We start from the raw sequence: 57671 nt of genomic DNA, 5'->3' as shown, positions 1-57671 counted from the left end.
ATACCTGAAATCGCCGCTTTTTTGTTCTTTTCAAGGGGCAGTGTACCGTCATTTTTAAGTAGAACAATACTTTCCTGTGCAGCCCTAAGAGCTATCTCCTGATGCTCTGGCAATATATAAGTCGCTTGCGTAGCAGACACATCACGCGCTCCGCTAGCAAACGGATAGAATTTCGGTATGCCATTTTCGTCTACTTCATTAAAAATACCAAGACGAACCATTTGGTTTACATGTGCCCGTGCAGCTTCAACCAAATCTGCCTCAGTTGCACCATAGAGACCCGATTCTACAGCATCAACTAACATAAGGACATCCTGAAGGCCATCACCTGACTTGGCTAACGCAAAGAGAACAGATGCATGGGCACTATCAACTGCGTAATTTGTGTCGTAACCGTTCCCTTGAGTATCCTCTCCATTATTAAACGGATTACTATAAGCCCAACGATCGCTATAAAAGTCTGTGCTACTGTATACCCCATACTTTGATAAATTGTTCGCATGAATTTGAAAAGGTGATAGGATATTAGGAATTCCATTCGTCCTACCGTATGAAGTCATAGCGCCAGCAAGGGAACCACTCTCAAATCCTTTAATGGGACTACGGGTATAATACTCATAGATCGATCGAGCACCAGCGCTATTGCTTGCAACTTCTCGAAACCACTGGGAATTGTACACAGAAAAATGTTTTGTTGCTACAGCTGCGCGCATCCAGAAGCCATCTGAGCTCGCATCTTGATCCGTTCCGCTAAGCCCGGTTGCCATCGTATTCACCAAAGTTGAAGTTAAATGTACATCTTCGCTAAAGCTTTCATCGAATCTGCCAATCAAGGGATTCATTCTTAAATCACTCACAGCTGTGAAAGCGACAGAATGTGACGCATTCGCTCCATCTTGAATATTGGAGTCTCCTTGTTTTACTCTAAGTTGGCTGAGTTTCTCTGCTCCCATGACATTACCGATATCCGCAATTAGGTCTTTATTCCAAGATTGCCCCATTCCAATATAAGCCGGGAAGTCAGTTGAGATACCCTGATCATTATCCGCCGCGGATAATGCGCCAGGAATTTTCTTCCCTGAATTTGGTCCACGCTTTAACGTATAATGATTTCTAGCTCCTGCTACGTATACTGCTGGTCCCTCTATCCCTGTATATTCGAAATATGTATCTACAAACTCCTCTAAGTGTTCGGGGTTCCCATCAAACAGCGGCATGCCGTCAAAGACACCACCTATCTGCTTCTTAAACATTGGAACATCTTCTGCATTTACTTTAATCGTTGGAGCAAAGCCAGATATCAAACCTGCAGATAATGTAAGAACTAGCGTAACGGACATCCATTTCCTTTTAACCATCAAATATAAACCTCCCTAAGTGTATGTTGTTTTCACGAAAGATAAGAATCAGAATAGCCATTTATCAACCATCATTAAGCGCTTACATTTAGATTCAATGAAATGTTCTTTGAACCAGTACACTAGGTTAGATTGAATATGAAATACCTATAGACAAATTCCCGTATTGTGATCGGAAATATTCGAACTAGTCCACTGGATAATTCAGTGTCAATTATTGACTCGTCGAGTACTTTTGATTTTAATACCCGGCCTGTTTTAAAGCGTTTACAATAATCGATGTGAATTTCATACACAATTAATAAGTTATTAATTAATATTCCTCATATCAGCGTAAAGTTAATTGGTTAGCAGGTCAGTTAGAAACTTTTCTGTTAAATTAGTTTTTAAGATACGCTCATAAATCGTACGAGGTTTAAGCTCGCACGATTTATGATTATTACTTATCCTTTTACCGATCCCGATGTCATTCCTTCGATAATATATCTTTGTAAAAACAGGTAAACGATCAACATCGGAATCATAACCGTGAGCAAATCTGCGAATACGTAGTGCCACTGTGTTCCATACATCGATACAAAATTGTATACGGAGAAAGGTAGAGTCCACATTTTGCTATCACTAATAATATAGAGCGTGTTCAAAAAATCGTTCCAAGAAGAAATGGAGACTAAAACGGTGACAGTTGCAATGGATGGCTTCAACAACGGAAAAATGATACGTGAAAAGGTGTAGAAGCTACCTGCGCCGTCAATCGTTGCTGCCTCGTCCAGCTCTCTCGGTAAAGATCGAACAAAGCCATTCATTATAAAGATAGTGAGTGGAAGATTGAGCGCTGTCATGAATAAAATGAGACCAATGAATTCTCCAGAAATATGGAGTCCCTGCATCAATTTAATTGTCGGAATCATTGAAGGAGGTGCAATCATGCCCGCGAAAAATAAAAAGAACAAAGATTGGACCCACTTCCCATGACGTCGTGCAATGAAATATGAACACATGGATCCTGCGCCGATAGTAAACGAAACTGTCAATATCGTAACGAATAGGCTATTCTTCAATCCGTTTAGCAGCTTTCCTTCAATAAACACCGTTTTGTAGTTTGACCACATCCACTGAGAAGGGACACTTAGGTCCAACTTTGCCGCTTCAGCAGGACTTTTTAAGGAGCCAAAAACAACTAACGCTACAGGCAGAATGATAACTAAGCTGCCAATGGCCGCTAATGAAGTAAGCAACCATTTTCTATATCGATTTTTCATTCTGCCGTCTCTCCTTTCCGCATTACTCTCAAGAGAAGAACTGAGACGACAGCCACCGACAAGAATAGTACAACGTTCGCTGCCGTTCCGTACGCGTAAAGTCCCGAACCAAATTGTTTGAAAATAAAGGTGTTCATGACCTCAGTGGCACCACCAGGCCCCCCACCAGTCGTAACGTAAATAATCTCGAACGCTTTCATGGATCCAATCATGCTTAGCAAAACGCTGATCGTGACTACCGGAGCCAAGATTGGCAACATGATATACCTGAGTCGTTGTGTATACGTCGTACCATCAATAACAGCTGCCTCCAGCAAATCTTTAGATATCCCCTGAAGACCAGCAAGATACAAAGCCATAGATAAACCGGCCCATTGCCATACATTAACTGCTACTACGCTGTAAAGCGCAATTTTCGGGTCCCCAAGCCAATCTCTGCTCCAATCAGATAGCCCGATACTAGTCAAAAGTTGATTAAATATACCATCGGGGTGCAACACAGTCGTGAAGGTATATCCGACAACAAGTGCACTTAGAATACACGGCAAAAAGTATACGCTTCGAAAAAAGTTTCGTCCCGCAAGCGACGAGTTAAGCAGAAGGGCCAAGAGAACTCCTATCCCATTTTGTAAAATAGTAACGAGTACAGCATAAATCACAGTATGCTTCATCGCTGTATACATCGCTTTAGTGCTAAGCAACTCTTTGAACTGTTCGAATCCTACAAATTTAATTGTATCCTTATAAGGTGACCAGTCTGTCATGGAGTAATAAAATCCTGACAACGTAGGATACAAGTAAAGAACACCATAAATGATAAGCGCTGGAGCAATTAACCACCCAGGGTACATTTTTCTATGAAGCATGGTTCTCTCAACTCCTTACCTAAGCTCTAGAAACCAGCTACTCCTGCTGCTTTCGAGTTTTTCTCTATGATTGATTGAAGGCCTTTCGCAATATCCAATGGTGCCGAACCGCCATACATTTGCTGTATGAGAGATGGATAATCACCAAACTCGACTAAAGCAAGTGAGTTAAAAAATGGTACTGCTTTCCCTTGTTCAACGAATGCATTCATATCAGCCGTGCCAGGATTCAGTGTTACATCCAGGCCAGTCCATGTTGGTATTGATTTGACTTCGTTAAAGTATTTGTTTAATACCTCTTGCTTGCTGAAGAACTCAAGAAATTGCTTAGCAACCTCGACGTTCTTTGAGTTTTTGAGTACATACAGGCCATTCGGATCAGAGATCCCAGCGTAGTTATCTCCGTCCCATGGCATAGGGAACATTCCGATTTCGGCATCAGGGTACTTTTCTAAAAGTGGGCTAATTGCCCAATCTGCTTGAAAAATCATTGCCGATTTGCCAGTCGCTACTTGTTCCAAAGACATATCATAAGTTGCGGAGAACAAGTCTTTATTTAGATAACCTTTAGTTTGAAGGTCGGCCTGTTTCTGAAGTGCATCGACATATTCAGGTACTTGGTCAAAGGTGCTTTGTTTAGTATTGATTTTATCCATGAGATCTGGCTGTGTTTTAATAATATTTGCCATAGCGTTGAAGCCAAAGATTTGAAGCGGCCACGCTTCTTTGCCTGCTTCGTACACCGGTGTAATACCAGCTCCCTTAATTTTCTCGGAAGCAGCTAGAAACTCTTCATATGTTTTTGGAATCTCTATCCCAAGATCAGCGAATACCTTTTTGTTATAAATAACTCCCGAGACGCTCAATCCCGTTACAGGAATGCCGTAAAGCTTGTCGTCATTCTTGAGGAAATATTTCGTTACAGCAGGGTTAATGCGGGATACGTACTCTTCATTACTTAGATCCAATAAATTTTTTTCGGGATTAAGCCTTGTGATGGACCCTTTCTGACCCCAATAAAACAGAAGATCTGGCGTATCGCCTGTTGCCAAACGAGTGCTTACAAGATCTGCATAACTGTTTACAGGTGCGCTTTGGACTTCTATTTTATTCCCTGTAGTTTCTGTAAACTCATCGAACAACATTTGCCACTTCTTCTCTTTCAACCAATCGCTGGCTACCATTACTTTAAGAGTAACAGGATTTGCGTTCTCCCCGGTTGTCTCTGCCGGCTCCGCATTTGCTGAGTTGCCGTTTCCAGTGTTAACTTCGTTTTTCCCACATGCAGCAAGCAAAACGACAAGAGCAAGTAGTACCATCGTTATCTTACTTTTTTTCAATCTAACCCCTCCAATTTCCATTCTAAACCCTCCAATATAATTTTGATGTCGGCTTGCTTTTCTATCTTAGTGGTTCATTTTAGATTGAGGAATGGAAATAATGAACCTGTACCATGTAAATATCGAACCTTTCCGTATTCTTCAATGCCACATGATACAATGCTAATTAGGAGGAGTTGGCATGCAACTTAGTATTCAAACACGTTTGTTTCTCAGTTTCACCTTGCTTAGCTCTGTATTGGTTGCCAGTAGCGGTTATCTATACTTTACACAGGCGTCTAAAGATCTTTCGATCCGCATGGAGGAAACGAATCGCCAACAACTTTACAGATATCAAGAGGCGCTAGACAATATCGTTGAGGATATGGACCGCATCTCCGCGCAGGTCATTTATAACTCTGATATTAAAGATTATCTGATTGATAATGATGAGGATCCCTCCTCGTTCCAAAGCTTCTCCAAACGAAAAAAATACGAAGAATTACTGGCTTCTTTTAACGGCCCCTGGTTCATCGCAGCACAAATAAATTTATTGAAAATGGATGGGTTTTTTCTAACCTATGGACAAAATATGGACACAGTACCAGACATAGAGCGACGAATCCAGCAATCCCTTTGGCTAAAAGAAGCGCTGGATCTGGATGGCGACAAACTCTTAATCCCTCCTCACGAGAGCGAATGGCAGGACAACCATCCCCTTTTCTTCTCGTTAGTTAGAAGCTTTAATTTCCCACAGGCTTTTTCGCCTGCGGCTGTCGAGGTTCAACAGCCGTTTAGTCTTTTATCAGCAACGATGGAAATCGGTCGGAATGAGCATTCTACAGCTCAGGTTTACGTCATTAACGAAAACCGTGAAATATTTTATCCATATTACTCCTCCGACGATGAACGCCCGAAAATCCCTAAATGGATTGGAACCATAAAAGAGGTCGAACGCGTAGGAGGCGGCTTGGATATCTGGAGCCAGGTTAAGTCTGAATTCAGCGGGCTGACTGTCTTAATTCAACAGCCTAAGTCGGAAGTCATGCAGCCGATTTCCAATCTTCGACGAATAACATTTATCTTAGCCCTCTTGGGTGAAGCCATATCGATTGTGATTGCCTATGCCCTTTCAGTTGGAATAGCTTCACCAATTCGTTATTTACAAACCCGTCTACAAAAGTTGACGATTGACAACCTCAAGACGACGAAAGTGAAAAAATTACAAAATATCAAAGAGATCGCCATGCTTTATGCAACTTTCGAGGAAATGCGAAATCGTCTGAATACTTCACTAAATGAGGTCATTCAATCTCAGAAGAGGGAAAACATTGCCCATTTACACGCGATGTATGCTCAGATGAACCCTCACTTTCTATTCAATACTTTGACGGCTATGGCATCCTATGCGGAAGAGTCCGGTTTCCGCGAATACGCTCTTGTTTCACAACAACTCAGCGGCATGCTTCGATACTCGACCAATTCGATGTCGCATTCCGTAACGTTGAAACAAGAGATACATTATACAGTCCAATACATGGAGTTAATGCAATTCCGTTACGAGGGGCAATTTACTTACTCGATACAAGTCGACTCACACCTCGAAGACGAACCTATTCCAAAGTTTTTACTGCAACCCCTTGTCGAAAACTCATTTGCACACGGGTTTCAGCTGGCACGGCCACCCTGGATCATTGACGTATCTGTTACGAATTTAAATGATAAACAAACGTGGGAAATTCAAATCAGAGATAACGGTTCTGGGTTTACGGAAGCCGCTTTCTCCGAAACCCAGGAACTCATTAAGGAATTGAATGACGGTCATATCCGGCGCTTGGAAAGCTTATCAAACCGAGGATTTGGGAAAATGGGGATCGTTAACACACTGACTCGCTGCAGACTCTTCTGGAACGAGAACGTCAGTTTTTCATTAAACCATTGCCCACAAGGCATGGAATTTATAATTACAGTAAGGAGGGGGTTTGAAGGTGTTCCGAATGATTCTCATTGAAGATGAACCCCGTATACTTCGACACCTGAAGGAGAAGTTCAGTACCTTGAGCCCTGACTTTAAGGTGGTTGGTGCTTACAACAACGGAGAAGATGCGCTAGTGGAACTTCACTGGACACAGCCACATGCCATTCTGACAGACATTCGTATGCCTATTATGAACGGATTCGAAGTGCTTAATAAAGTTAGAGAACAGATGCCTGACATACAATGCGCGATACTCAGCGGTCATGATGACTTTGCTTACCTTAGAGAAGCTATTCAAATCGGAATTACAGATTACCTGCTAAAACCTGCAACAGACGACGATATTCTAATACTTCTTGATAAGATGAAGAATAAGCTATTGGACAACCAATTGTTATTGGAACGTGAGGTAGCAAAACAAATCACTGAAACATCCGAAAATACGGATCAGAGAAATTCTAGTTGGGATAGTATAGCGAAGGAATTATTCTATCATGGAAATTTCGTGACAGTGTACGCCTGGTCCCTGATGAGCGATATTCCAGCAAGGATTCATGAGGACTTTGTAGCTATGCTTCGTGAAGGGGAAAAATTGACCCTATTACCTTCTAATACAGGAAATGAGGATATACTCTTATTTGGCCTGCACACTTGGTCAAAAGAACGATATACGGAATGGACTTCAACTTTTACATGCAAGGCACAATCAGTAGATGGCGTAACAGTTGCCTTGGCTCTATCTACGAAAGGCTTACATCCGGTACCTGCACTACTTGCTGAGTGCAAGAAACAGGCACGGATGAGAAGTCGCTTCGAGGGAAATTGCTTTTGGATTTCGGACCATGAACCTGAGGATATTAAGCCATTATTGGAACCTCTTCAAGCAGAGTTGCTTCGCCTAGCCCAATTCGTCACTAAACAACAAAAGCAATTATTTGCTAAAGAGTTAGACTCTTTTTTTTCAAGTGGGCCAGAAACCTTATTCCCTGTAACACGAAAAGGTTGGGAACTTATGCTGCTGCATTTCTCTCACACATTGCACAGCCTAATTAAAGACTCTTTCACGTCCAGCTTCGAGATCAAACAAGCCATGGAACTTGAATTAAGTGAAGAAGTTTGGAGGGTTCGGAAACGAAACGACTTGTTTCCCCATGTCAAAGAAATCTGGTGCTCTTACTTTTTCCGGTCTGATCATGAACAAGCCGGTAATCGGGATCGAGCAAAAGAAGTGCAAGAATTTATACTGCATCATTTTCTTGAGAACATCTCCCTCACCAGCATTGCTGATGTGTTTCAACTGCACCCTGCTTACATGAATCGAGTTTTCAAACGAACATTTACTATTTCGATTCCAGATTACCTAGTAAAGCTTCGCATGGATGAGGCATGCCGTTTTATGAAAGAGCATCCCTTCGTACTAATTAAAGAAATCGCAGAACACGTTGGCTTTACCGATCCATTATACTTTAGCAAGGTGTTTAAATTGCATACCGGATTTAGCCCTACTGATTATAAAAATAAAAATAATTAGACTTCCAAGAAAAAGAGGCAGCTTCTTCATCCAAAGAATATTGCCTCTTTATCTGGTGTAAAAAAATAAAACTATATTCAACGATCCTCGTAAGAAAATGTTTCGCAACTACAGGATACATTACACTTTAAAAACCCGATAAACCAGCAGCTTTAGAATTTCTATCAACACTTCTCTGCAGCGCTTGTGCTACTTCAATTGGAGTGATTTGCCCACCATACATCTCTTGCAAAAGTGATTGATAATCACCGAATTCGACCAATCCAAGTGAATTGAAAAATGGAACAACCTTACCACTTTCAACGAACTTATACATCTCTACAGTTCCATCATTTAGTACAACATCCACTCCAGTCCAGGTTGGAATGGACTTAACCTCATTGAAATAATCGGATAGCATCTCTCTACTTCCGAAAAATTCAAGAAATTCTTTAGCTGCTTGTACATTTTTAGAATTTTTGAAAACATACAATCCGTTGGGATCAGATATAGCAGGATAGTTGTCACCCTCCCATGGCATGGGAAACATACCCACAGTGGCGTCAGGGTATTTCTCTATAAGTGGATTGATCGCCCAATCTGCTTGGAACATCATAGCTGACTTTCCAGTCGCTACTTGTTCTAAGGACAAGTTAAAGGTCCCCGTAAATAAGTCGCTATTCAAATACCCCTTCTTCAGAAGATCCCATTGTTTTTGAAGCGAATCAATAAATTCTGGAACTTGCTCAAACGTTGTTTTTCGTGTATTGATTTTCTCCATAAGATCTGGCTGCTTGCTGATGATATTTGCCATAGTACTAAGAGTGAACAATTGTAACGGCCATCCTTCTTTCCCTGCTTCGTAAATCGGTGTAATGCCTGCCGACTTTATCTTCTCGCAGACTGCGAGAAACTCATCATAAGTTTTAGGAATTTCGATGCTGAGATCTTCAAACACTTTTTTATTATAAATCACACCCGAAACACTGATGCCCGTTGCAGGAATTCCATAAAGCTTGCCGCTACTTTTGAGGAAATATTTTGTTACCGTAGGATGTATTCGTAAGGCAATCTCCTCACTGCTCAAATCCAGCAGGTTCTTTTCAGGCTGAAGCATCCTAACCGCACCTGTTTGTCCCCAATAAAACAAGAGATCCGGAGAATCCTTCGTTGCTAAACGAGTGCTTACTAAGTCAGAGTAATTATTCACGGGAGCACTTTGGATAACCAATTGATTTCCCGTCTTCTTCTCATATTCGTCAAAAATCAATTGCCACTGTTTTTCTTCCAACCACTCGGTGGCTACTAATACTGTGAGCGAAACTTGCTCTTTTTTTTGTTCATTTATGTTGTTATCCGTTTGGATTCCGCTTTTACATGAGGTAAGAACAGATGCCACAAGTACAGTAAAAAAAAACCTATTTATATACTTTACCATCATAGACCTCCACCTATATTATTACTGACTAATACGCATGTTCATTATCTCGCCAATTAGTATATGGTATAACATCCAACTATTCAAGAAAGAGGGTCAACCATGAATAAATGGTTGACCCTCTTAAAATTAAGATGCTTCATTCATGCGAACATATTCATTTATGCCATCAGTTTTCCTCGAACGACTATCGAATAGCCCCGAGTCTCTGTTACCACCGTCTCTAATGTTGGTGCTTCGAAATTAAGGCGGTTTGGGTATTCTAAAATGACGGATACTTGTCCATCCGATTCGAGAATGCATTCTGCGCTAATCCAACCATATGAAGTGGGAACCGTACCTTTTACCCATGTTAAGTCACCGATTGTCGGTCGAAACAAGAATTGACCCGTAGATATATTGCTGACATCAATGCCTAATATCTTTTGGTTTAAAATATAAGTAGGAGCTGCACCCCAACCGTGACATAGACTAACCGGAATATGATCCACCAAATAGGTAGGTGTATTCCCTAAATACGGACTTGGAATCGTGCTGTGTGGGGTGGATGGGTCAAATGTTTCCCACCACGTCGTTGCTCCGCGTGAAACCATTTCTCCCCAATACGATCGCATAATTTGTAACGATTCTACATGATATCCTCGACTAATCAATACCTCAAGTACAATGTGGTAAAAGAAAGCACCTTTCAACTCCGGGCAACGTCCTTCAAAAAAGATATTTTTCAGGAATCTGTCCGTTTCGTCGCCTGTCATGATTCCTGTCCAGATGGCTAAGAAATTCGTCTGATACGTGAATTGGTTTGATAACCCGTCATCCGTCATACAGTCAGCATACATCTCTTTTTCAGAATTCCAAAGCAGCTTACGAATCGTGTCGTGAAGCCCTATAGCGCGTTCAGAATATTCACTCGCAAGCTCCTCTTCTGCTAATGCCATCATCAATTCAGAAGCCTTTTTCAGCATCAAATAATATAAACATGAAATGGCAGTAACACGATCCCGCTTATCAATATAATCAGCCCAGTCAACGAAGCACCACCATCCGTTTCGATCTGCTCCAGCGAATAGCCCATCCTTGTCTTCCTGATTTCGAAACCACTTGATTAATCTAACAATTATGTCCTTCATACCAGAAATAAATTCGTTGTCCCCTGAGTAACGCCAATAATCATAAACGCCTAGAAACCAATATGCGTTAAAATCTGGAAGCAGGAATCCATTGCGTTCAGGTCCCGTGCTCGGGATGGATCCATCCTCATTCTGAATTCTTGCACCCTGTAACAAGGACTTTCTGACAAGTGCAGTATCTCCGAAATTTTGGTAAATAACCTTCGCCATCACCACAGCATCTACGATCCAAAGCGCCTCTTCACGAAAGGGGCAATCTTCTAGATGATCTTGACTATTCACCATAGTCGTGTACTCACCAATCTCCCAAATTCGGTTTAGCAACTGATCATTGCACACGAAAGTACCTTCCTGTGAGAAGGGATAACGAGTGACTACCATTTTGAAATCTTCAATGAAAATAGGAACAGGTGTTGCTTGGACTGATATTTTCACGTACCTAAATGCTCTTCTCCCGAACGGAGACAACCGGTTCGTCCCTTTTTTCATAATGAATGTGTCTATAAGCATCATATCCAAAGATTCACCATAGGAGAGTTGCAGAACACCGCCTTCCAGTGCTGTAACCACAATCTCCGGATATCCAGCCTTCACCGCAGAAAAATCGAAAACAACCCCGGGAAGAGAACCTGGTACGGTGGCATCAATCTTCATCCTGCCGTTTCTTCCCTCCATAAGAGACTCGCTGTTCTGTATTTTCCCATAGTTTTCTTCGATCCGAATGACAGAATCAGGCTTTACGGGCACCTGAGATAAATATGGAATTTCGCGTGGAATGAGGCGAGGCCAATACGAATCGATGTCATTAGCATGCGCTATGACTTTTGCGTTTTCCCATTCTGAATCATCGTAATTTTGCAATTCCCAGCCATCTTCCTGTTCAGCCAAATAGATCTCTTTGTAGCCACCCCATTGGTGAATTCTAGAGACTGAGGGAATCCATCTCGGCGACCGTCTGCATTTCCAACTTTCATCTGTATAAACACATATTTCCCCATGCTCGGTACTAACATCTAACTGAGCAATCAGCCCACCAGGGCCTTGTCTTTGTCCTGTTACGATATCTGTACTTCCAAAATTGTAGGCAAGGATTGAGATGTTGTTTTCACCAATGTTCAAATAATCTACTACATCGTAAGTGTCGTAATATTTCCACGCCTTGTCCGCAGGTGAAGGACCTGATCCAATTAAGATACCGTTTATAGATAGCTGATATCGTTGATTTGCCGAAATATGTATTGAAGCCTTTAGAGGATTCGATTGTATCTTAAACACAGTTCTTGCTTCCACATATACATTTGTCTGAGGCATCGGTGTTTCAATCCATATCCACTTCGCATCCCATTTTATGTTCATTCCTATTTTGCCCTCCCCTATAGATCACTCTTTATCAGAATATAAATGTACTATACCTTCTGCATATCTACAGTAACATCATAAATGAGGTGATACATTATGTTATTATGACAAATGCATAGGGTAGAAATGACAAAAATCTTATGAAATCACACATTCAAGAACCATTAGCCTAGCACAGGAAATATGAGCAAAGGGATGATTAACTATTAAAAGGACAAAAAAAAGCCCTAATAAGTCAAGGCTTTCTTGATTATCAGGACTAGCTTTGATATACCAAAACTAAATAATCGGTTCCAAAATGAATTACAACTCAAATCTCCCAATATTGGTAAACCTATCGTCCTTTTTACTCATCTTATAACTAGTCATATTTACTATTGAGATTAGTCTCATTTGATGTTTTAACCCACCAAATTCCCTAATGGCAGCTAGTTAAACCGCCGCTGCCTCAAACTCTCATAAAGCAATACGGTTGCCGCCATTGCAACGTTCAACGATTCGGCTTGCCCCGTCATCGGAATGATGACCGCTTCGTCCATCAGCTCGCGAACGGCCATCGATAATCCTTCCGATTCGCTTCCCATAAGCAGCCATGTCCCCTGCGTCCAGTCGTAGCCATAGCAGGTATGCTTCGCTTGCAAGCTAGTACCGACCAGCTTCATGCCTTTTGCTTTCGCCTGCGGGAGAAGCTCCTTCAGATCCGCTTCGATAATAGGCAAATGGAAAATGGAGCCCATCGTGGAACGTACGGTCTTCGGGTTATAAAGATCGACGCAGCCTCTCCCGAGTATAACCGCATCCGCGCCAACCGCGTCGGCACTGCGAATAATCGTGCCTGCATTGCCCGGATCGCGGACCCCGTCCAATACCACGACAAGGCCGCCTTTGCGGAATAAAGCAGATTGGTCCGCCGAGAGCTTGGACACGATCGCGAATACGGGAGGAGGGGTATCCGTTCCCGTACATTTGGACATGACTTGCCGCGAAGCCTGTACCCATTCGAGTCCGAACGTTGCGGGAGAATCATTCGTTTCCCGCTCTACTGCAAGCTCAGCGGGAATGCCTCGCTCCGTATCATATACAATGGTCAGCACCTGCGCTTGCCCGTGAAGCGCCTCGAGAACGAGATGAACTCCTTCAATGAGGAATTGCCCGCTCCGATCACGGTTTTTCTTGTCCAGCAGCGATGCCCATTGTTTAACCTTGTCATTCTGAACCGATGAGAGCAATGGATCGAAATTTTCATTCATATTGTCATTAACCTTCCGAATACGCGATTTCTAAATTCGTTAAATCCGAGTTTTTTCCAACGATAACCAAAATATCGTCCTTGTCGATTAAATCGTCCGCATAAGGGGCGATATTCATATGAGAGCCTTTTTTGATGGCCATGACGTTGCATTTATATTTTGCCCGAATATCAAGCTGCTTCAAGCTTTGTCCGATCATCGGAGCCGGAGCCTTAATCTCGATGATGCTGTAATCGTCCGAAATCTCGATATAATCGAGGATGTTCGGCGATACCAAATGATGGGCAACGCGCAGCCCCATATCCCGCTCAGGGAATACGACCTTGTCTGCGCCTATTTTGTTGACAACCTTCCCATGGAGCTCATTCTGTGCCTTAACGATCAATGTTTTTACGCCCAGGTCCTTTAGAATAAGCGTCGTTAGGATGCTGGATTGAATGTCCTGCCCAATCGCAACGACAACAACGTCAAAGTTGCGGATGCCAAGCGCACGAAGCGCCTCCTCATCCGTTGAATCTGCGGATACCGCATGCGTCACCGTGTTCACGACCTCTTGGATGCGGTGCTCGTTCGAATCAATCGCAAGCACCTCGAAGCCCATGTCCGTCAACGCTTTCGCGACGCTTGAGCCGAAACGCCCCATTCCAATTACCGCGTACTGCTTTTTAGCCATCTTACCAAATCCTCCTTGCCGGATGATTGCTGCAGTTATCTTGACAGTATACCATAGCATGCTTCTTCGGATGAAAGCGGCAGGCGATGGACATAGTATATAAGTAAATTTGAATGCGCCAGGAGGTTATGAAGTATGGAAGTTATTGATTTGCGCCAAGCGATTGTGAGGCGCGTGCAGGACAATTCAGCCAAGGAATTATCCGAGGTTATTGAAGACTCGATTGGAGCCGATGAGCGTGCATTGCCTGGGCTTGGGGTTCTGTTCGAAATGATTTGGCAGCAATCCTCTGAACCGGATCAGGGTCGAATGGTCGATTCTCTTTATAAGCATCTTCATCACTCCGAGCATGCCAATCCATCTCAATAACGTACGGATGATCGATATACGGATTGCCCACCAATGATCGTATCCGTTACAAAGGGCAAGCCTTCATAATGATCAACAATAACAAAATCAGCCGCTTTGCCAACCTCGATGGAGCCAAGCTCGCCGTCTGTGCCTAACGCTTGTGCCGGATGGAGAGATGCCATTCTCACTGCGGCTGGCAAAGCGGCTACTTCCTGCTCCGCAAGCTTGAATATTGCGGCAAGCATGGACGAGGGATGATAGTCCGAGCATAAAATGTCCGCTGCGCCTGCTGCTATCGCATCTACTGCCTTCAGATTTTTGTCATGGGACGCTCCTCTCACTACGTTCGGAGCGCCAACGCACACTCGTAATCCGCGTGCTGATGCAAATTTCGCCGTTTCAATATTGATCGGAAACTCACAGACGGACACACCGTAATCGATGGACTGCTCTACCTTCTCCTCCGAATCGTCGTCATGCGAAGCAATCGCAATGCCTTGCGCGGCGGCCAGTCTGCTAAGCTCCTGCAATTGCGTGGCGTTGACCTGCTCTCTGCGGTGAATTAAATCGTCTACGATGACGCGTACTTCCTCTTGGCTTACGCCCTGGTTCTTCATGACATACCGTTCAAAAGAGCCTGCCTCCCTGTATTGTCCCTGTCCTGGCGAGTGATCCATAAATGATAAATAATCGATTGCTTTCTCTTTGAGAAATCGTTCGACAATCGGCATGCCAGCCATATGCGAAACCTCAAACCGCAAATGAATGCGGTTGCGGATGACCGAACGCTTGCTGCGGTAGTCATTAATATGCTCAACCATTCCCGTAAGCAAATGATCGCCGCGCAGGCTCAGTCCAACGCCGAGCGACAAAGAGTGATACATCGTTGTAATGCCATGCACGGGCAGCTTTCTCTCGAACTCCAGCAATGCCATATTTAGCGGGAACAATGTATTAGGCCGCGGCTGCACTTCCTTCTCGATCGCGTCGCAATGGATATCGATTAATCCCGGCAGCACATATTTCCCTTCCACATCCAATATGACGGCGTTGCTATGCTGTCGAAGCCAGCTGTCAACAGCGTCTTCGCCTTGCAGAAACGTATCGATTCTCCCGCCTGTAACCGCTATGGCTGTACTAACGATTTGATCTGGCAATACCGCTTTTCCGTTTGTTACGAGCAGTGGCTTACTATTGGCAAGCAAGCGATCCTCCATTGGCTGGTTGTCTCCTTATCCTATCGTTATACCCTCAAGCTTACCATATTTCGTCTATTCCATTCACTCGTTTTCGAAAGGCAATGCCAATAAGCCGCACCGATTGCAATGGCATTGCAAAAAGCCTAGACGTATACGCCTAGGCCGCTTCGCAGACAGCCAGCGAGCCATCAACAAGCTCACGGTGGACGCTGCTATTCTTCTTTCGGTATGAATGTATAAATATCGCCCGTTTCGAGGGAATCAATCAAACGGTCAAGCCATCTGTAATACTTCAGCGCTTCATCGATCTTCTCCTTATCGCTCCCCAACACGTCAAGAAAAGCTTGATCGTCGGCATATTGCTGCCCTAATGCTTCATTTTCCTTCAAAGAACGGTTTAAGGCACTCATGTTTTGCTCGACTGCTTTTCTCCATTTAATTGAGAAATAATCCGTGAAGTTCTGATGCCAATTCGGTTCAACCTCGTACAAATCCTTGCGTGAGCCCTTGCCCCATACTTTATTTATCATCTTCAAATCATGCAGCGTTCGCATGCCTGTGCTCATCGATGTCTTGCTCATTCCCATCGTATGGCTCATATCGTCAAGCGTGACCGGCTCGCGGTTGAAATACATGTTTCCATATAGATGGCCAATAGATAATGTTATGCCGTACAAGTCCATGTTTTTACCGATTGATTCGATGACGCGGCGGCGCGTATTGTGCAGCTTCATGAGCTGCTCTTCGTTTAATGCTGCAAGTTCATTCATGTCGTTCCTCCTGAGGAGTGTCGTGCCCCCTATCATGCCTACATTGAATATTGTAATCAATGGGCTGTCCATCTGTAAAGAAACCGTTTGGGATGAAAAAGGGAGTTATATTGAGCATACCGTATGTAAAGTACGTAAAGTTATAACTGTACGAAGTATACGCAGGCTCACGCCTTTTGACCATAGCAAAGATAACCAACTAAACTTATGGGAGTCGAAATATTCCACAAGGGGGCACAACATGGCGATTATAGAAGCCAAGAGGCTAACCAAGATTTTCGGAGCCGATCCGAAAAAGGCGATCCCGCTGCTGGATAAAGGATGGTCTAAAGAAAAGATATTTGCAGAAACGAAGCTTACGGTTGGGGTTAACCAAGCAAGCTTCTCCATTGAAGAAGGACAAATATTTGTCATCATGGGCTTGTCCGGCAGCGGCAAGTCGACGCTTGTTCGTCTTCTTAACCGATTGATTGAGCCTACGGTAGGCCAAGTATTATTTAACGGAACGGATGTCCTGAAGATGAATCCGGAGCAGCTTCGCAATTTTAGAAGGAAAAACGTCGGCATGGTGTTCCAGAAATTCGCGCTTTTCCCGCATCGTACCGTCATTCAAAACATCGAGTATGGTCTTGAGGTACAGGGCATCGACAAAAAGAAACGTAAAGAGATGGCGATGAATTCGCTTGAGCTCGTCGGATTAAAAGGCTGGGAGAACAGCTACCCGGATCAGCTAAGCGGCGGCATGCAGCAGCGTGTAGGGCTGGCAAGAGGACTTGCCAATGATCCTGACGTTCTGCTCATGGATGAAGCCTTCAGCGCGCTTGATCCGCTTATTCGGAAGGATATGCAGGATGAGCTGCTGGAGCTCCAGTCCAAAATGAAAAAAACGATCGTGTTTATTACCCATGACCTGAATGAGGCATTGCGGATTGGCGATCAGATCGCTTTGATGAAGGATGGAAGCATCGTACAAATCGGTTCACCCGAAGAAATATTGATGCAGCCAGCCAATAAGTACGTTGAACGCTTCGTTGAAGACGTCGATTTGTCCAAGGTGCTGACCGCTTCCCATGTCATGATCAAGCCAGAGACGATCACGATTGAGAAAGGTCCGCGTGTCGCTTTGCAGTTTATGCGCGACCGCGGCGTCTCAAGCTTATATGTCGTGGATAAAGGCATGCGGCTGCTCGGCGTTATTACGGCAGAGGATGCGGCAAATGCCATTAAAAACGGGTCGAAGCTTGAAGAAGCCATGGAACGGGAAGCGCCATTCGCAACGCCCGATACGATGCTTAATGATTTGTTCGAATTAATGAGCTTATCCAAGTTCCCCGTATCCATTATCGATGATAATGGCCGGCTTAAGGGCATTGTGATCAAAGGGGCGGTTCTGGCCGCATTGTCAGGAAATTCCGGTTTAGAGGCAGGTGCTCGACATGAATCTGCCTAAAATTCCGTTAGCTGATTGGATTGAATCGCTGGAAGCTTGGCTGGAAGCCCATTTTGACCCATTTTTCAAATTCATTCGCATGATTGTCGGCGAAACCGTCAATGGGCTGGATACGGCGCTTAATTGGTTCCCAGCCCTTGTTCTTATCCTGCTGTTTACGATAATAGCTTGGTATATCGGGAAATGGAGAATGGCCTTATTTACGCTAATTGGCTTGCTCATTATCGAAAACCTCGGTTTATGGAGCCAAACGATGCAGACGCTCGCGCTCGTCTTGACCTCGGCCTTCATCTCGGTTCTGATTGGCGTTCCAGTCGGAATCTTATGCGCCAGGTATGGCAGCTTTCAAAAAATCGTTACGCCGCTGCTTGATTTCATGCAGACGATGCCTGCCTTCGTATATTTGCTCCCAGCCGTCACATTCTTCTCGTTAGGGGTAGTTCCTGGCGTTATCTCTTCGATTATATTCGCGATACCGCCTACGATCAGGCTGACGAATCTTGGCATTCGCCAGGTACCGGAAGAGCTGGTGGAAGCGGCTGATGCCTTTGGTTCAACGCCTTTCCAGAAGCTCCTCAAGCTTCAGCTTCCGATTGCCATGCCGACGATAATGGCTGGTATCAATCAGACCATCATGCTCTCTTTGTCGATGGTCGTCATTGCTTCCATGATTGGCGCTCAAGGCGTTGGCGCTTATGTCTACCGCGCCGTTACGCAGGGCAATACCGGCGTAGGCTTTGAAGCCGGCCTTGCAATCGTTATTTTGGCCATCATATTGGACCGCTTGACGCAGCAGGTTATTCGCAAAAGCAAATCCGTTTAACGTCATGCAGGATAACAACCATCTATATGGGATATGTCATGCACAAATTTAAGGAGTGATTTTTTGAAATTCAATCGTATAAGTATAATCGCAGCAGCTGTTCTGGTCATCGCATTGGTAGCAGGCTGCTCCGCCTCGAGCGGCAGCAGCAAGAAAAAAGTAACGCTGGCTTACGTCGCATGGGATTCCGAAATCGCCAGCACCTATGTCGTAAAAGAAGTGTTGGAACAAAAATTGAACTATGAAGTTGAGCTAATGCAGGTAGACGCTGGACCGATGTGGGCCGGCATTTCCGATGGGAGCGCCGACGCTATGGTAGCTGCTTGGCTGCCAACGACTCATGCTTCATACGTGACCAAATATAACGGAAAATACGAGGACCTCGGACCAAACCTTGAGGGTACCAAAATCGGGCTTGTCGTACCACAGTACATGGACATCAACAGCATCGATGAACTAAACGGCGCGATAGGCGATGCCGTTGATCATACCATCATCGGTATCGAGCCCGGCGCGGGTATTATGATGTCTACGGAGAAAGTACTTGATGCTTATCAACTCCGTGACAAATGGACGCTGCTGGAGAGTTCATCGGCAGCGATGACACAGCAGCTCGAGAAGGCATACGCCAACAAAGAGCCGATCGTCGTCACGGGCTGGACGCCTCACTGGATGTTCGCCAAGATGGAGCTTAAATATTTGGAGGATTCCCAAAATGTATACGGCGGAGACGAGCAGATTCATACGATTGCCCGCAAAGGATTAAAGGAGGATCAGCCCGAAGCCTTCACTTTCCTTGACCAGTTTAACTGGACGCCTGATGATATGGCAGCCGTTATGATTCAAATCCAAGAAGGCGAAACGCCGGAGGCCGCAGCCAAAGCATGGGTTGAACAGAACGCGAGCAAGGTGGATGCTTGGGTAACCGAATAAGTAAAAAAAGCAGAGCGGATTCCGCTCTGCTTTTTCTTATGAAGCTTACCCGCTACGTCTTGGACAGCTTCATCGGCGACAAAGAGCATTTTAAATACTCTCGGGCTATTAGACACAGCCCAAAAAAAAGCATCTGGCAGGGAGACGATCGTCTCCCTGCCAGATGCTTCTTGTCCTATTAATCCAAGCAATAAGGCTGCAAGCCCAGCGGCAATGGTGCTGGACGCTCACAAGTGCTCTTCATTACGTAATGGACGCCTTGCTCCGAAGCGTCGTGGAAGCCATGCATCGCTTCCAGCACGTGATAGGCAAGCTCGCCGTTCGCGCGATGCTTGCGGCCGGTTTGGATCGCCTTCGCCATATCGGCTGCGCCAACGCCGCGCGCATTTTCCGTATAGCCATAAGCTAGCGGAATGCTGGACCATTCATTTGCGCCAGCGCGCCATAGCTTGATTTCGCCGCTGAAGCTGTTCGGATCGGGTACGAGCAGCGTTCCCGTGCTGCCATACACCTCAATGCGCGGAAGGGTGGAGCCGCCTTTAACGTCAAAGCTCGTTAACAGCGTTCCGATCTGTCCCGAGGCAAAGTCCATTACGCCAGCGATATGCGTCGGAACCTCTACCTGAACCTGCTGGCCGTATTTGGGCTTGCTCGTAATCGTACGCTCTGGGAAAGATATGCGGGCAGAGCCCGTAACACGGGTAATCGGTCCAAGCAGCGCTACAAGCGCAGTCAAATAATAGGGCCCCATATCGAACATAGGGCCGCCGCCTTTTTGATAATAAAACTCTGGCGACGGATGCCAGGATTCGTGTCCGCCTCCGACCATGAAAGCGGTAGCCCCGATCGGGGTTCCGATCCAGCCGTCTTCGATCAGCTTAATGCTCGTCTGAATGCCGCCGCCGAGGAAGGTGTCAGGCGCGCTTCCGACCAACAGCCCTTTTCTCGCCGCGAGATCCAGTACCTCCTGCGCTTCCTCCCGCGTTACCGCAAACGGCTTCTCCACATAGACATGCTTGCCAGCTTCCAGCGCTCTCAAGCATACGGACGCATGGGCTTGCGGAATCGTTAAGTTAATAATCAATTGAATCTCGGGATCTGCCAGCAAATCCTCGACCGAACAGCCGCGAACGCCAAATTCCTCGCCCCGCGCAATCGCCCGTTCCACATCCAAATCCGCGCAAGCCACTACTTGAAGCGCGTCGAAGCGGTTTCCGTTTTCAAAATAAATGCCGCTAATATTGCCCGTACCGATAATGCCCGCTTTAATTTTTTCCATTGTCGCCCGTCCCTCGTCCCATATCCTAGTTTTTGATCACTTTTGCTTACAGCTGATTATCTGCCATGCCGCTGTATGCGGCTGAAGCCGTTCCCGCCTCAAGCGCTTTTGCCTTGCCTTCAGCGCACCATAGGAATCCGCGGCGCATAAGCTCCTTCACGGTAGGAATTTCGATAATATTCGCCTGATGCCCAAGCGAATTGTAATATACGCGTCCAACGCCCCAGCGCTTCGTCCAAGCAACAGGCATATCGACAGCCTTGTTGAGTGAATGCGGCCCAGCCGAAATCGGGAACCTCGTCGTCGCCAGCACCTCTACCGCAGGATCCACATGCAGATAATATTGCTCAGAGCTGACCGTGAAATCGTCGATGCCGTCAGTAAGCGGGCTCGATGAGTTATTGATATTGACGGTATATTCCACGCCGTTATTGCCTGGATGAGCAACCCACTGGCCGCCCGTCATGAACTGCCAATCCACATTTTCGCGGAACGCGTCGCACATGCCTCCGTGACACCCTGCCAATCCTACTCCGCTTTGCACAGCTGCGGAAACGTTATCGACCAGTTGCTGTTCGATCCGTGCCATCGTCCATACAGGTACGATTAGATCAAGCCCTTTCAGCTTCTCGGCATCAGAGAATGCTTCCAGCGTGTCTGACACCTCAACTTCAAAATCCTCGGCAACGAGCACCTCGCGGAAAATTTCAGCGACCTCTTTCGGCTGATGGCCATCCCAGCCGCCCCATACGATTAATGCTTTTTTCATCAGATTCTCCCTGCCTCTCACTCAGATCTCGTCTACTTTATTATTCCAGGCTAAGCTAGCTCACTAATCGAAACCCAGCGCCGCTCGGCAATCGAGCGATCAACCGCCTCAAGCACCTCTTGGCATTTCACGCCGTCTACGAAGTTCGGCACAGGCTGACGGTCCTCGGCAAAAGCTTGCATCAGTTCATGCATTTCATGCGTGAACGTATGCTCATAGCCAATTGTATGACCGGCAGGCCACCAAGCATCCATGTAAGCATGTGACGGATCCGTAGCCAGTACCCTCCTGAACCCTTGCACGTCCTCCGCATCGTCTGTGAAATAAACCTGAAGCTCGTTCATTCGCTCGAAATCAAACTTAATGCTGCCTTTGCTGCCATTGATTTCGAAAGCATTCGTACAGCGATGTCCTGCAGCAAAGCGCGTCGCCTCGAAGCTGCCGAGCGCTCCGCCGGCAAAACGAGTCATGAATACGGTCGCGTCATCAACGGTAACCGGCCCGCGTGGCCCGTCCTCGCTTCCTTTAGCGCTAAGGCCGGTCATTGTCGAAGCAATCGGACGTTCCTTCACGAATGTCTCGCTCATCCCGATTACCTCGTCAAATTCGCCAACTAGGAACCGAGCCATATCGATCAAATGCGCTCCTAAATCTCCATGCGAGCCAGAGCCTGCAATTTCCTTCTGCAGACGCCATACGAGCGGGAAGTTCGGATCGATAATCCAATCCTGCAGGAATACTGCACGGAAATGATAAATCTCTCCAAGACGCCCATCGGAAACGAGTTTTTTCGCGAGCTGCACCGCTGGCGCAAATCGGTAGTTGAAGCCAACCATATGCTTCACGCCAGCCTTCTCTGCCGCTTCCAGCATCTCGCGGGAATCCTCAAGCGTAAGCGCAAGCGGTTTCTCGCAGAAAATATGTTTGCCTGCCTCAGCCGCTGCCAGCGCGATTGCCTTATGCGCATCGCTTGGCGCATTAATATCGATCAAATCGATGTCATCCCGCTTAACAAGCTCCTTCCAATCCGTTTCGGAGCTTTGCCAGCCGAATTGCGCCTTTGCTTGCTCCAATCCTTGTGGATCACGGCCGCATATCGCCGTCATCTCCGGCTTGATCGAATCCGGGAAAAACATCGGGAGCGCGCGGTACGCATTGCTGTGCGCCTTGCCCATAAACTTATAGCCCACCATGCCAACTCTTATTTTATCCATAACCTACCGCCTCTCTTATGCGTAAACGCAACCCGCTGACTTCTGCGGCAATCCGCTTCGCGATTGAACCAAAGGATGAAACTGCTTGCGCAGTTACACTTCATTCACAGGTTGATGTTTCCCTAATGACCAACTGGATGGGCAGCAGGCTGCCTGCTGCGTCCCCAGCTTCACCCGCTTGTGTTTGGTCGAGCAGCCTTTCAGCTGCCAGCTTGCCCATCTCGTAAAAGGGCACCGCAACGGTCGTAAGCTGAGGACTTATGATGCGTGAGCCGTCTGAATCATCGTATCCGACCATTGCATACTGCTTCCCCGCTTCAAGGCCGATCTCCCGCAAGCCCTGCATTAATCCTATTGCCATCCGGTCATTGGCTGCGAATATGGCATCCACGTTTTTTGACCGTATCTGCAAAGCTAGCCGCTCGGCCAGCTCGTATCCGCTCTTGCGGCTGTAATTGCCGACGTAAACCAGCTCTTGGTCGTAACGGATATCCGCTTCATCCAGCGCCTTCTTGTAACCCTCGAGCCTGTCCGTGCTATTCGAGTATTGCAGCGGTCCATTGATGAAAGCTATGCTGCGGCAGCCCTGCTCAAGCAAATGACGGACAGCTTCCATGCTGCCGGACACATGATCCGCATCCACGGTAACATAGGCTGCTTCGTCATAACGCTGGTTAACCAGGCAGAATGGATATTCCCCCGCTTTAAGCTCAGCCAGCGCAGCACGTTCTTCCGGCACGTCCTGCGAACCTAGCACGATGCAGGCATCGATCTTTTGCGTTCGAAAAAGTTTCGCGTAATCCCTCGCCCCGTCAGGCTCCCTGAAGATAAGCAGCAGGTCGTAGCCGCAGCGCTTTGCCGCTTCGCCGATCCCGCTTAATATCTCCGAGAAATAATAGGTGGAGAACAGGTGCACCTTAGGCACAAATGGCAGGATAACGCCGATATTCCCGCTTCTCCGCCTAGCGAATTGCTGTGCCAGCGCATTCGGGACATAACCGACTGCGGCAGCAGCCTGCAGCACCCGCTCCCGCGTTTCTTCCTTCAGGGGGCCGACATTGTTCAATACCCTAGACACGGTTGCCTCGGAGACACCTGCCAGCTTCGCAACTTCTTTCCTGCTAATGATCGATTGCCTCCTGATATGGCTGATGTGGTGCTTCAATGCATAGTGAACCTTGCTTTAATGGTGACTACATAACGTTTGCCACAAAATTTCATTTTACTCATTCAAGGTCATTGTCTAACCGTTCATTCTAATGAATCTGTATCGTTTGAACAACTAATGTACACGCGTACATTATTGCATGAAAACGTTTCACCGTCAATGCTCTAATTGATACAAATTTCCAGACACCAGGTTAGGCAGCTAAAAGAGGCGGTCCTCCAACTCCGTTTTGAAATATTCAGCTGCAGCTTGTTAAGTGAAATGGGGTTAAAAAACCTACAGCTCCACTTTTATAGTGGAGCTGTAGGTTTTTTTGTGCACCGCATGGAATTGGGATTGGTCAATTCTTCTATCCATAATGAGAAAGCCCTTTAAAGCTAGCCATTGTTTACTTCTTTGCGATTTCATTAATCCAATCAAAGACAGCAGACAGCGCGTTCGCTTCCTCGCTCAAGTTCATCCGTTCCACGTAACCAGCCCGGTTCGCGTACAACCGGTCAACGCTCTCAGCAAGCGTCACTGCGGTCAGCTTTTCCTCATAAAGAATATCGGCGTAGCCCGATTTCTCGAACGACTGCGCGTTCAGAATTTGGTCGCCGCGGCTCTGCTCCTTCGTCAACGGAATGAGCAGCATCGGTTTTTTCAGGGAGAGAAACTCGAAAATAGAGTTGGACCCTGCGCGCGAAATAACCAGATCGGTCATGGCCAGCACGTCTGGCAGCTGCTCGTTCACATACTCGAATTGCTTATAACCAGGCATCGCAAGCGAAGGGTCAACCTGATTTTTCCCGCATAAATGTACGATTTGAAATTGCTTGGTAAGAGCCGTCAAGGACTGCCTGACCGCCGTATTGATCTTCCGCGCCCCAAGGCTGCCGCCCATGATAAGAATGACGGGCTTGCTTCTCGTAAAGCCGCAGAAGGCTCTGCCGCGATCTGCGTTTCCTTGCTTTACCTCTTCACGGATAACAGCCCCGACATGCCTGCTTTTGTCAGCCTTCAGCATGCCTCCCGTCTCAGGGAAGGTCGTGCACACGCCAGTGGCAAACGGGATTGAAATCCGGTTTGCCAATCCCGGCGTTAAATCGGATTCGTGAATAAGCAGAGGCACCTTGTTCAGCCATGCGCCAAGCACAACGGGCACTGACACGAAGCCGCCTTTGGAGAAAATAACATTCGGTTTGTTCTTTTTAATAAGCCGATACGCCTGAAAGAGCCCCTTCACAACCTTGAAAGGGTCTTTAATATTTTGCATATCAATGTACCGTCTGAGCTTGCCGGTCGAAATAGGGAAATATTGGACCTCGGGAATCGTTGCGATAAGCTGCCGTTCAATACCGCTCTCCGATCCGATATATTGAACTGACCAGCCCTCTTCCAAAAACCGCGGGATCAAGGCCAAATTAACGGTAACGTGTCCGGCTGAGCCTCCCCCGGTGAACATGATTGTTTTCATGAATGACTAGCCACCTATCGTTTTTTATCCATCTATTATACGGGCAAACCTGTTTTTTAGCACTGCATTTCCTTTATTTGAGCGCAAAAGAAAAAGCATCCCCAGCCTCCTGCGCTGCTGCGAGGGTAGGCTGGGGATGCTGCCGGCTTCTTATAAACGAATGCTTAAGGCGCCGTCTCCAAAAACTTAGAGGTCGGATTCTTGTCGATAGCGGTACGCATCGCATACTCATTCTCGAACAAGACGACGTAATTGCCTTTTTTATCCTTCACAAGCGTCGTATTGATACGGAATTTGCCGGGATCAATATTGTCATCCACGATCCAGCGCGCGAATTGGAACTGCATGCGGTGCAGTTGAATATCGACGCCGTACTCCGCCTTCATCCGATGCTCGAATACCTCGAATTGCAAATGGCCGACCACGCCGAGAATCGTCTCGTCGAAGTTGCCTGTGGAATGGAACACCTGAATAGTGCCCTCTTCCGTCAGCTGGTCAATGCCTTTCTGATACTGCTTATGCTTTAACGCGTTTTTGACGGTTACTTTGGCGAATATTTCCGGGGAAAACGTCGGCAGCTCGTCGAATACAACTTCTCCGCCTTGGGATAAGGAATCCCCGATTCGGAATATGCCTGGGTCAAACAAACCGATAATGTCGCCTGGGTATGCTGTATCTACGATATCGCGATCCTGCGCAAGAAATTGCTGCGGCTGCGCAAGCTTGATATCCTTGCCGTTACGAACATGGCGTACGCTCATGCCTCTTTCGAATTTGCCGGAGCAAATACGCAAGAAAGCGATCCGATCGCGATGCGCTGGATTCATATTGGCTTGGATTTTGAACACATAGCCGGTGAACTTCTCATTCGTAGGATCTACCTGTCCAGTCGTGCTGTTGCGTGAGGTTGGCTTAGGCGCCAGCTGCAGGAAGTTCTCAAGGAATGTCTGCACGCCGAAGTTATTGACCGCGCTGCCGAAAAACACCGGAGTCAGCTCGCCTGCCTGCACCTTCTCGAAATCGAATTGATCGCCTGCAACATCAAGCAGCTCCAGATCGCCGATCAGCTGGTCCGTCAAATAATCGCCAGCCATCTCTCGGATCAACGGATCATTATAATCGCTGACCTTGCGTACTTCGATCGTGGAATGGTCATTGCCTTGGAACAGCTCTACTTGGGTCTTCATCCGGTCGTACACGCCGCATAGCTCGCGGCCCATGCCGATCGGCCAGTTCATCGGTACTGCACGGATGCCTAGCACCCGCTCCAGCTCCTCCATCAATTCAAAGGGGCTTTGGCCTTCGCGGTCCAGCTTATTGATAAAAGTAAAAATCGGAATGCCGCGCTTGCGGCAAACTTGGAACAGCTTGATCGTTTGTGCCTCTACGCCTTTCGCAACGTCAATAAGCATGACGGCGCTGTCGGCTGCGGTAAGCGTACGGTACGTGTCTTCACTGAAATCTTGGTGACCTGGCGTATCGAGTATATTGACGCGGTGATTCAAATAATCGAACTGCATTACGCTCGACGTTACGGAAATTCCCCGCTGCTTCTCGATCTCCATCCAGTCGGAGGTGGCGTGTCGGCTCGCTTTGCGCGCCTTGACTGACCCTGCAAGCCGAATGGCTCCTCCGAATAGGAGGAGCTTCTCAGTTAGGGTTGTTTTCCCTGCATCAGGGTGAGAGATAATCGCGAACGTACGCCGCTTATCTACTTCCTGTTTTATTTCTTCGCTTAACGATTTGCTCATGCTTGACTTCCCTTCATTACGTAAGGTATGCGGTCAGCGGTTATTTGCCGCTGTTCGAAACCCAAATGACTTTATCTTCCTCTTGTCCGTTAACCGGCCACCAATGGAAGCCATCATCCTTAAGCATCTGGTTCGCTGCATCCGGACCCCATGATCCGGCTGGGTATAGCTTCAGATCGTTTTTGTCCTCGCGCCAAGCTTGTGCGATGCGGTCAACGAATGCCCAAGCCTGCGACACTTCGTCCCAGCGCGTGAAATAGGTTGAATCTCCGCGTGCTGCATCATGGATAAGGCGCTCGTAAGCTTCCGGCGTGTTCAAGCCGATCTGGCAGCTTTGGCAGAATTCCATTGCTACCGGCTGAACGGAATTGTTCTCGCCCGGTGTCTTTGCATTTACTTTAATATATATGCCCTCAAGCGGATTTACGCGAATAACGAGCAGGTTCGGAGCGAGATCATGACGCTGCGCGAACAAGACGTTCTGCGGCATCGATTTGAATTCAATGACGATTTCCGTCGTTTTGACTGGAAGACGCTTGCCTGTCCGGATATAGAACGGCACGCCAGCCCAGCGGAAATTATCCACAAATACTTTGGCAGCGAAATACGTTTCAGTCGTTGAGTCCTCACCGACCGAATCCTCTTGACGGTAGCCGGGAAGATCCTTCCCGTGATGGCTGCCTTCGCTGTATTGCCCGCGAACAACATTCTCGCGCACTTCATCGCTGGACTTATAATTGCGCAAAGAGCGAAGCACCTTTACCTTCTCGTCACGGATATCTTCTCCGTGCAAGCGGCTTGGCGGCTCCATGGCGATCATCGTCAGCATTTGCAGCATATGGTTCTGGCCCATGTCCCGCAAAGCGCCTGACTTATCATAATATCCGCCGCGATCCTCTACGCCCACCGTTTCCGATAGGGTAATCTGAACATTGGCAATATGGTTATTATTCCACAAAGGCTCAAAAAATGCATTCGCAAAACGAATGACTTGAATATTTTGAACCATTTCCTTGCCGAGGTAATGGTCGATCCGATAAATTTCTTCCTCTTTGAACACTTGGTTAATCTGTTCGTTCAGCTTCTGCGCTGATGGCAAATCGTAGCCGAAAGGCTTCTCGATAACGACACGGTGCCAGCCCTTCGATTCAAGCAGCCCGCCGTCGCGCAGGTTGAACGAAACCGGCCCGAATAGCGACGGCGCCAGAGCCAAATAGAAGAGGCGGTTGCCTGGAATGTCGAATTTCGCGTCAAGTTGCTCCGATAATTTGCTAAGCTCCTTGAAGCCTTCCACATCGTTGATGTCCAGAGACATGTATACGAAATGTTCGGCAAAACGGTTCCAAAGCTCGGCGTCGTCCGCTTTATACCGGCAAAATTCCACGATGGATTCGTACAGGTCGGCACGGAATTGCTCATTCGTGCGAGGACGTCTTGCAAGGCCGACTACGGCAAAGTTCTCCGAAAGCTTGCCTTCTTTATATAAACTGAAAAGGGCTGGGAATAGCTTGCGCCGAGCCAAATCGCCCGTTGCTCCGAACAGATAGTAGACAGCGCCCTCTGCGGAGACGGATTCAAGAGTATTCGTATATGTCATTTGCCTCATTCTTTCCCTATGTATTTTATACAGCTTCACATGTTATGTAGTTTAGCATATCCAACTATAATTCGCTATTCAACTTATCATAAAAAATACTGATAAGATCCGTTACTTATTCTAATCAGAACGGCTATTTCAGTCACTTTCAGCCTTGGAAACGCTGTATTCTCCAGTAATAACTGGTATTCCGATCGTCAATTCGGTATTTCCGGTGTCTGTATCTTTATGCAAGGCAACTTGAAAGTTTGCAGATTTGCCGTTTTCGACAGGAATGACAGAATGCAGCATGCGGGTATAAAATGTTTCGCTAATCGTGCCTGCATCCTCATAGCGGTCTATGGTTTTAGCATCGGTCAGCCTCGTCATCCTTTGGATAGTCTGGTCATGCTTCGTATAGCCTTGTACCTTCATGCTGCTCGTAAAAGCAGGCGAAACGAGTGCAATCCTCGACGAAATATCCGCTGAATTTTGCAGTAGGCTCTCCTTCTCGATGCTCGTCGCGCTTGCCGACTCTAGAAGGATCATGAGCTGCTCGCTTTGACTGTCCTTTTGAATCAAATGCAAGGATACTTTTCCTCCATATTTCGCGACTAAGCCGGAGACCGTTTTCCCTTCATTGCCGACAATCTTATCTACCGCTTCCCCCTTCTCCTCCGCGAATAATTGCGACGTAAGCTCTTGCATTGAACCTGCTTTTCCTGTCACATCCCAACGAATCGACCAGCTCGCGCCAACTGAACCGCCTTTTATCTGATCATCGCTCCATTCCCATAAAGCCTTCAAATCATGCTGAAGCAGCTGCTCCGCCGACGTCGTTTCCCTTGGTGCTTGGTCTGCTTGCCAAATGGCCCATATCGCGCATACGGAGATCACTGCCAAAGCAAGCAGCACTCCCTGCTTGGTACGCTTCGCACGCTGCTTTGCCGATAAACGATGCCTTGCCGGTACGTTTTGATTCGGAATGTACATGATTTTCGCTCCTGTCCTCTCGGAATGGGTAAACATCCATACACGTTCGCCTGTAGGTGAATACACTAGTTGCAGGAATGATCAAATGGAGGTGTCATTAGCAGATGGAACCTATTTATCCATTGCATGAAGACGTCGTTAATCGGTTTTGCGGCTATCCGGTATGCGTCGTTATGAATGATGGTTCGCGCCATGTCGGCATACTTAGCTCATGCAGCGGAGGCAAAGTTCTGCTTAACGCGGAAGCAGGCGATCTTGAGGCAAACGTAACCCAAACGCAGCCAACTGTTTCAAAAAAGAAAAAAAGCGGTAAAGGTAAAAAAGAGCTTCCAACGAAAGCAGTTGTTCCGCAAGCACAAACACAAGCTTACCCTTATGATCCTTACTACTATGGGCCGCGTCCTTATTATCCATGGGGCGGAGCGCTTGCGCTTGATTTCGCCCTCGTCGCTTTTCTATTCCTGCTGCTGTAATCGACAAAGCGGCTAACGGTTCGCGTGATGCCGCTTTTTTTATTTGGGAATCATTCATTGACAAGTTTCGCCAGCCTTTTCATGCGCGGTATAGTATGCTGTCGAAGGACTCGCAGAAGAAGGTAGAGAGGAGATTGCTTATGAGCTCATCTATTCGCTCCATCAGGAGCATTGAACGGTCATCGGCTTATACCCCCGTGCAAGCCGTCAGCTCTTATGCTTATTATCCATATAGGGACGGAGAGCCGCAGCTTGCGCCGGAGCATAACAATGAATGGAGTCGCACTTTCCACCAAGCAGCAGGCCATGCAGCTTCCTGGCTTCAGACAGCGAGACAGTCCCAGCATGCTATGAATCAGCTGTCCATTAAGCTTGGACGCGAGCTTGACAACCATGAGCCAATTGAAGGCAGCCTGGACCAGCTCGCTCTTCTCGTCAGTGATCTCGAAAATCAGTATAAGCAGGGGAAAGGCGATTTAAACCCTGAGCTGTGGCTCACCATCGAGCAAGCTCTTCGCCACCCGGCTGTTCAAGAGATCGGCTTGCAGCGAGACATAAAGTGTGGACAGTGGGTCATTGAAGGCCAAACTGCGAAGCCGACGGACACAACGCAGGTGAACGTTGAACGGATGAAGCGGCTGCTCCTCGGAACGAGCGGGCTACTGACAGACCTGAAGGTTGCTTTGGCCTATACGGAACAGCAGAAGCCGGAAGACCTTCTACAGCCCGAGCTAACGTCGACCCTTCCGTATGCTGCCTATTTCAATTCTGCGCAAACCTACTCTCCCGTTCCATACGTCGGGTTAATTATCAATCAATATTTGTAATCTAACCAACGCTACATAAGGTGAAACGGCTGTCGCCGTCTTTGGCGGCGCGGCGTGTTTCATTCCGAGAAATATAGAGTAAGGATGGCGAAATCATATCCTTTCCTATATTTTAAGAAGAAACGCCTGACCGCGTCCTTTCCATAGACGCCATCGTTTCGGCGAAACGTATAGAGAAAGGATGAGCAACCTCATATCCTTTTCTATACGTCAAGCGTAAACGGCTGAAGCCGTCTTCTGGCGGCTAAGCTTACGTTTCGCTTAGACATATAAAGAAAGTTGGCGAAATGATATACTTTCCTATATTTTAAAAAATGCCCTCTTTCCTGTATAACATGCAGGACGGAGGGCTCTATCCGTTGCACGGTAGAAACTTCGGCGATATGATTGTTATGCGGTTCCAGACGGATCTAGCAATAGGAGCTTATCACTATATTCGCCTTCTCCCCCTCTATTTCCTTCCAGTTAAGTTTATTTATCCCTAAGCATGACTGCTCATTTTATTTACGGAATTAAAATAACGTCGACAGCCTCGCCAGCCTCCGCTCCCTTTGAACCGGCGGGAATAATAACGAGTCCTTCCGCTTCGGCGATTGAGGCCATCATGCTGGACTTGGCGAATGCGAGCGGATCTGCTGACAGCATGCCGTCTTCCCCGCTGACGAGACGCGCGCGTACAAACCGATCATGAGGGCTCGGCTTATCAACGGCCGTCAAGAGCCTCGCTCGCACGACTGTAGGCAATGCTTCATGAACGCCTAACAACAGATGGATAGCCGGGCGCACGAACAGCTCGAATCCGACGAAACACGCTCCCGGATTGCCAGATAAGGCAAATAGAAGCTTACCGTCCATGACTGCGGCAGAAGTCGGGCTGCCTGGCCTCATTGCAACTCTGTCGAATAGAAGCCGTGATGCTGGCCGCTCTGCAACCGGATGAAGGCTGTCCAGCCGTACCTTCGCTTGCAACCCGCTGCCGTCCTTGAAGGCTCGGATATGCTCTGCCATTACATCAAAATCGCCTACGGACACACCGCCTGTCGTTACGATGAGATCGGACCGCTCCCAAGCGTCGGCAAGAGCCGCTTCAACCGCTTCAAGCTCATCCGGCAGCGTGCCGAGCAGCAAGGGCTCTGCACCGCTTTGATGAACCATCGCCGCAACCATGCTGCTGTTGCTGTCGCGGACTCGCCCAGGGGCAAGCCGCGCCGCGACCGGCAGCAATTCGCTGCCGGTCGCAAATACCGCTATGCGCGGGCGCTTCCGCACGGCCACCTCGGCATAGCCGAAGGTGCCGAGCAGCGCAACATGGCCCGGCCGCACAAGCGTGCCGGTCACAGCAAGCACGCCCCCGCGGCGGAACTCCTCGCCGCAGGGCGCAATGTGCTGGCCTGCGGCGCCCGCGCGCTTAATCAGCACCGCGCGCGAGCCGTCCGCCAGCATCGCCTCCGCGGTCTGTTCGAGCATCACGACCGCGTCCGCGCCTTCAGGCACAGCCGCGCCGGTCATGATGCGCGCGGCCGTGCCCGCCTGCAAGGCCGCCGGGGCCACTTGGCCCGCCGCGACCTCGTACACAACGCGCAGCGCCGCCGGCTTCTCCGGCGACGCTTCCGCGATATCTGCCGCGCGCACGGCGTAGCCGTCGAGGCCCGAGCGCGCGAAGGGCGGCCAATCGCTTGACGCCGTCACCGTCTGCGCAAGCCTGCGGCCGCCGCTCTCGTGCAGCGCGACAAGCTCGCTGCCGACAACCTGCCCCGCAGCGGCCTCGACAACTCGCCGCTGCGCTTCTTCAACCCTTACGGCTCGCCGATTGAACCAGCTCCCCGACCGGCTTCCCGATCCAAACTCTCCGCTATTACCATTTACCATCGCCATCATCCGCCCTTTTAGCTGCCACCTTAGCCCTGACGGCAGCATATTCAGCATTCATTTTACAATGTATGTTAAACTATTGGCAATTACCGACAACGCCTCATAAAGGAGAAAATCATGCCAATCATCGTCCAGATCGTCGGATACAAAAATACCGGCAAAACCACATTGGTTTGCCGGCTGACGGAGTTATTAAAGCTTGCAGGTTATAAAGTCGGTACAGTTAAGCGCGATGCGCATGATTTTCAGATCGATACCCCAGGAACCGATACTTGGAAGCACCAAGCGGCCGGGGCAGACATTACGGCAATCACTTCGGCTAACCGCACGGCCGTACTGAAGCCGTATGCAGAGCCTCTGGATCAGCTGCTTGCCTGCATGACAGAGGTTGATGTCGTGCTAGTTGAAGGCTTCAAGGATGCCTCCTATCCCAAAATTATTATGGTTCGTTCCTTGCAAGACATAGCGCTTCTCAGCGAGCTCAGCAATCCGATTGCCGCTGCCGTCTGGCCCGAAATAAGTCATTTCTTGGCGGTCAACCCGCCGGTACATGCCATCGATGTTAACCAGCCAACGCTCCTATATCAAAAAATAATAGCCTTGCTCCCGCTTTCGTGATGCTTGCTTGTTATTCTGCAATTCCTTGCTTCAGCGCGTAAATAGCCGCCTGCGTGCGGTCATCCACATCAAGCTTATTAAAAATATTCGTAATATGAAATTTGACGGTTTTGACACCGATAAACAGCTCATCGGCAATTTCCTGATTGGATCTTCCCTGCGCCACGCGTTTCAGCACATCCATCTCGCGATCGGTCAGCTCATCATGCAGCGGAGCCTGCTCCTGCTGCTTGGGCTGGCGGAAACGATTCATCATTTTGGCCGCAACCTGCGATTCCAATACCGATTGTCCCCGCGCAGCAGCGCGAATCGCATCCGCGATTTCAGTCGCCCGCGACGTTTTCAGCAAATAGCTGAACGCTCCCGCTTCAATGACCGGATAAAGCTTGCTGTCATCTAAGTAGCTGGTAAGCACGATAACCTTGCATTCCGGATAAAGCTCGAGCAGCTTTGCTGTCGTCTCCACGCCGTCCATGCCGTCCATGACTAAATCCATCAACACAACATCCGGTTTGTAAGCCTGTGCCAGTCGGATTCCATCCATCCCATTGCTTGCTTCGCCGACAACCTCGATGCCGTCTTCGGTATCGAGCACCGCCGCAAGCCCGATCCGTACCATTTCATGATCATCGACAAGCAGCACCTTGATCGGCTGAGTTAATTGTTCCATTGCTTCCACGCCTTACACCGCCTTTTATTATAAAAAATAAGCTTGGTTTATGCTTTCGTCTCTCGTTGCAATTCGGCAGGAATCCATATTTGAATCATGGTGCCTTGTCCAGGCTTGGAAATCATTTGCAGAGATCCGCCCAGCTCCATCACACGCTCCTCCATTGTAAGAAGCCCATAAGAGGTTTGTTTTTTCGCTTCAAGGTCAAAACCTATCCCGCTGTCCTGCAGGCTCATATAAACTTGATTATTTAACCGCACCAGCTTAATATCCATACTCTCTGCTTTCGAGTGCCGCAGCGTATTGGACAAAGCCTCTTGGGCAATTCGGAACAGATGATCCTCAGCATTCGGAGGCAGAACGATCGTCTCATCCACCTCCAGCATGATCGTCATCGGCACCTTCTGCTTCAGCTCATCCACCAGCACGGTAAGCGCCTGCCCGAGATTTTTTCCGTCCAGGTGGACGGGCCGAAGATGAAGCAGCAAAGCACGCATCTCTGATTGGGCAACGGCAGCCATCTCCTCGATAAGCTGTACCTGCCGCTTTGCGCGTTCCCAATCACGATCAATGGTCCGGCTGACCGCAGTCGCCGTCATGGAAATCGCGAATAGCTGCTGGCTTACCGCATCATGCAGCTCGCGCGCCAGCCGCTGGCGTTCCTCGATAACGGCAGTGAATTTTACTTTCTCCGTCCATTTCGGATCGACTTGCTCCTGCTCAGAAACCTCGTTGTCCGATTTCTCGCCGTTGCTCAGTGTGACCGTAAAGCGACGTTTCATCTGCTGTTCGGTCATCCGCTTGAGCGTTTCCTTCAGCTTCGAATTTTGCAAATAACCGTTCAACGCTGCTGCTGCAAGTCCGGCTCCAACAATCGTCAGCCCGACGACTGCCCATTTGCCCTGCAGCGTGAACAGCTCCACGTATCCGATGCCTTGCAGGACGATAACGACCAAACTAATAATAATAAGCAGCCATAATACCGTTTCTGCTACATTGCGCCTGCGGGCCGCATGATTCGGCTGGTCGGCTTTGTTGCCTTGCTCCATACGGCTCACTTCCCTCTATGTACTAGTTTAACCTGTATCGCAAGCTTATGTCAGTGTATTTCATTGTATATTCTTGTTCACTGGCATAATAGGCCAAACGCATGAAAGAGCAGACCGTTAGACGGTCCGCTTCTCTCATCGTTCCTCGTGCTATTCCTCAGTTGATTCCTTCGTAAGCGAAGCCGTAGGATTCAGCTTGTTTTTCAATGCTTGCAGCTGCTCATCAACCTTGATCTGCTTCTCTGCATCGGCAGCGTTGAAGGTGCTTTTCGCGCCGCTGTACGAATACGGAGTGCGAAGAACATCTGCCTCAGCCTCAAGCTGCATAATTTTCTCTTCCATGCGGTAGAAGCCGCGTGATGCTGAGCCGCTGTCAATCGTATGGTTTGCGGTAAGCTGCGCCATCTGCTTCTGCGCTTTGGCAACCTGTGCACGGGAAACGAGCTCATTGCGTTTGTTGCGCAATTGGTAGAACTCTTCCTTCATCGTGTGCAGCTGCTGCATCAATTCCTCAGCTTGGGACTTCGATTGTCCGTGAAGCTCGACATATTCCGTTACCTTTTGGTCGAAATAAAGCTTCTCTTCCAGCAATTTGCGTGCGAGCTCCTCTTGGCCGGCTCTTAGCGCTGCTTCCGCTTTCGATTCACGATCTGCCGCGCTGCGCACTGTTTCTTCCAAGCGCTGCTTCATACGGCGCTCATTAGCCATCTGCTTCGCTACGGTTACCTCGGCTTGATGGATTTCGGACTCCATGTCGCGTAGGTATTGATTCAGCATGACAATCGGATCCTCCATTTTGTCCAATGCCTCATTTAGCGATGCCTTCGTCATATCCTTCATGCGTTTGAAAATTCCCATATTAAAAATCTCCCTTCTCGTATTTAGCAATTTTGGCTTTCAATTCTTCAATTTCACGGCGCAATGCTTTTTTCTCCAGATCATCCATCATACTGTCAAATTGGGACGATGGTGATGGCTGCGGTGCAGGGCCTTGCGTATTCCAAGCGCCCGGTGCTTGCGGCGGGTTTTTGTAAGGTCCTCCGAATGGCGTATTCGGTTGATGGCCATATCCAGGGTTGTAGCCGCCCCCATATCCGTTACCGAAGCCGTTAGGGCCAAAGTTGGAGTAAACCGGCGGTTCTTTCGGCACAACCAGACCAGCAAGAATATATACAAGGATGACGCCACCACCAGTGATTACCGTAACAATAATAAGTAAAATCCTCAGGAGCGTCGCATCAACATTCAACATTTCTGCTAAGCCGCCGCAAAGACCGAATAACTTTTTGTCGCGTGATGAGCGGTAAAATTTCCTCAAGACGTCCATCCTTCTTTCTCAAGCTTTCGCTTCAGCTGCTCAAGCTCGCGTTCTATAACGGATTGTACGGTATTACCCGCTTCCGTTACGAATTCCTGCCCCATTCTGCGGATGTCGCGCAAGCTCTTGGCTTCATGCTCCATGCCGCTGATCCGATCCTCAAGCCTTCTAAACGCTGCGCCCGATTGAGCGCCATGATCGCCGAACCCGTTCGCGTAACGACTGTTTAGGCGCTGCTGCAATCTTAATGATTCCATGCGGGCCGCATAATATTCGCGCTTGTCGTACACCGCTTGGTATTCGCTGCGCATCTCGCGCAGCTGCTCTTCCAGATCAAGCGTGTTCTGGCGGCTTTGCTCGAACAGCTCCCGGTATTGCATGGAACGCTCTTCGCAGCCTGCCTTCTCGTGCAAGGCAATTCTGGCCAGCTGCTCCTCTCCCGCCTTCAAGGCAGTCAAGGCTTGATTCTCACGGCGTTCCTTCTGCTCTTCCGCTTGCAGCCATTGTGCTTTCAGGTGATTGCTATGCCCTGCGTATTGCTGGTACAGCTTCTCCGCCTGTATAATATCTTCTCTTGTAGACCAGAGAAACTGATCAATCATTCGAACCGGATCCTCTGACTTCTCAAGCCGTTCATTTAATGTAGCAACCGTAATGTCGCGTACTCGCTTCATAATACTCATTCCATGTCCTCCTTAGCGTTTTGCGGTGCAAAACCGCTCTAATCTTCTTGCGCTTCTATATTTTCATTCGCAGTTATTAGTAAGCGCTGCGTTTGTTTTTCTTAAAGAGGCTTACACCGCCAACGATCAACCCGATTGCCAGCAGCAATACGATTACGCCGCCAAGCTTGCCAAGAAGCATCATGCCGCCGATTGCGATAAGTATGCCGCCGATCCATTTCTTGTTGTTCATCCAGCCGACAATCCCGAATCCGACCAGTATGAACGGAAGCAAGAAACCGAGTATCGCTCCGAAATGAACACCTACAAAATTAAGTACCGCGATGCTGCCGACGATGATTAGCAGTACACCCAATGCGCTTTTACCATTCATCTCCAAATCCATCTCCTTTCGACCATTAGAATTTCTTCATTTTTTGTTTCGTGCCTTGCGTGTGTTGCTCTTGCTTATGTACTTAGTTTAGATCAATTTTCCCTTTTGTAAAACGGACTTTCGGCGGTTTTGGCACTGGACTTAGGTCGAGTTGGAAGCCCGCCTTAGGGGGTCAAACGGCCATTCTTACCATATATTACAGCTTAAAGTAGCCATATTCCTGTGTTACGTTATTACCAGTACAGGAGGTGTATACGCTACCAATGAGAAACGTATCCATTAAAAAGCTTATTGCAGCTGGGTTATTGTCTGCCGTATTATGTAGTACCGGAAGTGTAACGCTCCCCCTTCATGATCAAGCGTATGCCGCATCATCAACTACCGAGAAGATCATCTCGACTGGCATGAAATACTTAGGAACGCCATATGAGTTCGGCTCCAACCGAAGCACCACCAAAACATTTGACTGTTCGGATTTCACCAAACACATATTCAAGGTTGCCGCAGGCGTTACGCTGCCTTCAACCTCCGCAGCGCAAGCTGCTTACGTCAAAAAGAATTCATCCGTTAAAACAAATTGGGCAAGCCTGAAACGCGGAGACTTGATGTTCTTTATGTCCTATCGCGGCAGCAGCGCCTCCAGCTATGCCAAAGTATCCAAGTCCAAGCAAACCGTCACCCATGTAGGCGTTTATCTAGGCAATGGCAAGATGCTTAATACCTTCTCCAAGGAAAGCGGCGGGGTTCGCGTCGATAACATTGACAATAAACAGTGGGAATACCGCTTCTTGTTTGGCGGCAGCGCCCTCTAGCCGGCATCATTGGCATTAAAAATGCCGGCGAAGCGATTATCGCTTTGCCGGCCAAACCTTTCGTCTCTTCTTATTTATTAGCCAGGAATTGATCGAACTGCTTCTGTTTCTCCGCAATAATCTTCTCGATTCCCGCTGCCTTCAAGCTTTCAATGTACTCCGGCAGCACTTGATCCACATCAACGGACCCCGTTTCAAGCGCTGTTTGATACTGTCTATCGACATTAACGACCGCGGCTACCTCGGCTCTCACATTCGTTCCGTCGAATACGAAGCCCAGCCCGGGAGAAATTTTTGCATTTTGGTTAAAGTCTCGGAATAAGTCCCACTTATCCGCTTTTTCACTATCCCATACATAGTTCAAAAACTGATTGCCAAACATCCAATTCGTGCCTGGATTATAACCGGGAGTATTCGGAGTGGGGCGAATGACTTGCTCATTGACCTTTTCATAATGCTTGCCCTCAATGCCGTAGTTGAGCAGATTATTCAGATAAACATCCGTATGCAGCATATTAATAAACATCATCGCGCGCACGGGATCCTGGGAGGTCGAAGAAATCGCCAGCATGGAACCCGCCGTTTCCGAGGTTGCTATCGTCTTCACATTAAGAGCAAGCTGTGCCAGCTTGCCTGCCAGGCCTGATTGAATAGCGAGCTCCTCGTCCTTTCCTGGCTTCAACGCGGAAGTTATGGAAAACGCGTCACCCGACCGCAGCGCGTCGTTGTTCATCGTTTGATTCGTGGTTGCATCCTTGTTAATGTACCCTTTCTGAAAAAACTGACGCGTAATCCGCAACGTATTCACATAACGCTCTTCCTCGTAGGTCGGCTTAATTTGCGTGCTTTCGCCATCCTTAAGAATAATACCCGGGATCGATGTATCTCCCAGTGCATCGAAATTGCCAATGTAATGCGCATTGAAGGTCTCGCCTTGCTTCATATAAATCGGCGTCATTCCCGGTTTTTTTTCCAAAATGGTCTGATAGACCGCATCCAAGTCTTCTATCGTCTTGACCTGTGACATATCGATGCCAAGCTCGTCAGCGATATCCTTCCGGTATACGATCCCGCCTTGGGCAGCTAATTCCTTATTCGTCGGTACCGCGTAGTTTTTGCCGTTGATCTTGGCTCCAGCCAGAAAAATCGGGTCGAGCGATTGCAGGATGCCTTGACCGTATTGCTCCAGCAGCTCATCCAGCTCTAGAAAAGCGCCTTTCGACACATTCACCGCATGTTTGTTCCATTGCGCTGTGAACAGGATATCAACCGTCTCGCGCGATGCGATCATCAAATTTACTTTGTCATTCCAAGGGCCCCAATCAATGGGCATCAGGTCTATTTTGGCGTTTATTTTGGGCATCAAATAATCGTTGATCGCCGATTCAACCTCTACTTCATCCTTTTGCGGCGCACCCGTGTACACGAATTTAAGCGTGTAGCTCTTCATCGGATAACCGTCCTCGCCTTCCTGAACGGCGGTTTGAGGTGAAGCGCTTTCAATTCCGTTTCCAGCAGCATTGCTTGTTGATGGGCGTTCCGCCCCTGCTTGATTGGAGCATGCGCATAGAAGAAACAAGCAAGCAAGCAAAAAATTCTTCGCACGTATCGGTCTGCGCGTCCTTCGGGTCATTATCGGATTGCCCCCTCGTGCGATAATGAATTGCATTAGCTATGCTTAATTGTAAAGAATACACCAAAAAATGCAAGCACAAGTATATACAGCACAAAAACCCGTGCCTCGGAGGGCACGGGTTTCCGTAATTATTTAAGAATGGGAAGTGTATTACTTGCTTGCAAGGAAAGCGTCGAATTGCTTCTGTTTCTCGGCAACTACCTTTTCTACGCCTGCATCCTTCAGCTTTTTCTCGTAATCTGCCAACGTTTTATCCACGTCAACCGAGCCGGTTTCCAAAGCCCTTTGATACTGACGAATGACGTTTGCAAGCGCGCCAACCTCTGCTTTGACCGGTTCACTGTCGAATACGAATCCAAGGCCTGGAGATACTTTTGCATTTTGGTTAAACTCTTTGAATTTCGCCCATTTCTCTGGGTCCTCTGAATCCCATACATAGTTCAGGAATTGATTGCCGAACATCCAGGCAGAGCCCGGGTTGTAATTAGCGGTGTTGCCCGTTGCCGTAATGATCTCGCCGTTTCTCGTGAAGTGATCGCCTTCGATACCGAAGTTCAGAATGTTGTTAACTTCTTTGTCCGTATGAAGAAGGTTGATCAGCATCATTGCGCGAGCAGGATCTTTGGATGTAAAAGATACGCCGAGCATGGATCCAGCCGTTTCTGAAGTTGCAACTGTCTTCTCGCTCATTGAGATTTGTGCTAGCTTGCCCGATAGGCCAGCCGCGCTTGCTACTTCAGCATCCTTGCCTGGTTTCAATGGCTCTAGGGTAGAGAATACCGTTCCTGCCTTCCAAGCATCTGAAGAGGATACTTGGGTCGTTGCTGCATCAGCATTGATATAACCCTTTTTAAAGTAATCGCGAGTCAGGTTCAAAAATTCCTTATAGCGATCAATTTCCTCAACTGCAGATACTTTTGTACCGTCCAGATCCTTGAGAATCGCTCCTGGAATCGTTGAATCGCCTAGGAAATCATAGTTAGCGAAGAAATGGGAGTTGAACACTCCTCCTGTTGTGTACAGCGGAGTCAGATCCGGTCTTTTCGCTTTGATAACCGCGTAGACCGCATCAAGATCCTGAGGCGTCTTCACATTCGTCATGTCGATGCCAAGCTCATCGGTCACGTCTTTGCGGTATACGATTCCGCCAAGCGCAGCAAGCTCTTTATTGGTTGGAACCCCATAATTTTTTCCGTTGATTTTGGCACCTTCAATAAAGGCAGGATCCAAGGAATCCGTAATGCCTTTGCCATATTGCTCAAGAAGCTCGCCTAGCTCAAGGAATGCTCCTTTAGCTACGTATTTGGCATGGCCGTTCCATTGAGCCGTAAACACGATATCCACTTCTTCTTGCGAAGCAACCATCAGGTTGATTTTGTCATCCCATGCGCCCCAGTCAATCGGTCTAAGGTCAATTGTTGCATTGATTTTTTCAGTTAGGATTTTATTTAATGCTTCTTCGATCTTTTTCTCATCCGTTTGCGGCGTTCCAGGATAAACGAGTGACAGCTGGTAAGGCTTCAGCTCATTCGCGGGCGGTTCTTCTTCTGTGGCCGCCGGCTTCTCTGTTGCTGATGCAGGCTCCTTTGTCGCTTCTGCATTGTTTTTGTTGCCGTTTCCCGAGCATCCAGACACGATTAATACGATAGTCATCATCATTAGAAGAAGCATAGATGTTTTTTGTTTAACTTGCTTCATAGCGGGTGGACCTCCCTCAAAAATTTGGTTTATATGCTAAACCGGATGTTCCGGTTACAGCCGAGCGCAAGCGTTGCAAATGGGCTAGCCTTTAACGGCACCTACCGTAAGCCCTTTTACGAAATATTTCTGAAAGAATGGATAGGCGAATATGATCGGCCCGATCCCGACGACAACCATCGCCATCCGAACCGTCTCGCTTGGAAACTTGAACGTGCCGCCTGCGGCCGTAATCGCCGCTGCTGCCGTGCTGTTATTGGCGAGAAATTGAATGTTCAGCATCGTCTTGTACATCAGGTATTGCACGGTGATATTGCCATCCTTCGTAATAAACACGAGGCTTAGAAACCAATCATTCCAGTACGTAAGCGTCTGGAACAGAGCTACGGTGGCTAACACCGGAAGCGACAAGGGCAGTACGATTTTGAGAAATATGGTAAGCTCTCCCGCTCCGTCTATGTTAGCTGACTCCAGTATCGCTGCCGGAATCGTAGTCTGGAAGAAGGTACGGATAATGAGAACGAAAAACGCGGCAACCAGCAGCGGCATAATAAGCGCCAGCAGCGTATCCTTCAGTTCGAGCGTCTGTGCGTAAACCAAGTACCAAGGAACGAGTCCGCCCGAGAACAGCATCGTGAAGAAAACAAAGAAAGTAAAAAACTTGGCATGCGGGAAATCGTTTCTCGATATCGGATACGCATACAGCGCCATAATAACGAGACTTAGCGTCGTTCCCACAATCGTGACGAATATGGAAATGCTATACGAACGGAGAATTTGGGTAGCATCCTTGAATAAAAATTGATAAGCGCCTAAATCGAATTTGGCTGGGATGAATTGATATCCATTGTTTATTACAGCCGATTCGTCAGTGACCGATACCATCACGATCAATACGAGCGGGATGACGCAAAGCAACGAATAGATAATGAAGAACACATTGATGCCTAGAGAAGCTGGCGTGGACAATTGGTTTTTGGGATTAGATCCGGCTCCGGATGCTATGATCTCTGTTGCTTCCATAGGGTCACCTCCATAAAATTTTCATAATTAGAACAACCTAGAACAGCGCGTTTTCTTTATTGATTCGCCTTACTACCCAGTTAGACAAGAACACGAGCGTAAAACCGATAACCGATTGCAGCAATCCGGCTGCAGACGACAGCCCAATGTCGCCAACCGTTAGAAACGTTCGATATACGTACGTATCAATTACGTTCGTAACCGGGAACAACACGCCTGATTCCCTTGGCACCTGGAAGAAAAGCCCGAAATCCGCATTGAATATTTTCCCGATTTGCAGAAGTGTCATAATAGTGATAACGGGCATGATAAGCGGAACCGTTATGCTCGTCATTTGTTTCCACTTGCTTGCACCGTCAATCGTGGCGGCTTCGTAATATTCGTCATCGATGCCGATGATCGCTGCCATATAAATGACTGTAAAGTAACCCATGCTCTTCCATGTGTTGACGATCGGCAGCACGTATGGCCATACTTCCTGGGTGAAATACCACTGGATGCTCTCCATGCCTAGAGCAGGAAGGAGTGAACTGTTCAGGTAACCGTGCTCATCGCTCATGAATCCGAATACCAAATAGCTGATGACAACCATCGAGAGAAAATACGGCAGAAACATCACCGTTTGATGCAGCTTCGCAAGAAAGCGGCTTCGAATTTCATTGAGCATGATGGCGAATGAAATCGGAAAGATTAAGTTAAGAATGATAAACCCGGAATTGTACAATAATGTGTTTCGTGTAATGATCCAAGCATCGGATGTTTTGAATAGGTATTCGAAATTTCGGAGACCGCTCCAAGGGCTTCCCAATATACCGTCCGCATAATTGATGTTTTTGAACGCAATCATAATTCCGAACATCGGAATGTAATTGTTTAGTATCAGCAGAACGATAGCAGGCAGCATCATTAAATAGAACATCCAATATTTTTTGATAATACGAATTTGAGTCATTTTTTTGACCGAGCTCTTTGGAATATAGGCAGCTGTAACCGTATCTGTCGCAGGTTTTGCCATCGCCTTCCCCCTCCTCTTTCTAAAGCACTGTGTTGTTTTTCCTTGTTTTTATTGTATAAAAAAAAGACGCCGACAGCTGTCGGCGCCGTGACCGCATTAACGGTCAAATGACTTTTCAATTACACGTTTTGAAATTTTTTGCGATATTCCTGTGGGGTTAGCCCCGTCGTTTTTTTAAAAAGCTTTGAAAAATGCGAGAAGTTTCCGTAGCCTACGTTAATAGCAACGTCGCTGACACGGTTATTCGTTTTCTCCAGCTCGGTCCGTGCCTTCGCAATTCGCTGCCGTACCAAGTAATCCGTCAAGGAATAACCTGTTTCCCTCCGAAATAACCGCGACAGGTAGGCTGGATTCAAATAAACGGCATCCGCCACTTGCTCCCTGCTGAACTCCTCGCCAAGGTGCTCCTCCATATAACGCTGTACCTTCTCTACGACTTGGGAGACATCCTTCCCGTTCCGGTTGGCATATTCCGTTATTTGCTGGCTCAGCTGCTGCGTCCACGTTCTCATCCTCGGCAGCGATTTCAGGATGTTCTCTCCCGCTTCCCACTCTCTATGCTTGAATACATCGGTCATCTGCACCGATTTTTTGTTAAGCCATTGAAAGAGCATATTCATATACCCGTAATAGAACGAGGCCATATACGTGTAATCAACCTTTAATTGCTGCATTTGATCAAACCACTCATCAATGCGCAGCGCCAATTCCGCCTGTTTACCTGATTCGAGCAGCAGCGACCAATCAGAGAACGGCGCTGCTTGCGGAACGCTTATCTCCTGTTCATGCGCATGTTCCTGTTCAAGGAGGATCGCGCATGTATTGCTCACGTTGCTGCGCTCCATCGTCAACAGGGCTTGCACCGCTTCGCGAAGCTGCCTCGTTTGCGCGGGTTCACCGATATAGCATGAAAGCGAGCAATGCAGCATGTCCCTGCACTGGTTAATGAATGTTTTGCACCGCCCAGCTATACTGGCAGCCGGTTGCAGCTCATGGTCCGGCGACTCATAAAATAGAACATACATAATGCCGCCGCCATCCTGTACGATATGGCCATGCTCCCCATGAAGAACAAGCTCCTCGGCTGCATTTTTGATGCCGTAGGTCATAATTTCTTCATCGCGGGCAGACCACTCCTCGCGCCACTGCTCAATACTAATCAGTACAATTCGCAGGAGACTGTCAGACTGCAATGGCAAGGCATAGGTTTGCAAGGCAGCATCCAACTGCTGTGGAGCTGCGGACAAACGGTAGTGCAGCACGTCATGCCAGAAGCGCTCGATTAGAATCGGACGCTGCTTGCTCCACTGCTCATAGAACAAGCTGTACGTGTCTTTGATTTTGGCAAGCTGCTCCAAATCTTTAACTTTGTTCAGCGCCTCCTTCACGCATGCCTTCAGCGCCTGATGGTCAATCGGCTTTAGCAAATAATCGAAGCAATCCAATTGAACGGCCTGCTGCGCATACTTGAAATCCGCATGCCCGGTCAGAAATATCGTTACGCTCGAAGGAGAATGCTCGTTCACCCATTCCAGCAGGTCAATACCGCTTAGGTTGGGCATATCGATGTCCGAGAGCATGATATGAATCGTATGCTCTTTCAGCAAGGCTTGTGCTTCCTCCGCGTCGATTGCTGTATAGATATTCGCGATCGGCAGCGTTGACCAATCGATTCCTTCCACGATCCCGCGAATCGCAATTTCTTCGTCGTCCACGACCAATAGGTTATACAACGGCTTTCACCCCTTCTATAAGCTCGGGAAATACGATCTTGATGATGGCTCCGCTGCCCTCTTCTTGATTAGAGAACGTTATGGAGGTCCGTTCCCCGTAGAGCAGCTGAAGCCTGTGTATCACGTTCATGATGCCTAGGCTGCTGGACTCCCCTTCCTGCAGAGGCTCCTTGTTGCGCAGCTTCTCAAGCACGGATGGATCAAAGCCTACGCCGTTATCGCTGATCGTTAACGTAAATCCCTGCTCCTCGTTTAACTCAGCCGCTATTCGGATGTGGAACAGCTGCCGCCTGTTTTTGAAGCCGTGAATAATGGAATTTTCCACGAACGGCTGGATCGTCAATGCCGCAATCGGATATTGGAGAAGCTCCTCCATCCCATCGAAATGACATTGCAGCTTATCCGGAAACCGGATCTTTTGAATGGTCATATAGTTTTCGATATGCTGCAGCTCTTCCTTCAGCGTAATCGTATCACGGTTTGCTTTCATAATAAAACGGAAGTAGTCGGCTAAGTGGAGCGACATTTTTTTGACGGAATCCGTATCGCCGATCGCTGCTAAATTATAAATGATATTAAGGCTATTCATATAGAAATGCGGGTTGATCTGCGCTTGCAGCTGCTTCAGCTCCCCTTGCTTCACGCGCAGCTGCTCTTCGTAGACGTCAATTTTCAACGTTTTGATCTGTTCCGCCATGATGTTGAACGTGTTGCCTAGAAACTCGAATTCGAGTGTTTTATTTTTTTTCAACCGAACGTCCAGCATGCCCAGCGAAATTTTCTTCATGCCCAGAATGAGCTCATGCAGCGGTTTAAACAGCATATTCCGCATAAAGAACAAATAGATGAGCAGGATAGCCAAGAAGCCGATCGGTGCAAATAACGTAGCGTTTCTGAAAAATAACAGGTTTCGCAGCAGCGTTTTTTCCGGAATCACGACCCGATAAGCAATGTTGACCATATCGCTCACCCGGTTCATCACGAGATAGCTCGCTCCCGTCTTGCGGTCAGTCAGTGATTCGTAGGGCTTATCCGATAGTTTATAGCTTAGCTCCAGCGGGGCTGAATTTTCGGTCAAGGATTCCACCAGTTGATTCCCCGAGCGCAAATAAATGCCATTATGACCGATGTCCCCGTCACTCCATTGAATCGAGAGCAGCGTGTTAATGTCTTGGACCTTTATCATTGCGCCAACGTATAATCCATCCGACACCTTGATGAAGTTAATCAGAAAAAACTTGCCGGGCATCCGCTCATCCGCTCTGACCTCCCAGGTATGCTGATCGTTCTGCTCCAGATTTTTCTCCGTGGTCATCGTATCCATATGCGACTTGATAATTTTTTTGGTATCGTTATAGACGCTGTCCGTGCCGAAAATGATGTCGTTCTGATGATATAAAAAAACAGCGTCAATTATATTGTAGACACCGACATCTCTATTCAGCTTGGCGTCGATCCGTATTTTCGTGAGCGTGTAGCCATCGCTGTCCATGGGAAACGACATAAGCAGGCCAACATCGGAATCGAGCACAGACATTTTGTAGAGATAATCATTGATCTGCGATAAATTATGATCGGTCTGGCCGACGTAAATGTCCAATGTGTTTCGATACGTCTCGGATACCTTTTCCCGCACGATATCGCGTGAATAGCTGTTATTAATAAGCATGTATGCGACTACCGGCAGCATTACGGCCATAAATCCAATAATAAGACGCGTTCTAATCGATTTACCAAACCCCACGTGCGGCCTTCCCCCTAACATGTATCATCCATGTATCATCCCGTGTCTAATTCTACCATTTAAAGCGCTTACGCGAAATCATCTTTAAGAGAAAACAATGCTGGATACAAGATACGTTTTGTATCATTATTACTGATTTTCAATGTAAAACCACTGTTTTTCACCTACTCTCTTGCCATCATTGCTTTTATACTGAGTATGAATTTCAAAGTATGCTGCGTGAACAGCGGCAATAAAGGCGAGGTGAGGATCCGAATACAATTGTAAGCGCAATCAAATTGAAGGCAAATTCGACAAGGATGGTGACCATTTCATGGGTTGGTACTCGGCCAAAGCATTGAGAAAGGTATGGACAACGACAACAGGTCTTGCCCTTTTGCTTGGAACGACGCTGCATGCTTCCGCTTCTGATTTACCGAATCACACCGCAGCCGGAGGCAACTCCGGCGTTCAGCTGGAATATTTGGATAGAGGCTTGGTAGCGGCCGCTACTTCACAAGGTGTATTTTTAAGCTGGAGGCTGCTAGGCAATGAAGTAACCGGCTATTCCGCTACAGGGATGACCGGCACCAATTTCAATATTTACCGTGATGGCGTCCAAATAGCCACTGTGGAGGATAGTACAAACTATTCCGATGCGGCTGGCACGGCTGCTTCTCTCTATTACGTCGCTGCCGTCGTTGATGGCAAAGAAACCGAACAGAGCGAAGCCGTTGCGCCATGGAGCAACGCTTATTACAATTTGCCGCTGCAGAAACCGGCAGACGGAATAACACCTGTCGGCGAAGCCTATACATATGCAGCCACTGATATGAGCGTGGGCGATGTGGATGGTGATGGAAAGTACGAATACTTTGTGAAGTGGGATCCCTCTAACTCCAAGGACGTATCGCAGAGGGGCTACACCGGTAACGTTTATATCGATGCTTATCGCTTCGACGGCAAGCTGCTCTACCGAATTGATCTCGGGGTGAACATTCGGGCGGGTGCCCACTATACGGAATTTATGGTTTACGACTTTGATGGAGACGGCAAAGCAGAACTCATGTTCAAAACCGCTCCAGGAACAACAGTCAATAAATATGACGCACAGGGAGCCTTGTTGTCTGAGCAATATATTACGATGCCGGATGAAGATCTTGCAGCAGGGTACAGTCATTCCGATGATTACCGGGTAAGCCGCGAAGGCTATTTCAATCATGTTGTCGATATGTTTATGGATTGGCATAACCATGCAGAGGTCATCAACGGGAATTGGCCTGCTACGCTCGAAGAGAGCTTCGGTATCGCAAAGCAGTACAACTACCCGCTCTCCCGCTTAGACGCCGAAGCGTTGGCTAACTATTTCATGGATGTGTATGCCCCGGGACGGAGCGCCAACAATAAGCTGCGCGAATTTGAAGGCTTTATTCTCAAAGGGCCTGAATATTTAACCGTATTTGAGGGTGAAACCGGCACAGAGCTGGAAACCATCCACTATAAGCCAGGTCGTACTGACGATGGTCTGTTGTGGGGCGATTACGCCATGGGACGGATTGAACCGGGAAATCGCGTTGACCGTTTTCTCGCTGGCGTCGCTTATTTGGACGGGGCGAAACCCTATGCCGTCTTTGCGCGAGGCTATTACACGCGAACGACACTCGTCTCTTACGAATGGGACGGCGAACATTTGCAAGAGCATTGGTTCGTTGACAGCGGCTTCGCGCCGATGTCGAATCCATTTAACGATAGTCCGCATGGCAAGCTTGGCACTGACCCGCTGTTAGGCTCATTGAATACGCAAGGCGCGCATTCCTTAAGCACCGCAGACGTTGACGGGGATGGCAAACAAGAAATCGTTTATGGTTCATCCACGATTGACCATGACGGAACCTTGTTGTACAGCTCTTCAGCCGAGCTTCCTGCCGGCAGCGCCAATCCAGGCGTTATCGCTGGCTTAGGCCATGGGGATGCGCTTCATGTTGCCGATATTGATCCGGATCGAACTGGGCTTGAAATTTTCATGGTACATGAAGGCGCTACCTATGCACCATATGGTTATGCGCTGAGAGACGCCAAAACTGGCGAGGTTATTTACGGCGGATATACGGGTAAAGATACTGGCCGAGGCATGGTAGGCGACGTAGACCCTGCCCATAAAGGACTTGAAACATGGGCTGTCGGTTTATGGAACGCCTCCGGCACGCGAATTAGCGCTACCGCTCCTGGTACGAACATGAATATTAAATGGGCTGCGGACATGACGACACAACTGGTCAATGGTTCGGGCAACAGCACGCCTACTATCGATGATTGGAAGCGCGGACGCTTGCTGACAGCGACCGATACTAGAACCAATAATGGCACGAAAGGCAATCCCTCCCTTGTGGCTGATATTTTTGGCGACTGGAGAGAAGAACTGCTCGTGCGCACGGCAGACAGCTCCGCAATCCGAATCTTCATAAGCACGGAGGTTACGAATCGCAAGCTGTATACGCTCATGCATGATGCTCAGTACCGCACAGGCATTGCTTGGCAGAATACGACCTATAATCAGCCGGCTTATCCAAGCTTTTATTTTGCCTCCGATACTTCATTCGCAAATGTACCCATCCCGAATTTTTGGACGCCGAGAGTGGGCAATGAAGAAACTAGCGGAGGTTTCATTAAAGGCCCCGGTGCAAGTGAAGTCGGAGACAGCTTCTCAGTATTCTACGGATTGGCAGAGCTGCAGAAGGACATCGTTGCTCAGGATGTTACCATTACCTATAATGCAAATTCGCTTGAGCTGGTCGGTCCCCCTATTGCTGCTGACGAATCCAAAATAACGCTCGTAGATTCCAAAATCGATGAGCCTGGGGCGATCAGGATTCTAGGCGTTCATCTGGGCGAGCAAGCGCTGCATGCTTCAGGTGAACTTATCAAGCTGACCTTCAAGGTAAAAGATACTGCTCCAGCAGGCATATCGAATATTGCAATCTCTAAGCTTCATGTCGCTAGCAGCACTGGAGCGGAATCTGAGCTTCAAGGCACAACGTTTAGCATTGAAATTGGCGTAGATAAAGGCGCATTGACAACGCTGATCGCAAATGCCCAGCATCAGCATGATACGGCTGTTGAAGGTAACCGCATCGGTCAATATCCGATAGGCTCCAAAGCCGATCTCCAAGCAGCGATCAATGATGCGAAAGCGGTCTCCGCAGCTGCCTCTTCTACTCAGGCTCAAATTGCGCAAGCTGCGCTAGACTTGAATGCTGCATTGCAAGCCTTCCTTGATCTGGTCATCGAGAAAGTAGAAGGCGATTACAATAACGACAACGCAACCAGCATCGGCGATCTTGCGCTCATGGCCAAAGCTTATGGCAAAACATCCGCTGACACCGATTGGAGCGCCGTTAAAGCCTATGATTTGAACAAGGATAATCTCATCGATATTCAAGATCTCGTCGTTCTTGCAAAACTCATTCTGAATTGGTAACCAACTGCTCTTAACTTCAGCAACCGTTCCGAACCGCGGGAGGAAGAAGCAACTTCTTCCTCTCGCGCATTTTTCGTTAAAGGATGGTCCTCGACTATGAAATATAAAGCCAAATCAGTCTATCTCGTTTTTATGTTGCTTATCGGTATTGTATTGCAACCGGCAATGGCATTTGGCGAAGCTCTTCCATCATTATCACTAGCGATCTCTCAACCAAAGGCAGGCATCGGACAAGATGTACGCGTTACGGTGGAAGGCATACAGCTTGCTGATTTATACGGGTACGAGCTGCGTTTGCGCTATGATACTATCAAACTGCGCTTTAAAAGCGCGTCAGCACACGATACAGGTCTTTCTGTACCCGCTGCAGCCAAGGATGGGGAAATCGTATTCGCGCATACGAAGCTTGGCAAAAGCCCTGGGAATAATGGCAATGCCAGCCTTGCGACCTTAGCCTTCGAGACGATTGCATCCGGATCAGCTGCCGTTAGCCTAGTGAGAATGAAGCTGGTCGACAGTAAAGCTACCACCATCACGATATCCCCCCAAAACATAAAAGCTTTGTTCGTCATTCATTTGCTGGATGATCATAAAGCTCCTCAAGATCTTAAGGGCCACTGGGCTGAAGCTAATGTGCTGCGTGCGATGGAGCTCGGCTTCGTCACAGGCTACCCTGACGGATCCTTCCGACCTAATAGCTTGGTAACAAGAGCGGAATATACAGCAATGCTAGTTCGCGCAGTTCAGCTCCCCAAAGCCGTTGGCAGCGAAGTTACATTGGATTTCACTGATATTGACCATATCCCCGATTGGGCTAAGCCTTATATTGCTGAAGCCGCGTCAGCCGGCGTAATATCCGGGTATGAGGACCGTACGTTCCGAGCACAGAACAAAATCAATCGCGCGGAGATGGCGGTTATTCTCGCTCGTACAGCCGGCTTCGATCTAACCGACTCTGGCATGACGCAATTTTCCGATGATGGGCAAATACCGAATTGGGCCAAGGCAGCGATAATTGATTCCGTACATAACAAGCTTCTAGAGGGCAGGGGAAACAATCGGTTCGCTCCAAGTGCCCATACCACGCGTGCTGAAGCACTCACTGCTATTCTTAAGCTGCGGGATTTGCAGAGCATGTGATAAAATACCAAAAAGGCGCCTTAGGGATCATATCCCGTAAGCGCCTTTCCATCAAGCTATTTACTGAATCTCTACCTTTTTCTTTAATAGATAGACCGTAAGATATAATAAGGCTCCCGTAAATACCGCCTCCAGCAAAAACTGACCGAAAAAATAATTCATATTCAGATTCGAGCTTAGCGTCACGCTGCTCGTATCTCCGATCTCACTAGTAATAGAAACGAGGCCAGCAGAAGATTCGTCATTACCAAACAACAAGTAATCAATCCATACGAGCAAAGAGTGTATGGCAAAGAAGAAAATGATTCCCATCCACGTCGCTCCCTTAAACCGGAAGCATGCTGCAACAGTAATAGATGCTAGTATAGAAATAATAAACGAGGTATATGCCCATATGATTTGTACAATTAAAATGGCTTTGGCAGCCCCTACAAACTTGAAGTTATCTTTAAAGAAAGACCAATCGTTGTTTGAAAAGGCTGCGAAGATCGGGATATGGATAGCTGCTATAATAGCGATTAGCCCTAAAACAATCCAGCAAAGCAGGATAGATGCCCCTATTCCCTTTATTGGATGCTGCGGAAGCAGCCTTCTGCTGTACGACTTTATATTGCTGTCGAATGTCCTCAAGCTATGGATAAACAATAAAATAAACGCAAGCACGTAACCGAATATGCTTAATCCGACAATAAGGGTTTCGTCCCAGTGCTTCATTAGTCCAATGATGCTAAGCGCGGCTTGCACAATAACCAATATGGCCAGCGTGCTAAGAATACCGTCATTGCTCCGCTTCCAATCGTACTTCAGCAGCTTAATCATTCTCCGAATACCTCCTTGAACATTTCATCGACGCTTTTGCCATGCTTGAGACGGATGTTCTCTACTTCGTCCTGCAAAACAATTTCTCCCTCTCGAATGAACACTACTTCATCAAAAATCCGCTCAATATCACGTACAAGGTGAGTAGAGACAAGCAAGCTGCTTTCCTCGTTATAATAATGAACGATCGCGTCTAGAATCTTTGCCCGTGCTACCGGATCAACCCCGCCAATTGGTTCATCGAGCAAATAAAGCTTTGCGTTGCGAGACAAAGTAAGCGTTAATTGCAGGCGCTCATTCATTCCCTTCGATAACTCGAGTACGCGATCACGTTTGTTCAGTTTCATAAAGCCCAGCATATCCTCTGCTTTCGCCGTATCGAAGTCCGCGTAAAACTCTTTATAAAATAAAACCGCATCCTCGACCCGCATCCATTTCTCAGTCAACGGCCGATCGGGCATGAAAGAGGTCATTTTTTTTGTTTCTAGCCCTACCTCCATGCCTCCAACTTGAACGGTGCCCGAAGCCGGATGAATGAGGCCCGCAGCTAGCTTCATGAGCGTACTTTTACCACTGCCGTTGCTGCCAAGCAACCCGATTATTTTCCCTGGGCTTAATTGCAGCGAAACCTGCTTTAGCGCGCTCTTGCCGCCATAGGATTTGGATACGTCCTTCAATTGCAATATGCTCTCCATAGTAACATCTCTCCTATTCGTTATCCTTATCTTCCACAGCTAGCGAAACGATGTTTACGATATCGTGATTAGCGAATCCAAGCTCCTGCATCCCTTGTATAAAGCGGCCAAGCAGGTCGCCTGCCATTTCCTTTTTGATCTCCATAATTTTCGACTCCTCACTCGTCACGTATCTGCCCAGTCCGCGCTTTGTTTCCACGATTAGTTCACGCTCCAGCTCTTGAAAAGCACGCTGTACCGTGTTTGGATTAATTTGAAGTTCAATGGCAAGCTCCCGGACAGCTGGTATTTTATCGCCTGCCTTAAGCTTTCCAACTATTATTTCCTTTTTGATATGGTTCATAATTTGCAAGTAGATAGGTAAATTATTATCGAATTCTATGCTCACAATTTCCCTGCTCCTCTCCGATGCCACTTTCTTGAAATATAAGAGTTTATATGTTACACGCGATAAAGTATTCTTCTATACTACGAGAAACGGATACCCTCCTCTTGCAGAGGACGGAAAAGCCGATTCTTTTTGAGCCTCAGCCTACTATGCGATGTCACGTTTTTTGAATGAAATAAAACTTATTGCAAGAAACAAGCAAACATAAATGGCGCTAATCGTGCTTGGGAATACGAAATCCTTTATTGTTGAATTCGCGCCTGCAAACAACGATAAATCGGTGTTCATAAATAGCAGATATTTCGAAAATGCATATCGCGAGAGAAGCATTTGGATGAGCCCTTCAAGTAAAACCGCCGTCATCCCTATGCCAATCGTCGCCCCTGTCGAACGAGTCAAGATGCCGAACATAAAGGTCAAGCTAACATAAATCAAAGTATACACCGTTTGAAAAAGAATGCCTTTTGCGACAAGCAGCCATGTACCATCACCTGATGCCGATTCGAATCCGAATAGTGCTCCGCTCGCTGCTAATGCTGCAACAATCGTGAATATAATGAGCGAAACCGTAAACAGAATGGCCGCGACATATTTTGATGCCAAGATTTTATTTCTGCCATGGGCTCTAATGAGTAAAAACTTGATTGTTCCTAATTGATGCTCCTTAGCCACAATTCCTGCTGTGAAGATGACGGCTATGATCGTAACTATCTGCCCTACCCCGTTTGTCGTCATAATGGAAGCTGTAAAATCAAGCATGGAAGGCAGCTCCTCGCTCGATAGCTGTTTAATCAATAAAGCGAAGCCTATCACTGTTACTAGCATTACAGCGTATGCAATGAAAAAGCTTCGTTTCTTGGACATTTTCAACCATTCATTTAAGATTAAACCACCGAAGTTATGCAATGCGGCTTCCTCCTGTCCATTTGAGGAATTCCTCTTCAAGTGATAGCTTGGTTTCAGTAATTCGGTATATTTTAATTTGCCCTCCACCCAGCTTAGCAACAACTTGTGGGATCAGCTCATCTTGCAAGGAAAGGACGATTTCATGACGATCCTTATCGAGTCCTACAACCTCAACTCCACTAATCGCAGACGATATCGAATACGCGCTGTCCAGTTGATCCACTCGAATTTTAACCGTCAGCAGCTGTGACTGCTCCTTCGCTTGATGTAAATCTCGCTCGGTCACATATTTTCCCTCTTGGATGACAACGACCCGGCTGCACATGAGCTCCATTTCAGAAAGCAAGTGGCTCGATACGAGAATTGAAATGCCTTCATGGTCTGCTATATGCTGCAAGTAATGGCGCATTTCCCGAATGCCTGCTGGATCTAAGCCGTTAGTCGGCTCATCGAGAATAAGCAAGGATGGGTTGCCTAGCAGCGCTTGCGCAATACCCAGTCGCTGCCGCATGCCAAGAGAGTACGCCTTCACTTTCTTATTCATAGCTGCTTCCAAACCAACTAGCTCAGTAACGATCTTAATGCGTTCATTCGTTATTCCGCTGTCCATTCTCTGGTACTGCTTAAGATTATCCCACCCACTCATGTACGGATAAAACTCAGGGTTTTCAATAATAGCGCCAATATGACGAATGGCGTTGCTAAAATCACTACGGATGCTATGTCCCTGTACGAATACGTCCCCCTCCGACATTTGAATTAGGCCTACTAGCATCCTGATTGTTGTCGTTTTCCCGGCTCCGTTCGGACCTAGTAAACCGACGATTTCCCCTTTTTGAATGTTAAACGACATGCGATCAACAATCGTTTTCCCGCCGATTCGTTTCGTTACTTGCCGCAAGGAAAGGACAGGCGTGTTTTCTTTTATATCAGATGTTACTGCCATCTTCGCAACCTCCAGTGTTCTTGTGTGTTAGTTAAATAGTACACTAGTTAAAAAGGTCTGTAAAGAGGCAATTCCATTATTTATAAAACCAAGCTTGCATGGCATGAATGGTCTGCAAAATAAACACAAAACATAGGAAACACAAAAAAACTCTTAAGATCAATTGATCTTAAGAGTTTGGGCTTTAAAATATGGTGCCGATGAGAGGACTCGAACCTCCACGGTTTCCCTCACGATTTTGAGTCGCGCGCGTCTGCCATTCCGCCACATCGGCAATTCAGTAAAGATGGCGTGCCCTAAGAGATTCGAACTCCTGGCCTTTTGATTCGTAGTCAAACGCTCTATCCAGCTGAGCTAAGGGCACATATGTTTTCACAAAAAAATGTGGAGGCGCCACCCAGACTCGAACTGGGGGTAGAGCTTTTGCAGAGCTCTGCCTTACCACTTGGCTATGGCGCCAAATAAATGGAGCGGAAGACGGGAATCGAACCCGCGACCCTCGCCTTGGCAAGGCGATGCTCTACCGCTGAGCCACTTCCGCAAATAAATGGCTGGGGATTCAGGGATCGAACCTGAGAATGACGGAGTCAAAGTCCGTTGCCTTACCGCTTGGCTAATCCCCAACATAATGCATGTGTTTTAAAATTAATGGGGCGATCGAGGGGAATTGAACCCCCGAGTGTCGGATCCACAAACCGATGCGTTAACCACTTCGCCACGACCGCCATATTTAAATATTTAGTTGGCAGGGGCAGCAGGAATTGAACCCACACCAAAGGTTTTGGAGACCTTTGTTCTACCTTTAAACTATGCCCCTAAGGTAAACTGGTGGAGGATGATGGATTCGAACCACCGAACTCAGAGAGAGCAGATTTACAGTCTGCCGTGTTTAGCCACTTCACTAATCCTCCATGTGGTGCCGTCGAGAGGACTTGAACCCCCAACCTACTGATTACAAGTCAGTTGCTCTACCAGTTGAGCTACAACGGCATATTCACTTGTTTATTGCTTGTACTTCTTAAATGGTGGCTCGGGACGGAATCGAACCGCCGACACGAGGATTTTCAGTCCTCTGCTCTACCGACTGAGCTACCGAGCCTGATGTTTTTTGAATGGCGGAGCTGACGGGATTCGAACCCGCGGTCTCCTGCGTGACAGGCAGGCATGTTGGGCCACTACACCACAGCTCCACATCAAATTCTCGGAAACTTCCGAATGGTAAAGATTTTTGGTTGCGGGGGCAGGATTTGAACCTGCGGCCTTCGGGTTATGAGCCCGACGAGCTACCGGGCTGCTCCACCCCGCGTCGTTATAAAATTATGGTGGAGGATGACGGGATCGAACCGCCGACCCTCTGCTTGTAAGGCAGATGCTCTCCCAGCTGAGCTAATCCTCCATGTTGAGCGACCTTTATATCTTATCATAGGCACTTCGCTCTTGTCAATAACTTTTTGAGAAGTAAATGGTGACCCGTAGGGGACTCGAACCCCTGTTACCTCCGTGAAAGGGAGGTGTCTTAACCACTTGACCAACGGGCCTTGCTGGCAGAGAGGAAGGGATTCGAACCCTCGAGACCCGGTTAGAGCCTACACGATTTCCAATCGTGCTCCTTCGACCACTCGGACACCTCTCTACAATGGCTCCCCGAACAGGACTCGAACCTGTGACAACTCGATTAACAGTCGAGTGCTCTACCAACTGAGCTATCAGGGAATATAAGCAATTTCAAAGCAAGTTACGCCCTGAAAACTGGATACGAAAGATCAGGTTTGCTGAACCTTTATTGCTGTTGTCTACCGGATGTATGGGTCACGGTAAACGTGTTTAGGATAAGCCCTCGACCGATTAGTATTCGTCAGCTACACACATTGCTGTGCTTCCACCCCGAACCTATCAACCTC

Annotated in this window: 48 protein-coding genes, 16 tRNA genes and 1 pseudogene (1 of these 65 running past the window's edge); 13 read left to right on the top strand and 52 right to left on the bottom strand. The window is 47.7% G+C overall.

Annotated features, from left to right (window positions below; all coding sequences use genetic code 11):
* The 4 genes from AC0YN3_RS23890 to AC0YN3_RS23875 form a co-directional block, all read right to left on the bottom strand.
* On the bottom strand, window positions 1-1358 hold the 5' end (the start) of the coding sequence (locus AC0YN3_RS23890; RefSeq protein WP_475777446.1) for a glycoside hydrolase family 3 C-terminal domain-containing protein. It extends 3208 nt beyond the left edge of the window; 1358 of the gene's 4566 nt are visible here — the first part of the coding sequence; the start codon lies at window positions 1356-1358; its stop codon lies off the left edge, out of view.
* A 443-nt stretch (window positions 1359-1801) separates the two neighbouring features.
* The gene (locus AC0YN3_RS23885; protein ID WP_475777445.1) at window positions 1802-2620 is read right to left on the bottom strand and encodes a carbohydrate ABC transporter permease; all 819 of its coding nucleotides are present in this window, start codon (window positions 2618-2620) and stop codon (window positions 1802-1804) included.
* On the bottom strand, window positions 2617-3486 hold the full coding sequence (locus tag AC0YN3_RS23880) for a carbohydrate ABC transporter permease (RefSeq protein ID WP_475777444.1): 870 nt from the start codon (window positions 3484-3486) through the stop codon (window positions 2617-2619). Before AC0YN3_RS23880 ends, AC0YN3_RS23885 begins: the two co-directional genes overlap by 4 nt.
* A gap of 26 nt (window positions 3487-3512) precedes the next feature.
* Window positions 3513-4847, bottom strand: coding sequence for an ABC transporter substrate-binding protein (locus tag AC0YN3_RS23875; protein WP_475777443.1), 1335 nt, complete (start codon window positions 4845-4847; stop codon window positions 3513-3515).
* 160 nt (window positions 4848-5007) lie between these two features.
* Between AC0YN3_RS23875 and AC0YN3_RS23870 the strand changes: the two genes are divergently transcribed.
* Together AC0YN3_RS23870 and AC0YN3_RS23865 are read left to right on the top strand one after the other, a co-directional pair.
* The gene (locus AC0YN3_RS23870) at window positions 5008-6816 is read left to right on the top strand and encodes a histidine kinase (RefSeq protein WP_475777442.1); all 1809 of its coding nucleotides are present in this window, start codon (window positions 5008-5010) and stop codon (window positions 6814-6816) included.
* On the top strand, window positions 6803-8314 hold the full coding sequence (locus AC0YN3_RS23865; RefSeq protein WP_475777568.1) for a response regulator transcription factor: 1512 nt from the start codon (window positions 6803-6805) through the stop codon (window positions 8312-8314). Before AC0YN3_RS23870 ends, AC0YN3_RS23865 begins: the two co-directional genes overlap by 14 nt.
* 127 nt (window positions 8315-8441) lie before the next feature.
* Here AC0YN3_RS23865 and AC0YN3_RS23860 read toward each other — a convergent pair whose 3' ends face one another.
* The 4 genes from AC0YN3_RS23860 to AC0YN3_RS23845 all read right to left on the bottom strand — a co-directional run bounded on the left by AC0YN3_RS23860 (window position 8442) and on the right by AC0YN3_RS23845 (window position 14143).
* Complete coding sequence (locus AC0YN3_RS23860; protein ID WP_475777441.1) at window positions 8442-9734, bottom strand: ABC transporter substrate-binding protein; 1293 nt, start codon at window positions 9732-9734, stop codon at window positions 8442-8444.
* Window positions 9735-9892: 158 nt separating this feature from the next.
* Window positions 9893-12217 carry an alpha-L-rhamnosidase-related protein gene (locus AC0YN3_RS23855; RefSeq protein ID WP_475777440.1) on the bottom strand — a complete coding sequence of 775 codons (2325 nt, stop codon included), beginning with the start codon at window positions 12215-12217 and terminating at the stop codon, window positions 9893-9895.
* Window positions 12218-12648: 431 nt separating this feature from the next.
* Entirely contained in the window at window positions 12649-13470 is an 822-nt protein-coding gene (locus AC0YN3_RS23850; RefSeq protein ID WP_475777439.1) for a TrmH family RNA methyltransferase, read from the bottom strand.
* A 7-nt stretch (window positions 13471-13477) separates the two neighbouring features.
* Complete coding sequence (locus tag AC0YN3_RS23845; RefSeq protein ID WP_475777438.1) at window positions 13478-14143, bottom strand: potassium channel family protein; 666 nt, start codon at window positions 14141-14143, stop codon at window positions 13478-13480.
* A gap of 135 nt (window positions 14144-14278) precedes the next feature.
* Here AC0YN3_RS23845 and sspI point away from each other — a divergent pair, with 135 nt between their 5' ends.
* Complete coding sequence (sspI, locus tag AC0YN3_RS23840) at window positions 14279-14512, top strand: small acid-soluble spore protein SspI (protein WP_183568956.1); 234 nt, start codon at window positions 14279-14281, stop codon at window positions 14510-14512.
* Here sspI and AC0YN3_RS23835 read toward each other — a convergent pair.
* Both AC0YN3_RS23835 and AC0YN3_RS23830 read right to left on the bottom strand, forming a co-directional pair.
* Window positions 14506-15711 carry an alpha-D-ribose 1-methylphosphonate 5-triphosphate diphosphatase gene (locus tag AC0YN3_RS23835; RefSeq protein WP_475777437.1) on the bottom strand — a complete coding sequence of 402 codons (1206 nt, stop codon included), beginning with the start codon at window positions 15709-15711 and terminating at the stop codon, window positions 14506-14508. The genes sspI and AC0YN3_RS23835 overlap by 7 nt on opposite strands.
* Window positions 15712-15905: 194 nt before the next feature.
* Window positions 15906-16463 (bottom strand): GbsR/MarR family transcriptional regulator, encoded by a 558-nt coding sequence (locus AC0YN3_RS23830; protein WP_475777436.1) that lies wholly within the window; start codon window positions 16461-16463, stop codon window positions 15906-15908.
* Window positions 16464-16704: 241 nt separating this feature from the next.
* Here AC0YN3_RS23830 and AC0YN3_RS23825 point away from each other — a divergent pair, with 241 nt between their 5' ends.
* The 3 genes from AC0YN3_RS23825 to AC0YN3_RS23815 all read left to right on the top strand — a co-directional run bounded on the left by AC0YN3_RS23825 (window position 16705) and on the right by AC0YN3_RS23815 (window position 19669).
* A complete protein-coding gene (locus tag AC0YN3_RS23825) occupies window positions 16705-17913 on the top strand; it encodes a quaternary amine ABC transporter ATP-binding protein (protein ID WP_475777435.1) in 1209 nt (402 codons plus the stop codon).
* Complete coding sequence (locus AC0YN3_RS23820; protein WP_475777434.1) at window positions 17900-18736, top strand: ABC transporter permease; 837 nt, start codon at window positions 17900-17902, stop codon at window positions 18734-18736. The genes AC0YN3_RS23825 and AC0YN3_RS23820 overlap by 14 nt, the downstream gene beginning before the upstream one ends.
* A gap of 63 nt (window positions 18737-18799) precedes the next feature.
* The gene (locus AC0YN3_RS23815; RefSeq protein ID WP_475777433.1) at window positions 18800-19669 is read left to right on the top strand and encodes a glycine betaine ABC transporter substrate-binding protein; all 870 of its coding nucleotides are present in this window, start codon (window positions 18800-18802) and stop codon (window positions 19667-19669) included.
* A 178-nt stretch (window positions 19670-19847) separates the two neighbouring features.
* Here AC0YN3_RS23815 and AC0YN3_RS23810 read toward each other — a convergent pair whose 3' ends face one another.
* The 8 genes from AC0YN3_RS23810 to AC0YN3_RS23775 form a co-directional block, all read right to left on the bottom strand.
* Window positions 19848-20948, bottom strand: a complete 1101-nt coding sequence (locus AC0YN3_RS23810) for a Gfo/Idh/MocA family protein (protein ID WP_475777432.1) — start codon at window positions 20946-20948, stop codon at window positions 19848-19850.
* A 46-nt stretch (window positions 20949-20994) separates the two neighbouring features.
* Entirely contained in the window at window positions 20995-21717 is a 723-nt protein-coding gene (locus AC0YN3_RS23805) for a ThuA domain-containing protein (protein WP_475777431.1), read from the bottom strand.
* A 50-nt stretch (window positions 21718-21767) separates the two neighbouring features.
* Window positions 21768-22931, bottom strand: a complete 1164-nt coding sequence (locus tag AC0YN3_RS23800; protein ID WP_475777430.1) for a Gfo/Idh/MocA family protein — start codon at window positions 22929-22931, stop codon at window positions 21768-21770.
* 100 nt (window positions 22932-23031) lie between these two features.
* Window positions 23032-24096 (bottom strand): LacI family DNA-binding transcriptional regulator, encoded by a 1065-nt coding sequence (locus AC0YN3_RS23795; RefSeq protein WP_475777429.1) that lies wholly within the window; start codon window positions 24094-24096, stop codon window positions 23032-23034.
* A 391-nt stretch (window positions 24097-24487) separates the two neighbouring features.
* Window positions 24488-25555 carry an undecaprenyldiphospho-muramoylpentapeptide beta-N-acetylglucosaminyltransferase gene (locus AC0YN3_RS23790; protein WP_475777428.1) on the bottom strand — a complete coding sequence of 356 codons (1068 nt, stop codon included), beginning with the start codon at window positions 25553-25555 and terminating at the stop codon, window positions 24488-24490.
* A gap of 164 nt (window positions 25556-25719) precedes the next feature.
* On the bottom strand, window positions 25720-27306 hold the full coding sequence (locus AC0YN3_RS23785) for a peptide chain release factor 3 (RefSeq protein ID WP_475777427.1): 1587 nt from the start codon (window positions 27304-27306) through the stop codon (window positions 25720-25722).
* 40 nt (window positions 27307-27346) lie between these two features.
* Window positions 27347-28903 carry a glucose-6-phosphate dehydrogenase gene (gene zwf, locus AC0YN3_RS23780; RefSeq protein ID WP_475777426.1) on the bottom strand — a complete coding sequence of 519 codons (1557 nt, stop codon included), beginning with the start codon at window positions 28901-28903 and terminating at the stop codon, window positions 27347-27349.
* Window positions 28904-29041: 138 nt separating this feature from the next.
* The gene (locus AC0YN3_RS23775; protein WP_475777425.1) at window positions 29042-29875 is read right to left on the bottom strand and encodes a YwmB family TATA-box binding protein; all 834 of its coding nucleotides are present in this window, start codon (window positions 29873-29875) and stop codon (window positions 29042-29044) included.
* Window positions 29876-29979: 104 nt separating this feature from the next.
* Here AC0YN3_RS23775 and AC0YN3_RS23770 point away from each other — a divergent pair, with 104 nt between their 5' ends.
* Together AC0YN3_RS23770 and AC0YN3_RS23765 are read left to right on the top strand one after the other, a co-directional pair.
* Window positions 29980-30348 carry a hypothetical protein gene (locus tag AC0YN3_RS23770; RefSeq protein ID WP_475777424.1) on the top strand — a complete coding sequence of 123 codons (369 nt, stop codon included), beginning with the start codon at window positions 29980-29982 and terminating at the stop codon, window positions 30346-30348.
* Window positions 30349-30488: 140 nt separating this feature from the next.
* Window positions 30489-31175, top strand: a complete 687-nt coding sequence (locus tag AC0YN3_RS23765) for a hypothetical protein (RefSeq protein WP_475777423.1) — start codon at window positions 30489-30491, stop codon at window positions 31173-31175.
* Window positions 31176-31679: 504 nt separating this feature from the next.
* Here AC0YN3_RS23765 and AC0YN3_RS23760 read toward each other — a convergent pair.
* On the bottom strand, window positions 31680-33044 hold the full coding sequence (locus tag AC0YN3_RS23760; protein WP_475777422.1) for a molybdopterin molybdotransferase MoeA: 1365 nt from the start codon (window positions 33042-33044) through the stop codon (window positions 31680-31682).
* A gap of 120 nt (window positions 33045-33164) precedes the next feature.
* Here AC0YN3_RS23760 and mobB point away from each other — a divergent pair, with 120 nt between their 5' ends.
* Window positions 33165-33665, top strand: coding sequence for a molybdopterin-guanine dinucleotide biosynthesis protein B (mobB, locus tag AC0YN3_RS23755; protein WP_475777421.1), 501 nt, complete (start codon window positions 33165-33167; stop codon window positions 33663-33665).
* Between the two features lie 10 nt (window positions 33666-33675).
* On the opposite strand, the gene AC0YN3_RS23750 is transcribed toward mobB, so the two are convergent.
* The 6 genes from AC0YN3_RS23750 to AC0YN3_RS23725 all read right to left on the bottom strand — a co-directional run bounded on the left by AC0YN3_RS23750 (window position 33676) and on the right by AC0YN3_RS23725 (window position 37758).
* A complete protein-coding gene (locus AC0YN3_RS23750) occupies window positions 33676-34335 on the bottom strand; it encodes a response regulator (RefSeq protein WP_475777420.1) in 660 nt (219 codons plus the stop codon).
* 47 nt (window positions 34336-34382) lie between these two features.
* Window positions 34383-35384: a sensor histidine kinase gene (locus tag AC0YN3_RS23745; protein WP_475777419.1), complete on the bottom strand. Its 1002-nt coding sequence runs from the start codon at window positions 35382-35384 to the stop codon at window positions 34383-34385.
* Window positions 35385-35534: 150 nt separating this feature from the next.
* The gene (locus tag AC0YN3_RS23740; RefSeq protein ID WP_475777418.1) at window positions 35535-36242 is read right to left on the bottom strand and encodes a PspA/IM30 family protein; all 708 of its coding nucleotides are present in this window, start codon (window positions 36240-36242) and stop codon (window positions 35535-35537) included.
* 1 nt (window position 36243) lies between these two features.
* On the bottom strand, window positions 36244-36711 hold the full coding sequence (locus AC0YN3_RS23735) for a PspC domain-containing protein (RefSeq protein WP_475777417.1): 468 nt from the start codon (window positions 36709-36711) through the stop codon (window positions 36244-36246).
* Entirely contained in the window at window positions 36699-37385 is a 687-nt protein-coding gene (locus AC0YN3_RS23730) for a PspA/IM30 family protein (protein ID WP_183568913.1), read from the bottom strand. The genes AC0YN3_RS23735 and AC0YN3_RS23730 overlap by 13 nt, the downstream gene beginning before the upstream one ends.
* Window positions 37386-37461: 76 nt before the next feature.
* Window positions 37462-37758 carry a LiaF transmembrane domain-containing protein gene (locus tag AC0YN3_RS23725; protein WP_475777416.1) on the bottom strand — a complete coding sequence of 99 codons (297 nt, stop codon included), beginning with the start codon at window positions 37756-37758 and terminating at the stop codon, window positions 37462-37464.
* A 263-nt stretch (window positions 37759-38021) separates the two neighbouring features.
* Here AC0YN3_RS23725 and AC0YN3_RS23720 point away from each other — a divergent pair, with 263 nt between their 5' ends.
* Window positions 38022-38570, top strand: coding sequence for a C40 family peptidase (locus AC0YN3_RS23720; RefSeq protein ID WP_475777415.1), 549 nt, complete (start codon window positions 38022-38024; stop codon window positions 38568-38570).
* Between the two features lie 70 nt (window positions 38571-38640).
* On the opposite strand, the gene AC0YN3_RS23715 is transcribed toward AC0YN3_RS23720, so the two are convergent.
* The 6 genes from AC0YN3_RS23715 to AC0YN3_RS23690 all read right to left on the bottom strand — a co-directional run bounded on the left by AC0YN3_RS23715 (window position 38641) and on the right by AC0YN3_RS23690 (window position 47419).
* A complete protein-coding gene (locus tag AC0YN3_RS23715; protein ID WP_475777414.1) occupies window positions 38641-40203 on the bottom strand; it encodes an ABC transporter substrate-binding protein in 1563 nt (520 codons plus the stop codon).
* A 153-nt stretch (window positions 40204-40356) separates the two neighbouring features.
* On the bottom strand, window positions 40357-41904 hold the full coding sequence (locus AC0YN3_RS23710; protein ID WP_475777413.1) for an ABC transporter substrate-binding protein: 1548 nt from the start codon (window positions 41902-41904) through the stop codon (window positions 40357-40359).
* A gap of 84 nt (window positions 41905-41988) precedes the next feature.
* Entirely contained in the window at window positions 41989-42927 is a 939-nt protein-coding gene (locus AC0YN3_RS23705) for a carbohydrate ABC transporter permease (RefSeq protein ID WP_475777412.1), read from the bottom strand.
* Window positions 42928-42964: 37 nt separating this feature from the next.
* Window positions 42965-43942, bottom strand: coding sequence for an ABC transporter permease (locus tag AC0YN3_RS23700; protein ID WP_475777411.1), 978 nt, complete (start codon window positions 43940-43942; stop codon window positions 42965-42967).
* Between the two features lie 119 nt (window positions 43943-44061).
* Complete coding sequence (locus AC0YN3_RS23695) at window positions 44062-45675, bottom strand: helix-turn-helix domain-containing protein (protein ID WP_475777410.1); 1614 nt, start codon at window positions 45673-45675, stop codon at window positions 44062-44064.
* Complete coding sequence (locus AC0YN3_RS23690; protein WP_475777409.1) at window positions 45668-47419, bottom strand: sensor histidine kinase; 1752 nt, start codon at window positions 47417-47419, stop codon at window positions 45668-45670. The genes AC0YN3_RS23695 and AC0YN3_RS23690 overlap by 8 nt, the downstream gene beginning before the upstream one ends.
* Before the next feature lie 313 nt (window positions 47420-47732).
* On the opposite strand from AC0YN3_RS23690, the pseudogene AC0YN3_RS23685 reads away from it, so the two are divergent.
* From AC0YN3_RS23685 to AC0YN3_RS23675, 3 genes and pseudogenes are all read left to right on the top strand, one after another.
* Window positions 47733-50435 (top strand): annotated as a pseudogene (locus tag AC0YN3_RS23685) (rhamnogalacturonan lyase family protein); the annotation flags it as partial.
* 33 nt (window positions 50436-50468) lie between these two features.
* Window positions 50469-50876, top strand: coding sequence for a dockerin type I domain-containing protein (locus tag AC0YN3_RS23680; RefSeq protein WP_475777567.1), 408 nt, complete (start codon window positions 50469-50471; stop codon window positions 50874-50876).
* A gap of 96 nt (window positions 50877-50972) precedes the next feature.
* Window positions 50973-52016, top strand: a complete 1044-nt coding sequence (locus tag AC0YN3_RS23675; RefSeq protein ID WP_475777408.1) for an S-layer homology domain-containing protein — start codon at window positions 50973-50975, stop codon at window positions 52014-52016.
* Between the two features lie 60 nt (window positions 52017-52076).
* On the opposite strand, the gene AC0YN3_RS23670 is transcribed toward AC0YN3_RS23675, so the two are convergent.
* The 21 genes from AC0YN3_RS23670 to AC0YN3_RS23570 form a co-directional block, all read right to left on the bottom strand.
* Window positions 52077-52835, bottom strand: coding sequence for a hypothetical protein (locus tag AC0YN3_RS23670; protein ID WP_475777407.1), 759 nt, complete (start codon window positions 52833-52835; stop codon window positions 52077-52079).
* Complete coding sequence (locus AC0YN3_RS23665; protein WP_475777406.1) at window positions 52832-53530, bottom strand: ABC transporter ATP-binding protein; 699 nt, start codon at window positions 53528-53530, stop codon at window positions 52832-52834. The genes AC0YN3_RS23670 and AC0YN3_RS23665 overlap by 4 nt, the downstream gene beginning before the upstream one ends.
* A 13-nt stretch (window positions 53531-53543) precedes the next feature.
* Complete coding sequence (locus AC0YN3_RS23660) at window positions 53544-53918, bottom strand: GntR family transcriptional regulator (RefSeq protein ID WP_475777405.1); 375 nt, start codon at window positions 53916-53918, stop codon at window positions 53544-53546.
* 147 nt (window positions 53919-54065) lie between these two features.
* Window positions 54066-54824, bottom strand: a complete 759-nt coding sequence (locus AC0YN3_RS23655) for an ABC transporter permease (protein WP_475777404.1) — start codon at window positions 54822-54824, stop codon at window positions 54066-54068.
* Entirely contained in the window at window positions 54817-55770 is a 954-nt protein-coding gene (locus tag AC0YN3_RS23650; RefSeq protein ID WP_475777403.1) for an ABC transporter ATP-binding protein, read from the bottom strand. The genes AC0YN3_RS23655 and AC0YN3_RS23650 overlap by 8 nt, the downstream gene beginning before the upstream one ends.
* A 192-nt stretch (window positions 55771-55962) precedes the next feature.
* Window positions 55963-56044: transfer RNA gene (locus AC0YN3_RS23645), tRNA-Leu, on the bottom strand.
* A 13-nt stretch (window positions 56045-56057) separates the two neighbouring features.
* Window positions 56058-56134: transfer RNA gene (locus AC0YN3_RS23640), tRNA-Arg, on the bottom strand.
* A gap of 21 nt (window positions 56135-56155) precedes the next feature.
* Window positions 56156-56229: transfer RNA gene (locus AC0YN3_RS23635), tRNA-Cys, on the bottom strand.
* A 7-nt stretch (window positions 56230-56236) separates the two neighbouring features.
* Window positions 56237-56311 (bottom strand) — tRNA-Gly (locus tag AC0YN3_RS23630).
* 7 nt (window positions 56312-56318) lie between these two features.
* A tRNA-Gln gene (locus AC0YN3_RS23625) sits at window positions 56319-56393 on the bottom strand.
* A 26-nt stretch (window positions 56394-56419) separates the two neighbouring features.
* Window positions 56420-56495: transfer RNA gene (locus AC0YN3_RS23620), tRNA-His, on the bottom strand.
* An 18-nt stretch (window positions 56496-56513) separates the two neighbouring features.
* Window positions 56514-56587, bottom strand: a tRNA-Trp gene (locus AC0YN3_RS23615).
* A 9-nt stretch (window positions 56588-56596) separates the two neighbouring features.
* Window positions 56597-56681 (bottom strand) — tRNA-Tyr (locus AC0YN3_RS23610).
* Window positions 56682-56684: 3 nt separating this feature from the next.
* Window positions 56685-56760: transfer RNA gene (locus AC0YN3_RS23605), tRNA-Thr, on the bottom strand.
* 33 nt (window positions 56761-56793) lie between these two features.
* Window positions 56794-56869: transfer RNA gene (locus AC0YN3_RS23600), tRNA-Phe, on the bottom strand.
* A 14-nt stretch (window positions 56870-56883) separates the two neighbouring features.
* Window positions 56884-56960: transfer RNA gene (locus AC0YN3_RS23595), tRNA-Asp, on the bottom strand.
* 39 nt (window positions 56961-56999) lie between these two features.
* Window positions 57000-57076 (bottom strand) — tRNA-Met (locus AC0YN3_RS23590).
* A gap of 14 nt (window positions 57077-57090) precedes the next feature.
* Window positions 57091-57166: transfer RNA gene (locus tag AC0YN3_RS23585), tRNA-Val, on the bottom strand.
* A 67-nt stretch (window positions 57167-57233) separates the two neighbouring features.
* A tRNA-Glu gene (locus AC0YN3_RS23580) sits at window positions 57234-57308 on the bottom strand.
* Window positions 57309-57312: 4 nt separating this feature from the next.
* A tRNA-Ser gene (locus AC0YN3_RS23575) sits at window positions 57313-57403 on the bottom strand.
* A 4-nt stretch (window positions 57404-57407) separates the two neighbouring features.
* Window positions 57408-57483 (bottom strand) — tRNA-Asn (locus AC0YN3_RS23570).
* Between the last annotated feature and the right edge of the window lie 188 nt (window positions 57484-57671).

Source organism: Paenibacillus sp. J22R232 (assembly GCF_056269165.1).
This window is presented reverse-complemented; position numbering and strand designations above follow the sequence as displayed.

What these genes read in the sequence shown, in the direction of transcription:
- AC0YN3_RS23885 (WP_475777445.1), bottom strand. Translation starts at nt 2,620, where the DNA reads ATGAAAAATCGATATAGAAAATGGTTGCTTACTTCATTAGCGGCCATT.
- AC0YN3_RS23880 (WP_475777444.1), bottom strand. Translation starts at nt 3,486, where the DNA reads ATGCTTCATAGAAAAATGTACCCTGGGTGGTTAATTGCTCCAGCGCTT.
- AC0YN3_RS23875 (WP_475777443.1), bottom strand. Translation starts at nt 4,847, where the DNA reads ATGGAAATTGGAGGGGTTAGATTGAAAAAAAGTAAGATAACGATGGTA.
- AC0YN3_RS23870 (WP_475777442.1), top strand. Translation starts at nt 5,008, where the DNA reads ATGCAACTTAGTATTCAAACACGTTTGTTTCTCAGTTTCACCTTGCTT.
- AC0YN3_RS23865 (WP_475777568.1), top strand. Translation starts at nt 6,803, where the DNA reads ATGATTCTCATTGAAGATGAACCCCGTATACTTCGACACCTGAAGGAG.
- AC0YN3_RS23860 (WP_475777441.1), bottom strand. Translation starts at nt 9,734, where the DNA reads ATGATGGTAAAGTATATAAATAGGTTTTTTTTTACTGTACTTGTGGCA.
- AC0YN3_RS23855 (WP_475777440.1), bottom strand. Translation starts at nt 12,217, where the DNA reads ATGAACATAAAATGGGATGCGAAGTGGATATGGATTGAAACACCGATG.
- AC0YN3_RS23850 (WP_475777439.1), bottom strand. Translation starts at nt 13,470, where the DNA reads ATGAATGAAAATTTCGATCCATTGCTCTCATCGGTTCAGAATGACAAG.
- AC0YN3_RS23845 (WP_475777438.1), bottom strand. Translation starts at nt 14,143, where the DNA reads ATGGCTAAAAAGCAGTACGCGGTAATTGGAATGGGGCGTTTCGGCTCA.
- sspI (WP_183568956.1), top strand. Translation starts at nt 14,279, where the DNA reads ATGGAAGTTATTGATTTGCGCCAAGCGATTGTGAGGCGCGTGCAGGAC.
- AC0YN3_RS23835 (WP_475777437.1), bottom strand. Translation starts at nt 15,711, where the DNA reads ATGGAGGATCGCTTGCTTGCCAATAGTAAGCCACTGCTCGTAACAAAC.
- AC0YN3_RS23830 (WP_475777436.1), bottom strand. Translation starts at nt 16,463, where the DNA reads ATGAATGAACTTGCAGCATTAAACGAAGAGCAGCTCATGAAGCTGCAC.
- AC0YN3_RS23825 (WP_475777435.1), top strand. Translation starts at nt 16,705, where the DNA reads ATGGCGATTATAGAAGCCAAGAGGCTAACCAAGATTTTCGGAGCCGAT.
- AC0YN3_RS23820 (WP_475777434.1), top strand. Translation starts at nt 17,900, where the DNA reads ATGAATCTGCCTAAAATTCCGTTAGCTGATTGGATTGAATCGCTGGAA.
- AC0YN3_RS23810 (WP_475777432.1), bottom strand. Translation starts at nt 20,948, where the DNA reads ATGGAAAAAATTAAAGCGGGCATTATCGGTACGGGCAATATTAGCGGC.
- AC0YN3_RS23805 (WP_475777431.1), bottom strand. Translation starts at nt 21,717, where the DNA reads ATGAAAAAAGCATTAATCGTATGGGGCGGCTGGGATGGCCATCAGCCG.
- AC0YN3_RS23800 (WP_475777430.1), bottom strand. Translation starts at nt 22,931, where the DNA reads ATGGATAAAATAAGAGTTGGCATGGTGGGCTATAAGTTTATGGGCAAG.
- AC0YN3_RS23790 (WP_475777428.1), bottom strand. Translation starts at nt 25,555, where the DNA reads ATGAAAACAATCATGTTCACCGGGGGAGGCTCAGCCGGACACGTTACC.
- AC0YN3_RS23785 (WP_475777427.1), bottom strand. Translation starts at nt 27,306, where the DNA reads ATGAGCAAATCGTTAAGCGAAGAAATAAAACAGGAAGTAGATAAGCGG.
- zwf (WP_475777426.1), bottom strand. Translation starts at nt 28,903, where the DNA reads ATGACATATACGAATACTCTTGAATCCGTCTCCGCAGAGGGCGCTGTC.
- AC0YN3_RS23775 (WP_475777425.1), bottom strand. Translation starts at nt 29,875, where the DNA reads ATGTACATTCCGAATCAAAACGTACCGGCAAGGCATCGTTTATCGGCA.
- AC0YN3_RS23770 (WP_475777424.1), top strand. Translation starts at nt 29,980, where the DNA reads ATGGAACCTATTTATCCATTGCATGAAGACGTCGTTAATCGGTTTTGC.
- AC0YN3_RS23765 (WP_475777423.1), top strand. Translation starts at nt 30,489, where the DNA reads ATGAGCTCATCTATTCGCTCCATCAGGAGCATTGAACGGTCATCGGCT.
- AC0YN3_RS23760 (WP_475777422.1), bottom strand. Translation starts at nt 33,044, where the DNA reads ATGGTAAATGGTAATAGCGGAGAGTTTGGATCGGGAAGCCGGTCGGGG.
- mobB (WP_475777421.1), top strand. Translation starts at nt 33,165, where the DNA reads ATGCCAATCATCGTCCAGATCGTCGGATACAAAAATACCGGCAAAACC.
- AC0YN3_RS23750 (WP_475777420.1), bottom strand. Translation starts at nt 34,335, where the DNA reads ATGGAACAATTAACTCAGCCGATCAAGGTGCTGCTTGTCGATGATCAT.
- AC0YN3_RS23745 (WP_475777419.1), bottom strand. Translation starts at nt 35,384, where the DNA reads ATGGAGCAAGGCAACAAAGCCGACCAGCCGAATCATGCGGCCCGCAGG.
- AC0YN3_RS23740 (WP_475777418.1), bottom strand. Translation starts at nt 36,242, where the DNA reads ATGGGAATTTTCAAACGCATGAAGGATATGACGAAGGCATCGCTAAAT.
- AC0YN3_RS23735 (WP_475777417.1), bottom strand. Translation starts at nt 36,711, where the DNA reads ATGGACGTCTTGAGGAAATTTTACCGCTCATCACGCGACAAAAAGTTA.
- AC0YN3_RS23730 (WP_183568913.1), bottom strand. Translation starts at nt 37,385, where the DNA reads ATGAGTATTATGAAGCGAGTACGCGACATTACGGTTGCTACATTAAAT.
- AC0YN3_RS23725 (WP_475777416.1), bottom strand. Translation starts at nt 37,758, where the DNA reads ATGAATGGTAAAAGCGCATTGGGTGTACTGCTAATCATCGTCGGCAGC.
- AC0YN3_RS23720 (WP_475777415.1), top strand. Translation starts at nt 38,022, where the DNA reads ATGAGAAACGTATCCATTAAAAAGCTTATTGCAGCTGGGTTATTGTCT.
- AC0YN3_RS23715 (WP_475777414.1), bottom strand. Translation starts at nt 40,203, where the DNA reads ATGACCCGAAGGACGCGCAGACCGATACGTGCGAAGAATTTTTTGCTT.
- AC0YN3_RS23710 (WP_475777413.1), bottom strand. Translation starts at nt 41,904, where the DNA reads ATGAAGCAAGTTAAACAAAAAACATCTATGCTTCTTCTAATGATGATG.
- AC0YN3_RS23705 (WP_475777412.1), bottom strand. Translation starts at nt 42,927, where the DNA reads ATGGAAGCAACAGAGATCATAGCATCCGGAGCCGGATCTAATCCCAAA.
- AC0YN3_RS23700 (WP_475777411.1), bottom strand. Translation starts at nt 43,942, where the DNA reads ATGGCAAAACCTGCGACAGATACGGTTACAGCTGCCTATATTCCAAAG.
- AC0YN3_RS23675 (WP_475777408.1), top strand. Translation starts at nt 50,973, where the DNA reads ATGAAATATAAAGCCAAATCAGTCTATCTCGTTTTTATGTTGCTTATC.
- AC0YN3_RS23670 (WP_475777407.1), bottom strand. Translation starts at nt 52,835, where the DNA reads ATGATTAAGCTGCTGAAGTACGATTGGAAGCGGAGCAATGACGGTATT.
- AC0YN3_RS23665 (WP_475777406.1), bottom strand. Translation starts at nt 53,530, where the DNA reads ATGGAGAGCATATTGCAATTGAAGGACGTATCCAAATCCTATGGCGGC.
- AC0YN3_RS23650 (WP_475777403.1), bottom strand. Translation starts at nt 55,770, where the DNA reads ATGGCAGTAACATCTGATATAAAAGAAAACACGCCTGTCCTTTCCTTG.